At 36.5% G+C, this 57,671-nt stretch carries 68 protein-coding genes and 2 riboswitches (1 of these 70 running past the window's edge); of the genes, 55 read left to right on the top strand and 13 right to left on the bottom strand.

All coding sequences use genetic code 11. The features are described from left to right. The 4 genes in view from QNJ52_RS03430 to QNJ52_RS03415 are tightly spaced (at most 4 nt apart) and all read left to right on the top strand, a layout consistent with a single transcriptional unit that may run on beyond the window. Window positions 1-650 carry the 3' portion of a rhomboid family protein gene (locus tag QNJ52_RS03430; protein ID WP_219492131.1) on the top strand. 799 nt of this gene lie to the left of the window's left edge, so only the last 650 of its 1,449 coding nucleotides appear in the window; its start codon lies beyond the left edge, outside the window; its stop codon occupies window positions 648-650. 4 nt (window positions 651-654) lie between these two features. Next, a complete protein-coding gene (locus QNJ52_RS03425; protein ID WP_133445012.1) occupies window positions 655-846 on the top strand; it encodes a YqgQ family protein in 192 nt (63 codons plus the stop codon). Then, window positions 843-1,811 carry an ROK family glucokinase gene (locus QNJ52_RS03420; protein WP_219492128.1) on the top strand — a complete coding sequence of 323 codons (969 nt, stop codon included), beginning with the start codon at window positions 843-845 and terminating at the stop codon, window positions 1,809-1,811. The genes QNJ52_RS03425 and QNJ52_RS03420 overlap by 4 nt, the downstream gene beginning before the upstream one ends. Beyond that, the gene (locus QNJ52_RS03415; protein WP_086038848.1) at window positions 1,811-2,122 is read left to right on the top strand and encodes an MTH1187 family thiamine-binding protein; all 312 of its coding nucleotides are present in this window, start codon (window positions 1,811-1,813) and stop codon (window positions 2,120-2,122) included. Before QNJ52_RS03420 ends, QNJ52_RS03415 begins: the two co-directional genes overlap by 1 nt. Before the next feature lie 26 nt (window positions 2,123-2,148). Here QNJ52_RS03415 and QNJ52_RS03410 read toward each other — a convergent pair whose 3' ends face one another. Continuing rightward, on the bottom strand, window positions 2,149-2,388 hold the full coding sequence (locus tag QNJ52_RS03410; RefSeq protein WP_219492126.1) for a DUF2759 domain-containing protein: 240 nt from the start codon (window positions 2,386-2,388) through the stop codon (window positions 2,149-2,151). Between the two features lie 89 nt (window positions 2,389-2,477). Between QNJ52_RS03410 and QNJ52_RS03405 the strand changes: the two genes are divergently transcribed. Then, complete coding sequence (locus QNJ52_RS03405) at window positions 2,478-3,098, top strand: MBL fold metallo-hydrolase (protein ID WP_219492123.1); 621 nt, start codon at window positions 2,478-2,480, stop codon at window positions 3,096-3,098. Window positions 3,099-3,125: 27 nt separating this feature from the next. Here the strand turns inward: QNJ52_RS03405 and QNJ52_RS03400 are convergent, their stop codons facing one another. Continuing rightward, entirely contained in the window at window positions 3,126-3,374 is a 249-nt protein-coding gene (locus tag QNJ52_RS03400; protein ID WP_041636023.1) for a DUF2626 domain-containing protein, read from the bottom strand. Window positions 3,375-3,585: 211 nt separating this feature from the next. Here QNJ52_RS03400 and comGA point away from each other — a divergent pair, with 211 nt between their 5' ends. The 10 genes from comGA to gcvPB all read left to right on the top strand — a co-directional run bounded on the left by comGA (window position 3,586) and on the right by gcvPB (window position 11,678). Then, the gene (gene comGA, locus QNJ52_RS03395; protein ID WP_219492120.1) at window positions 3,586-4,557 is read left to right on the top strand and encodes a competence type IV pilus ATPase ComGA; all 972 of its coding nucleotides are present in this window, start codon (window positions 3,586-3,588) and stop codon (window positions 4,555-4,557) included. Continuing rightward, complete coding sequence (gene comGB, locus QNJ52_RS03390; RefSeq protein ID WP_283721886.1) at window positions 4,508-5,581, top strand: competence type IV pilus assembly protein ComGB; 1,074 nt, start codon at window positions 4,508-4,510, stop codon at window positions 5,579-5,581. The genes comGA and comGB overlap by 50 nt, the downstream gene beginning before the upstream one ends. Before the next feature lie 12 nt (window positions 5,582-5,593). Beyond that, the gene (gene comGC, locus QNJ52_RS03385; protein WP_413474514.1) at window positions 5,594-5,926 is read left to right on the top strand and encodes a competence type IV pilus major pilin ComGC; all 333 of its coding nucleotides are present in this window, start codon (window positions 5,594-5,596) and stop codon (window positions 5,924-5,926) included. Next, window positions 5,919-6,344 (top strand): competence type IV pilus minor pilin ComGD, encoded by a 426-nt coding sequence (gene comGD, locus QNJ52_RS03380; protein WP_219491944.1) that lies wholly within the window; start codon window positions 5,919-5,921, stop codon window positions 6,342-6,344. Before comGC ends, comGD begins: the two co-directional genes overlap by 8 nt. Then, window positions 6,331-6,573 carry a hypothetical protein gene (locus QNJ52_RS03375; RefSeq protein ID WP_219491941.1) on the top strand — a complete coding sequence of 81 codons (243 nt, stop codon included), beginning with the start codon at window positions 6,331-6,333 and terminating at the stop codon, window positions 6,571-6,573. The genes comGD and QNJ52_RS03375 overlap by 14 nt, the downstream gene beginning before the upstream one ends. Next, window positions 6,518-6,970 carry a competence type IV pilus minor pilin ComGF gene (gene comGF, locus QNJ52_RS03370; RefSeq protein ID WP_219491938.1) on the top strand — a complete coding sequence of 151 codons (453 nt, stop codon included), beginning with the start codon at window positions 6,518-6,520 and terminating at the stop codon, window positions 6,968-6,970. The genes QNJ52_RS03375 and comGF overlap by 56 nt, the downstream gene beginning before the upstream one ends. 160 nt (window positions 6,971-7,130) lie before the next feature. After that, window positions 7,131-7,637, top strand: coding sequence for a shikimate kinase (locus QNJ52_RS03365; protein ID WP_219491935.1), 507 nt, complete (start codon window positions 7,131-7,133; stop codon window positions 7,635-7,637). Beyond that, a riboswitch (glycine riboswitch) is annotated at window positions 7,624-7,709 on the top strand. It overlaps the preceding gene by 14 nt. Window positions 7,710-7,774: 65 nt before the next feature. Beyond that, entirely contained in the window at window positions 7,775-8,860 is a 1,086-nt protein-coding gene (gene gcvT, locus QNJ52_RS03360) for a glycine cleavage system aminomethyltransferase GcvT (RefSeq protein WP_219494831.1), read from the top strand. Between the two features lie 12 nt (window positions 8,861-8,872). After that, window positions 8,873-10,216, top strand: a complete 1,344-nt coding sequence (gene gcvPA / locus QNJ52_RS03355) for an aminomethyl-transferring glycine dehydrogenase subunit GcvPA (protein ID WP_219491932.1) — start codon at window positions 8,873-8,875, stop codon at window positions 10,214-10,216. Next, the gene (gcvPB, locus tag QNJ52_RS03350; RefSeq protein ID WP_283721885.1) at window positions 10,209-11,678 is read left to right on the top strand and encodes an aminomethyl-transferring glycine dehydrogenase subunit GcvPB; all 1,470 of its coding nucleotides are present in this window, start codon (window positions 10,209-10,211) and stop codon (window positions 11,676-11,678) included. The genes gcvPA and gcvPB overlap by 8 nt, the downstream gene beginning before the upstream one ends. Window positions 11,679-11,718: 40 nt before the next feature. On the opposite strand, the gene QNJ52_RS03345 is transcribed toward gcvPB, so the two are convergent. Continuing rightward, on the bottom strand, window positions 11,719-12,099 hold the full coding sequence (locus QNJ52_RS03345; protein ID WP_099483037.1) for a rhodanese-like domain-containing protein: 381 nt from the start codon (window positions 12,097-12,099) through the stop codon (window positions 11,719-11,721). Window positions 12,100-12,203: 104 nt separating this feature from the next. Here QNJ52_RS03345 and QNJ52_RS03340 point away from each other — a divergent pair, with 104 nt between their 5' ends. Continuing rightward, window positions 12,204-13,034 (top strand): lipoate--protein ligase family protein, encoded by an 831-nt coding sequence (locus tag QNJ52_RS03340; protein WP_219491928.1) that lies wholly within the window; start codon window positions 12,204-12,206, stop codon window positions 13,032-13,034. A 14-nt stretch (window positions 13,035-13,048) separates the two neighbouring features. Here QNJ52_RS03340 and QNJ52_RS03335 read toward each other — a convergent pair whose 3' ends face one another. Further along, the gene (locus QNJ52_RS03335) at window positions 13,049-13,645 is read right to left on the bottom strand and encodes a hypothetical protein (RefSeq protein WP_283721884.1); all 597 of its coding nucleotides are present in this window, start codon (window positions 13,643-13,645) and stop codon (window positions 13,049-13,051) included. A 95-nt stretch (window positions 13,646-13,740) separates the two neighbouring features. Here QNJ52_RS03335 and QNJ52_RS03330 point away from each other — a divergent pair, with 95 nt between their 5' ends. From QNJ52_RS03330 to QNJ52_RS03260, 15 genes are all read left to right on the top strand, one after another. Continuing rightward, window positions 13,741-14,793, top strand: coding sequence for a M24 family metallopeptidase (locus QNJ52_RS03330; protein ID WP_283721883.1), 1,053 nt, complete (start codon window positions 13,741-13,743; stop codon window positions 14,791-14,793). 24 nt (window positions 14,794-14,817) lie between these two features. Then, a complete protein-coding gene (gene efp / locus QNJ52_RS03325) occupies window positions 14,818-15,375 on the top strand; it encodes an elongation factor P (RefSeq protein WP_012657079.1) in 558 nt (185 codons plus the stop codon). Window positions 15,376-15,494: 119 nt separating this feature from the next. Next, window positions 15,495-15,923 (top strand): acetyl-CoA carboxylase biotin carboxyl carrier protein, encoded by a 429-nt coding sequence (gene accB, locus QNJ52_RS03320; protein ID WP_219491922.1) that lies wholly within the window; start codon window positions 15,495-15,497, stop codon window positions 15,921-15,923. A 1-nt stretch (window position 15,924) separates the two neighbouring features. After that, complete coding sequence (gene accC / locus QNJ52_RS03315; protein ID WP_219491919.1) at window positions 15,925-17,274, top strand: acetyl-CoA carboxylase biotin carboxylase subunit; 1,350 nt, start codon at window positions 15,925-15,927, stop codon at window positions 17,272-17,274. Between the two features lie 85 nt (window positions 17,275-17,359). Further along, window positions 17,360-17,707 carry an Asp23/Gls24 family envelope stress response protein gene (locus QNJ52_RS03310; RefSeq protein WP_012657076.1) on the top strand — a complete coding sequence of 116 codons (348 nt, stop codon included), beginning with the start codon at window positions 17,360-17,362 and terminating at the stop codon, window positions 17,705-17,707. Window positions 17,708-17,749: 42 nt separating this feature from the next. Next, a complete protein-coding gene (gene nusB, locus QNJ52_RS03305; protein WP_120785626.1) occupies window positions 17,750-18,142 on the top strand; it encodes a transcription antitermination factor NusB in 393 nt (130 codons plus the stop codon). Between the two features lie 8 nt (window positions 18,143-18,150). Continuing rightward, the gene (gene xseA, locus QNJ52_RS03300; RefSeq protein WP_283721882.1) at window positions 18,151-19,479 is read left to right on the top strand and encodes an exodeoxyribonuclease VII large subunit; all 1,329 of its coding nucleotides are present in this window, start codon (window positions 18,151-18,153) and stop codon (window positions 19,477-19,479) included. A gap of 12 nt (window positions 19,480-19,491) precedes the next feature. After that, window positions 19,492-19,692: an exodeoxyribonuclease VII small subunit gene (xseB, locus tag QNJ52_RS03295; protein ID WP_120785624.1), complete on the top strand. Its 201-nt coding sequence runs from the start codon at window positions 19,492-19,494 to the stop codon at window positions 19,690-19,692. After that, on the top strand, window positions 19,685-20,539 hold the full coding sequence (locus QNJ52_RS03290; RefSeq protein ID WP_283721881.1) for a polyprenyl synthetase family protein: 855 nt from the start codon (window positions 19,685-19,687) through the stop codon (window positions 20,537-20,539). Before xseB ends, QNJ52_RS03290 begins: the two co-directional genes overlap by 8 nt. A gap of 93 nt (window positions 20,540-20,632) precedes the next feature. Further along, the gene (gene dxs / locus QNJ52_RS03285) at window positions 20,633-22,516 is read left to right on the top strand and encodes a 1-deoxy-D-xylulose-5-phosphate synthase (RefSeq protein ID WP_283721880.1); all 1,884 of its coding nucleotides are present in this window, start codon (window positions 20,633-20,635) and stop codon (window positions 22,514-22,516) included. Then, window positions 22,503-23,339, top strand: a complete 837-nt coding sequence (locus tag QNJ52_RS03280) for a TlyA family RNA methyltransferase (protein ID WP_283721879.1) — start codon at window positions 22,503-22,505, stop codon at window positions 23,337-23,339. The genes dxs and QNJ52_RS03280 overlap by 14 nt, the downstream gene beginning before the upstream one ends. 77 nt (window positions 23,340-23,416) lie before the next feature. Further along, window positions 23,417-23,869 (top strand): transcriptional regulator AhrC/ArgR, encoded by a 453-nt coding sequence (gene ahrC, locus QNJ52_RS03275; RefSeq protein ID WP_219491903.1) that lies wholly within the window; start codon window positions 23,417-23,419, stop codon window positions 23,867-23,869. Window positions 23,870-23,881: 12 nt separating this feature from the next. Beyond that, window positions 23,882-25,549: a DNA repair protein RecN gene (gene recN, locus QNJ52_RS03270; protein ID WP_283721878.1), complete on the top strand. Its 1,668-nt coding sequence runs from the start codon at window positions 23,882-23,884 to the stop codon at window positions 25,547-25,549. A 12-nt stretch (window positions 25,550-25,561) separates the two neighbouring features. Beyond that, a complete protein-coding gene (locus tag QNJ52_RS03265; protein WP_099483049.1) occupies window positions 25,562-26,233 on the top strand; it encodes a response regulator in 672 nt (223 codons plus the stop codon). A 2-nt stretch (window positions 26,234-26,235) separates the two neighbouring features. Further along, window positions 26,236-26,961 carry a glycerophosphodiester phosphodiesterase gene (locus QNJ52_RS03260; protein ID WP_219491894.1) on the top strand — a complete coding sequence of 242 codons (726 nt, stop codon included), beginning with the start codon at window positions 26,236-26,238 and terminating at the stop codon, window positions 26,959-26,961. 30 nt (window positions 26,962-26,991) lie between these two features. On the opposite strand, the gene QNJ52_RS03255 is transcribed toward QNJ52_RS03260, so the two are convergent. Beyond that, entirely contained in the window at window positions 26,992-27,225 is a 234-nt protein-coding gene (locus tag QNJ52_RS03255) for a DUF2627 domain-containing protein (RefSeq protein WP_099483051.1), read from the bottom strand. Between the two features lie 172 nt (window positions 27,226-27,397). Between QNJ52_RS03255 and QNJ52_RS03250 the strand changes: the two genes are divergently transcribed. The 5 genes from QNJ52_RS03250 (at window position 27,398) to gndA (ending at window position 32,890) form a co-directional block, all read left to right on the top strand. Then, a complete protein-coding gene (locus QNJ52_RS03250; protein WP_120785616.1) occupies window positions 27,398-28,492 on the top strand; it encodes a Glu/Leu/Phe/Val dehydrogenase dimerization domain-containing protein in 1,095 nt (364 codons plus the stop codon). A 173-nt stretch (window positions 28,493-28,665) separates the two neighbouring features. Then, window positions 28,666-29,103 carry a BrxA/BrxB family bacilliredoxin gene (locus QNJ52_RS03245; RefSeq protein WP_219491888.1) on the top strand — a complete coding sequence of 146 codons (438 nt, stop codon included), beginning with the start codon at window positions 28,666-28,668 and terminating at the stop codon, window positions 29,101-29,103. Between the two features lie 3 nt (window positions 29,104-29,106). Next, a complete protein-coding gene (locus tag QNJ52_RS03240) occupies window positions 29,107-30,075 on the top strand; it encodes an aromatic acid exporter family protein (RefSeq protein ID WP_099483053.1) in 969 nt (322 codons plus the stop codon). Between the two features lie 245 nt (window positions 30,076-30,320). Then, on the top strand, window positions 30,321-31,427 hold the full coding sequence (locus tag QNJ52_RS03235; protein ID WP_219491886.1) for a M20/M25/M40 family metallo-hydrolase: 1,107 nt from the start codon (window positions 30,321-30,323) through the stop codon (window positions 31,425-31,427). 59 nt (window positions 31,428-31,486) lie between these two features. Continuing rightward, entirely contained in the window at window positions 31,487-32,890 is a 1,404-nt protein-coding gene (gene gndA / locus QNJ52_RS03230) for an NADP-dependent phosphogluconate dehydrogenase (protein WP_283721877.1), read from the top strand. A 110-nt stretch (window positions 32,891-33,000) separates the two neighbouring features. Here gndA and QNJ52_RS03225 read toward each other — a convergent pair whose 3' ends face one another. The 3 genes from QNJ52_RS03225 to zwf form a co-directional block, all read right to left on the bottom strand. Beyond that, on the bottom strand, window positions 33,001-33,849 hold the full coding sequence (locus tag QNJ52_RS03225; protein ID WP_283721876.1) for an AraC family transcriptional regulator: 849 nt from the start codon (window positions 33,847-33,849) through the stop codon (window positions 33,001-33,003). A gap of 10 nt (window positions 33,850-33,859) precedes the next feature. After that, entirely contained in the window at window positions 33,860-34,459 is a 600-nt protein-coding gene (locus tag QNJ52_RS03220) for an SAM-dependent methyltransferase (RefSeq protein ID WP_283721875.1), read from the bottom strand. A gap of 144 nt (window positions 34,460-34,603) precedes the next feature. After that, window positions 34,604-36,082, bottom strand: a complete 1,479-nt coding sequence (gene zwf, locus QNJ52_RS03215; RefSeq protein ID WP_219491873.1) for a glucose-6-phosphate dehydrogenase — start codon at window positions 36,080-36,082, stop codon at window positions 34,604-34,606. A 106-nt stretch (window positions 36,083-36,188) separates the two neighbouring features. Here zwf and rnz point away from each other — a divergent pair, with 106 nt between their 5' ends. Then, entirely contained in the window at window positions 36,189-37,109 is a 921-nt protein-coding gene (gene rnz, locus QNJ52_RS03210) for a ribonuclease Z (RefSeq protein ID WP_219491872.1), read from the top strand. 82 nt (window positions 37,110-37,191) lie between these two features. Here rnz and proC read toward each other — a convergent pair whose 3' ends face one another. Next, on the bottom strand, window positions 37,192-37,995 hold the full coding sequence (gene proC, locus QNJ52_RS03205) for a pyrroline-5-carboxylate reductase (protein ID WP_219491869.1): 804 nt from the start codon (window positions 37,993-37,995) through the stop codon (window positions 37,192-37,194). Window positions 37,996-38,073: 78 nt separating this feature from the next. Here proC and QNJ52_RS03200 point away from each other — a divergent pair, with 78 nt between their 5' ends. Continuing rightward, complete coding sequence (locus QNJ52_RS03200; protein WP_219491867.1) at window positions 38,074-38,820, top strand: SDR family NAD(P)-dependent oxidoreductase; 747 nt, start codon at window positions 38,074-38,076, stop codon at window positions 38,818-38,820. Here QNJ52_RS03200 and QNJ52_RS03195 read toward each other — a convergent pair whose 3' ends face one another. Together QNJ52_RS03195 and QNJ52_RS03190 are read right to left on the bottom strand one after the other, a co-directional pair. Further along, the gene (locus tag QNJ52_RS03195; RefSeq protein ID WP_219491865.1) at window positions 38,821-39,762 is read right to left on the bottom strand and encodes an alpha/beta hydrolase; all 942 of its coding nucleotides are present in this window, start codon (window positions 39,760-39,762) and stop codon (window positions 38,821-38,823) included. It lies immediately after the preceding gene. Next, window positions 39,759-40,670, bottom strand: coding sequence for an aldo/keto reductase (locus QNJ52_RS03190; RefSeq protein WP_283721874.1), 912 nt, complete (start codon window positions 40,668-40,670; stop codon window positions 39,759-39,761). Before QNJ52_RS03190 ends, QNJ52_RS03195 begins: the two co-directional genes overlap by 4 nt. 65 nt (window positions 40,671-40,735) lie before the next feature. Between QNJ52_RS03190 and QNJ52_RS03185 the strand changes: the two genes are divergently transcribed. The 3 genes from QNJ52_RS03185 to xerD all read left to right on the top strand — a co-directional run bounded on the left by QNJ52_RS03185 (window position 40,736) and on the right by xerD (window position 42,830). Next, entirely contained in the window at window positions 40,736-41,272 is a 537-nt protein-coding gene (locus tag QNJ52_RS03185; protein ID WP_283721873.1) for an NUDIX hydrolase, read from the top strand. Window positions 41,273-41,387: 115 nt separating this feature from the next. Then, window positions 41,388-41,867 (top strand): ferric iron uptake transcriptional regulator, encoded by a 480-nt coding sequence (gene fur / locus QNJ52_RS03180; protein ID WP_283721872.1) that lies wholly within the window; start codon window positions 41,388-41,390, stop codon window positions 41,865-41,867. Between the two features lie 75 nt (window positions 41,868-41,942). After that, window positions 41,943-42,830: a site-specific tyrosine recombinase XerD gene (xerD, locus tag QNJ52_RS03175; protein ID WP_120785604.1), complete on the top strand. Its 888-nt coding sequence runs from the start codon at window positions 41,943-41,945 to the stop codon at window positions 42,828-42,830. Between the two features lie 120 nt (window positions 42,831-42,950). Here xerD and QNJ52_RS03170 read toward each other — a convergent pair whose 3' ends face one another. After that, window positions 42,951-43,469 (bottom strand): DUF309 domain-containing protein, encoded by a 519-nt coding sequence (locus QNJ52_RS03170; protein WP_219491854.1) that lies wholly within the window; start codon window positions 43,467-43,469, stop codon window positions 42,951-42,953. A gap of 29 nt (window positions 43,470-43,498) precedes the next feature. Between QNJ52_RS03170 and QNJ52_RS03165 the strand changes: the two genes are divergently transcribed. From QNJ52_RS03165 to QNJ52_RS03125, 9 genes are all read left to right on the top strand, one after another. Continuing rightward, window positions 43,499-44,215: a segregation and condensation protein A gene (locus tag QNJ52_RS03165; protein WP_283721871.1), complete on the top strand. Its 717-nt coding sequence runs from the start codon at window positions 43,499-43,501 to the stop codon at window positions 44,213-44,215. Beyond that, window positions 44,208-44,753, top strand: a complete 546-nt coding sequence (scpB, locus tag QNJ52_RS03160; RefSeq protein ID WP_283721870.1) for an SMC-Scp complex subunit ScpB — start codon at window positions 44,208-44,210, stop codon at window positions 44,751-44,753. The genes QNJ52_RS03165 and scpB overlap by 8 nt, the downstream gene beginning before the upstream one ends. Continuing rightward, complete coding sequence (locus QNJ52_RS03155) at window positions 44,750-45,487, top strand: pseudouridine synthase (RefSeq protein ID WP_219491844.1); 738 nt, start codon at window positions 44,750-44,752, stop codon at window positions 45,485-45,487. The genes scpB and QNJ52_RS03155 overlap by 4 nt, the downstream gene beginning before the upstream one ends. Before the next feature lie 84 nt (window positions 45,488-45,571). Then, window positions 45,572-46,105, top strand: a complete 534-nt coding sequence (gene resA, locus QNJ52_RS03150; protein WP_219491840.1) for a thiol-disulfide oxidoreductase ResA — start codon at window positions 45,572-45,574, stop codon at window positions 46,103-46,105. Window positions 46,106-46,121: 16 nt separating this feature from the next. Further along, window positions 46,122-47,741: a cytochrome c biogenesis protein ResB gene (gene resB / locus QNJ52_RS03145; RefSeq protein WP_219491838.1), complete on the top strand. Its 1,620-nt coding sequence runs from the start codon at window positions 46,122-46,124 to the stop codon at window positions 47,739-47,741. Next, on the top strand, window positions 47,734-48,942 hold the full coding sequence (gene ccsB, locus QNJ52_RS03140) for a c-type cytochrome biogenesis protein CcsB (RefSeq protein WP_219491835.1): 1,209 nt from the start codon (window positions 47,734-47,736) through the stop codon (window positions 48,940-48,942). The genes resB and ccsB overlap by 8 nt, the downstream gene beginning before the upstream one ends. Window positions 48,943-48,960: 18 nt before the next feature. Beyond that, window positions 48,961-49,668 carry a response regulator transcription factor gene (locus tag QNJ52_RS03135; protein WP_219491832.1) on the top strand — a complete coding sequence of 236 codons (708 nt, stop codon included), beginning with the start codon at window positions 48,961-48,963 and terminating at the stop codon, window positions 49,666-49,668. Continuing rightward, window positions 49,668-51,425 carry an ATP-binding protein gene (locus QNJ52_RS03130; protein WP_219491831.1) on the top strand — a complete coding sequence of 586 codons (1,758 nt, stop codon included), beginning with the start codon at window positions 49,668-49,670 and terminating at the stop codon, window positions 51,423-51,425. Before QNJ52_RS03135 ends, QNJ52_RS03130 begins: the two co-directional genes overlap by 1 nt. Before the next feature lie 24 nt (window positions 51,426-51,449). Next, a riboswitch (FMN riboswitch) is annotated at window positions 51,450-51,567 on the top strand. A gap of 49 nt (window positions 51,568-51,616) precedes the next feature. Further along, window positions 51,617-52,147 (top strand): ECF transporter S component, encoded by a 531-nt coding sequence (locus QNJ52_RS03125; protein WP_241427513.1) that lies wholly within the window; start codon window positions 51,617-51,619, stop codon window positions 52,145-52,147. 62 nt (window positions 52,148-52,209) lie between these two features. Here QNJ52_RS03125 and QNJ52_RS03120 read toward each other — a convergent pair whose 3' ends face one another. Next, window positions 52,210-52,434 carry a ferredoxin gene (locus QNJ52_RS03120; protein ID WP_041636407.1) on the bottom strand — a complete coding sequence of 75 codons (225 nt, stop codon included), beginning with the start codon at window positions 52,432-52,434 and terminating at the stop codon, window positions 52,210-52,212. 132 nt (window positions 52,435-52,566) lie between these two features. On the opposite strand from QNJ52_RS03120, the gene QNJ52_RS03115 reads away from it, so the two are divergent. The 5 genes from QNJ52_RS03115 to QNJ52_RS03095 form a co-directional block, all read left to right on the top strand. Then, complete coding sequence (locus QNJ52_RS03115) at window positions 52,567-53,511, top strand: helix-turn-helix domain-containing protein (RefSeq protein ID WP_219491825.1); 945 nt, start codon at window positions 52,567-52,569, stop codon at window positions 53,509-53,511. Then, window positions 53,501-54,883, top strand: a complete 1,383-nt coding sequence (locus QNJ52_RS03110; protein ID WP_283721869.1) for a RecQ family ATP-dependent DNA helicase — start codon at window positions 53,501-53,503, stop codon at window positions 54,881-54,883. Before QNJ52_RS03115 ends, QNJ52_RS03110 begins: the two co-directional genes overlap by 11 nt. Before the next feature lie 76 nt (window positions 54,884-54,959). After that, complete coding sequence (locus QNJ52_RS03105; RefSeq protein ID WP_219491820.1) at window positions 54,960-55,994, top strand: LysM peptidoglycan-binding domain-containing protein; 1,035 nt, start codon at window positions 54,960-54,962, stop codon at window positions 55,992-55,994. Window positions 55,995-56,011: 17 nt separating this feature from the next. Further along, window positions 56,012-56,659 (top strand): CBS domain-containing protein, encoded by a 648-nt coding sequence (locus tag QNJ52_RS03100; RefSeq protein ID WP_219491817.1) that lies wholly within the window; start codon window positions 56,012-56,014, stop codon window positions 56,657-56,659. Window positions 56,660-56,704: 45 nt separating this feature from the next. Continuing rightward, window positions 56,705-57,671, top strand: a 967-nt coding sequence (locus QNJ52_RS03095; RefSeq protein ID WP_283721868.1) for a YpdA family putative bacillithiol disulfide reductase, incomplete at its 3' end; no start/stop codon positions are given.

Genomic DNA, 57,671 nt, shown 5'->3' with positions numbered 1-57,671 from the left:
TAGGAGCCAGTGGTGCCATCTGTGCGCTTATCGGAGCACTGATGAGCCATTTGATATTCAGTGGAAAATTCGAGAAAAAATTTCTCATACAGACTTTTATCGGCATTCTTATCTTCTTAATTGGCAGTGCAATCTTTGAGAACGTAAATCATTATGCACATTTTGGTGGATTATTTGGTGGATTGTTCATTGCTTCAATGTTTTTTATTTATCGATACAGTAAAAGATATTTCTATTATATGGCACTCGGCCTGGTTGTTATTTTAGGATTACTCATCATCAATATTTTTTCCGAGCGTGAACATCATATATACAATGAATATGCTAAGCAATATTTGATGGAAGGAAAAGATAGTGAGGGCATTGAGATTATTCGCAAGACCATTGATAGAGGCTATCAGAATGATGAAACTTATGTACTCTATGGCCTGTGGAAAACAAAGGATGAAGGTTTATCAAGTGGTTTGTTAGTCTGGTTAGATGCTCTGAAAAAGTATCCTAATAGTGAACGGCTGAACTTTCAGCTTGCATTAGCATACCGAGCAATGGATGACTACCCGAAAGCAGAGAAATATATTGATAAGACCATTACAATCAATAAAAAGGAAGAATACATAAAATTAAAGAAAGAGATTCAGGAATTCAGGTGAGAAAATGAAGCAATTCTATGATGTACAGAAACTATTGCAAAAATTTGGAATTATTATCTATTTTAAAGATGAAAAGAATACGTTAGCGATGATGGATGAAGAGTTAAAGTCATTGCATGATGCAATGTTAATTGATAATGAGACTTATATCCAGGCGCGTTTACTGATCAATCAGAGAAGGATGAATAAACTATGATTTTAGCAGCAGATATAGGTGGAACAACTTGTAAGCTAGGTATATTAGACTCAAACCTCAATATTATTAAAAAATGGGAAATCGTTACGAATAAAGAGGATAACGGAACACATATATTAAAGAACATTTATGATTCATTTATTAAACATTTAAGTGATGTAAATTTAAACATTAAAGACTGCATAGGTGTGGGTCTCGGTGTTCCGGGTCCGGTAGATTTTAACAATGGCATCATCAATGGAGCGATTAACTTAAACTGGCATGGTAAGATCGATATTAAAGCGCAGTTTGAAGCATTAAGCGGATTGCCAGTATATGTAGATAATGATGCAAATGTAGCAACGCTCGGTGAAAAATTTCGAGGAGCAGGCAGAAATGAGTCTGATGTCGTATGTGTAACGCTAGGTACAGGCGTAGGTGGGGGTATCGTCAGTAATCATGAGCTTATTCACGGATTCAATGGTGCAGCAGGGGAATTCGGGCATATTACTGTAGATACGAAGCAGAGATTTAAATGTAACTGTGGAAAACATGGCTGTCTTGAGACGGTTGCAAGTGCTACAGGGGTCGTAAATTTAGCTTATCATTATTATGAAGAGCTTCAATTCAAGACGGTGATCGAAGATGCAATCAGAAATAAAGAGCTTCAGGCAAAGATGATATTTGATGCCGCAAAAGCAGGGGATGAGTTTTCGATATATGTGATTAAGAAAGTAGCGAAGCACCTCGCTTATGCATTTAGCATTATCAGTGTCATGACAAATCCTAAGCACATTATTATTGGTGGGGGAGTCTCTAAAGCAGGACAGTTTCTTGTAGATCATATCGAACAGTATTATAAAGACTTAACATTCCTTCCAGCTTATGAAGGAACAAAGATTGTAACTGCTGAGCTAGGCAATGATGCAGGGATGATTGGTGCTGCAGGTTTAATCAAAATTTATATTCTAGGAGAGAAAATATAATGGCGATAATAGATGTTGTAATCATACCGATGGATGGAAAATCTATCAGTATCAGTAAATATGTTGCGGAAGTACAGAATATACTTGAAGCGATGAAACAAGAGGGAAAGATAGATTATCAACTGACACCGATGAGTACATTGATTGAAGGAGAGCTTCACGACTGTCTCGTAGCATTAGAACGCATTCACGAATCTCCGTTTCAGGCAGGGGTTGAACGGGTGTGTACGAATATTAGAATTGATGATCGAAGAGATAAGCAAAGAAAGATGAATGACAAGCTTGACGCTGTAAAGAAACATATGCATTAAAAAAAAGACATCGAATGATGTCTTTTTTAATGGTGTAAAATTGGATATCCATAAGTGAAGATTGTTGCTAACGAGAAGAATCCAAAAGACAAAGTTGCAAGTAGACCAAAAATGATGCCTAATACATTTTTAGACTTTAATGAACTTAATAGTGCTTTTATTGAAAATAAGAAAACTAAAAACATTAGAATCGCAAAAATATTCACACCGATGTGAATTTTTACGCCAAAAACTTCAAATAGTTCGCCCGTGTTAATAAATGGCATAGTATAACCCCCATGATTTTCTTTTGTTATCATTAATATTGTATAATTAAAGTATATATTTGTCGAGTAAATTTTAGGAGGAATTCAGTTTGAAGAAAAAGAAAATTGCTTTAGGTATGATTGAAACGAACTGCTATATATTAGAGAATGAACAAGAAATTTTAATCATTGATCCAGGAAATGAAGCGGATAGGCTCATCGCTACAATCGGTAATACAGATAAAAAAGTAATTGGTGTGCTGCTGACACATGCACATTTTGACCATATTGGAGCAGTTGATGCAATATGTAGCTATTATCAGTGTGAAGTTTATATGTCTCAAATTGAGAAATACTTTTTAACAGACCCGCTTAAAAATGGTTCAGATAAATTCAGTCAATACGGAATAGAATCCACAATAGTGAAGCAACAGCCGAAATTTATGGATAATGGTTTCCATCAAATCGGAACATTTAGTTTTGAAGTACGACATACGCCAGGACATTCGCCAGGGAGCTTAAGTTTTATATTTAAGAATTTTGCGATTGTTGGTGATACTTTGTTTAAGGAAGGTATCGGAAGAACAGATCTTTATCAAGGAGATACGTCGCAATTACTCAATAGCATCGAAAGGGAATTACTTTCATTAGATGAAGCATTCATCATTTGTCCGGGTCATGGTCCTGAAACGACTGTCGGATATGAAAAAACACACAATCCATACTTATAGAAAAAAACCTTCCGATTCCGGAAGGTTTTATTCGTGGTGGCCAAAGCTTGGCTCTAATAAAAATGTAGAATAATAAGTGAAGCCTACGAAACACACGATTAAGTATGCTGCAAATATATACATGTACATTCTTTCTGATAAGTTTAAGTATCCAAGTAATACAAAAAATCCTGTTTGAGCAATGAATACAAATGACATCATAGACATTCCGCCTACATAGAACATTACTGCAAAGATTGCTGTCCAGAACCCTAAAGTTTTAAAAACCTTATCCATTTGGCAATTCCCCCTAATTTCAGACTCTTCATATCACTTATTATTATAAAGTTAACGATAAGATAAGTAAACCTTAATTTTACGAAATTTGTAACATCCAATTCTTTCTTTTTTATTTGTAAATTTAGATAAATTTATTTATTTGTATGATATTAAATAGCTTAAGAAGAAAGATCAAGAATAAGCTTATATGATAGATGAGGAGGTAGAGATGGAGAGATTATTCAATGAAATAATAGAGCAGGCAATTTTACAAAGTGCATCAGATATACACTTCATTCCTGGTGATAAAAGCATATCTATTAAATTTAGGATACAAGGTGATATTGAAGACTATAGCGACATCGACGATATATTATTTAGAAAACTACTTTCATATATTAAATTTACAGCACATCTTGATGTATCAGAAAAGAATAAGGCCCAGAGTGGCATAATACATTTTAACCTGAATAACTTACGATACAATATTCGCGCATCTACTTTACCTCGGTCATTAGGTGATGAAGCATGTGTATTGAGGATTATCAGACAAAGTTTTATAGATGAATATCAGACAGATGATCAAATATTGTTCAATCAAATGAAAAAATCAAGCGGTATAATTATCATTAGTGGACCAACTGGAAGTGGTAAAAGTACATTAATGTATCAACTTGTACATTTTGCGAAGAATACATTGAAACGACAAGTAATTTCAATAGAAGATCCTGTAGAACAGCATATTGACGGTATCATACAAGTTAATGTTAACGAAAAAGCAGAGATAACGTATCAAACCGCGATAAAGGCAATCCTTAGATGTGATCCAGATATCATTATGCTAGGTGAAATAAGAGATTCAGTCGTAGCCCAGCAAGTTATCAATGCAGGGTTAAGCGGGCATTTAGTTTTAACGACATTACATGCGAATGATTGCATCGGCGCATTATTTCGACTTAAAGAAATGGGAATTAATGCTGTTGATCTATATCAAAGTATTAATTTAATTATCAATCAAAGACTTGTAAAAAGAATAGATGGAAAGGAGCGTGTTTTAGCCTATGAATTTTTGACAAAAAAGGATATTGAAAAATATTTAAAGGATAAACATATAAACTATAGAACGCTGGCTGACATATTTAAGGAGATGTATGAAACAAATCAGATTTCACAACATGAATTTGAAAAATTTGATCTATAAAAATCGTCTGAGAATATATCACAAAGATTTCTTAATCAGAATTTCTGAAATGACAAATAACGGATTCACTCTTTATGAAGCAGTCTCTTTCTTGAATACGCAATATATAGAAATTGAAAAAGAGATAAAGGAAGAGGCATTAAAATTACTTGAATCAGGAAAGCAGTTATCCGAGTTGCTCGACTACTTTAACTATAGTGATGATATTGTAATGCAGGTACAGTTTGCTGAGCGGTACGGTGATGTAAATATGACATTGGTACGATGTTACGATTATTTAGAAAGTAAAGCAAGGCTTGCCTCACAACTTATAAAGACAATTCAATACCCTCTTATTTTAATCCTCATATTTATTGCGCTTATATTTACAGTAAACTTAACGGTACTTCCTCAATTTCAATCTATGTATGACACTATGGATGTAGATGTAGGGACAGAAATAAAAGTTATGACTGCAATTTTATTTTCTCTACCTTATATCATCTATAGTTTTATACTATTATTCATAGCACTTATTTTAGCTTATGCTTTCTATTTTAGGAAACAGTCTGTTGCTAGTCAGCTTAAAATATTATATTCTGTACCGCTGATTAAAGATTTGTATCGCTTGTACATTACCTATCGCTTTAGTGAAATGCTTTCTTTCTTTCTGTCCAATGGTGTGATGATGAAAAGAATATTGCAAATATTATCGTCACAAAATAAGAATGAAACCTTTCGATACATTGCGCTCATGATCAATCATAAGCTTTTAGAAGGTAGACCGCTCCCTGATGCTGTCAAGGAGATGAATATATTCGAGTCTTCACTTGTTCAATTTATGGAGCATGGAGAGCGAAATTCAAAATTAGATAAGGAACTAAAATACTACAGTGAATTTATATTTGATCGATTTCAACATCGATTATTACGCTGTATAAAAGCAATTCAGCCAGTAATTTTTATGATATTAGCATTGTTAATTGTGACCATGTATCTCGTCATCATATTACCGATGCTACAAATGATGGAAGGTATAAAATAAGGAGGAGTTATAGTGAAACGCATAGCGAGCAGATTAAAAAAACAATTTAGTAAGAATGAAGGATTTACTTTAATTGAAATGTTATTAGTATTACTCGTAATTTCGATTTTAATCATCGTTATCATTCCGAATATTGCTAAACAATCTAAGACAGTACAGGCTAAAGGATGTGAAGCTCAAGTAAAGATGGTACAAGGTCAGATTGAGGCATATCGAATTGATACGGGTAAAACACCATCTACAATAAATGAGCTTGTTCCTGAATATTTAAAAGAAAATCAAGTGAAATGTAAAGATGGAGCAGACATAATAATCAATAATGGTGAGGCATCATTAGGTGCTTAGAGCATTTTCATATATAGAAATGCTCATTGTACTAATGATTGTCACCGTAATACTCACTGTTGTGCCTGTAAACAGGTTTAAACTAGATGAAATAAAACATGAAGAGATTAATGATGAAATAATTTCACTACTAAATTACTATCAGACAAAAGCCATTGTATCTAAGGTGAATATCTATGTGTCATTTCCTCCGGGAAGTGACACCATTTATATTAAATCAGCCGCGCTCGACATTAATGCTTCCTATCAAATAGATGATGGTTATATTGATCGGCACAATAGTTCGAATAATATGCAGTATTATTTTGATGGGAGAGGGATTAATAAAGGTGGCTCAGTTATTTATCATATAGGCGATAAAAAATATCGTCTAATCTTTCAGATTCATTGGGGGAGAATGAGAATTGAAACGTTATAGTGGTTTTTTATTGATAGATAGCATGCTAGCATTTTCTGTCATCATCCTAATCGTAATGCTGCTACTTCCAATGTACAACGAAATGTCCATGACATATCAGAGTAAGCAAGCTACGCTTGAAAAGATTCGGTTACTGTATATGCATATCGTAATTAGAGAAGGAGAATACACACGTGAAGCAGATACAATCTGTATTAAAGCATCTAAGATATGCCATACGTTCAAATAAAGCATTTACGCTGCTTGAGATGCTTATTAATATGGCTGTAGTTATGATTGTTATATCAATTATACCGATGATCTTAATTCAGATATATCAATTTAACGGACGTTCTACAGATCATCACGATATAAATACGGCTTTATTTTTAAGGGAGATTGCTACTGAACTTAAAAATGCGAAGGACGTTACAGTTAGGGATGGCAAACTTCGAATAGCACTTCGAGCAGATTTGATTACATATGAATGTGTGCATAATCGCATCGTACGAAAAGTAAATGGAGAGGGTTACATCATCATGCTGGAAGGCATTAAGGAAGGAGTCTTTTTTATAGAAGATGAACATCTATACATATCTCTGCAATCAAAAAATGAATCTCTCGCAAAGAAATATCAGGTTCTATAATGGGTTTATAACGCCATATTTACTGATTCTATTATTTTTAACAGTCTTTTTTTTAAGTTATTATAGCAACAGATTCATGTTAAAATTAAAGACAATGGATCATCTTGAACAGTATTATTATGAAGAGATTCTAAAGTCTGTAGAAAAAAGAGGTGTTTAGTTGGCTTATGTACTTGTAGGATTTATGGGTGTTGGAAAAACAACAATCGGTAATTTATTAGCACGAAAGCTCGGGATAAAGTTTGTTGATATCGATGAACAAATTGAATTAGAAATGAATATGAAGATCAAGGATATATTTGACCAGTACGGAGAAACTTACTTCAGAACGTTGGAACATATCGTTTTAAAAAAACACATAAACATGAATATTATATTAGCTACAGGTGGTGGAATTGTCGAAAATCCGAACAATATTTCACTTTTAAAAGAAAATAAAATGAATATATGGGTAGATACGAACATTAACACTGTGTATAATAGAATTATAAATGATGCTAATCGTCCGAATGCGATGAATAGATCATTTGATGCCATTAAAGACTTGTACTTTGGAAGACGTTCACGTTATAATGAAATCGCATACATTAGCGTTAACAATGATGATGAACTGTCAGACTGTGTGCAGGAAATTCACAATTTTATTATTGCGGAAGAAGGAAGTTAGAGAGAATGATAAATCATCGCCGAAGGGGCATCGCTATATTAAACTCTCAGGCAAAAGGATAATTTCCGGACAAACCCTGTAATGAAGCAGGATAGCACTATGCTATGCTGTTTTTATTTTTAACAATTAGGAGGAATATCATGTCAGAATTAAAGAAAACACCACTTTATGAAAAATATCTGGAAGATGGTGCAAAAGTAATTGATTTTTCTGGTTGGGCTTTACCTGTTCAATTTTCTAGCATTAAAGAAGAACATATCACTGTTAGAGAAGGCGTAGGGATGTTTGATGTCAGTCATATGGGTGAAATTATTGTCGAAGGTGAGCATGCACTTGAATATCTTCAGTATGTACTTACAAATGATGCATCTAAAATGACTGATAAAAAAGCTCAGTATACAATGATCTGTAATGAAGATGGTGGTGTCATTGACGACCTTGTTGTATATAAATTAGGAGAGAATAAATACTTACTCGTAGTAAATGCCGGAAATACTGATATTGACTTCGAATGGTTAAAATCACATGAAAAAGATGGTGTAACAATAACGAACGTATCTTCTGAATATGGACAAATTGCAGTACAAGGGCCTAAAACTTTAGAAAAGCTTGCACCTGAAGTTAAGGAAGATATTTCGGAAATGAAATTATTTGAATTTTTAAAAGATGTTGAAATTTTCGGTAAAAACGTAATCTTAAGTCAATCAGGTTACACTGGTGAATATGGCTTTGAAATTTATTGTAAAGCCGAAGATACGGTAGCAATCTGGGAAGCACTGCTTAATTTAGGTGTTACGCCTTGTGGTCTTGGTGCTCGAGACACGTTACGTTTAGAAGCGGCATTACCGCTACACGGACAAGATTTATCAACTGATATAACACCTTATGAAGCTAAGATGGGCTTCAGCGTTAAACTTGATAAAGGCAACTTTATCGGCAAGTCAGTACTTGAAACTCAAAAGTCAGAAGGTGTAAAGCGTAAATCTGCTGGTATTGAACTGTTAGAACGCGGGATTGCACGTACTGACTATGAAGTGTTTGATAATAAGGATAATAAAATCGGTTATGTTACTAGTGGAACGCAATCACCATTAACTGGCCGTTCAATTGCTTTAGCATTAATTGATACAGATTTTACAGCAATTGATACAGAAGTTTATGTACAAGTTCGTAAAAAACGTATTCCAGCAAAAGTTGTTAAAACTCCATTCCATAAAAATTAAGGGGCGAAGAAAATGAGTCATCGTTATATACCATTAACAGAAACTGATAAAAAAGAAATGATGGAGACAATCGGTATCAACTCAGTTGATGAGTTGTTCCAGGACATACCTGAGAAAGTACGTTTCCAGGGCGATTTAAATATCAAGCCACGTAAATCTGAAACTCCGTTACTAAGAGAATTACAGGCGCTTGCAAACAAGAACGTAACGAGTGATACACATGTGTCATTTTTAGGTGCAGGCGTATATGATCATTATATTCCGACAGTGGTAGATCATGTGATTTCACGTAGTGAATTCTATACTGCATATACTCCTTATCAACCTGAAATTTCACAAGGTGAATTACAAGCCATCTTTGAATTCCAGACGATGATTGCAGAACTTACTGGTATGGATTGTGCGAACTCTTCTATGTATGATGGAGGTACATCATTTGCGGAAGCAGCAATGCTTGCATGTGGTCATACGAGAAATAAGAAGATTATTGTTTCAAAAGCAGTGAACGATCAATCACGCGCAGTATTACACACTTACGCAAAAGGTCAACATCTAGAAGTAGTTGAAATTGATGTGAAAGATACCGTTACGGATTTAGATGCTTTAAAAGCAGCAATTGACGAAGATACTGCATGTGTAATGGTGCAATATCCAAACTTCTTCGGAAGTATAGAGGATTTAGAAACAATCAAATCTTTCACTGAAGGCACTAAGGCCTTATTCGTAGTTTCGAGTAATCCGATGAGTCTAGGTCTATTAACACCACCTGGAGAATTCGGGGCAGACTTAGTTGTTGGAGATGCACAAGTATTTGGTATTCCAGCACAACTGGGTGGGCCACACTGTGGTTACTTTGCAGCAACGAAGAAGTTAATGCGTAAAATGCCGGGACGCCTTGTTGGACAGACACAGGATGATGAAGGAAACCGCGGATTTGTATTAACATTACAAGCGCGTGAACAACATATTCGTCGTGATAAAGCAACATCAAATATCTGTTCTAATCAAGCTTTAAATGCTTTAGCTGCGTCAGTTGCAATGAGTGCATTAGGTAAGAATGGCGTCTATGAAATGGCGAACCAGAACTTACAAAAAGCAAATTATATGAAATCACGTATGATTGAAGAAGGATTCGAAGTGCTTGAAGGAACAACATTTAATGAATTCGTAGTGAAATTTAATCATCCGGTTAAAGAGATTAATGAAAAGCTTCTTGATGAAGGTTTTATTGGTGGATATGACTTAGGTCAAGTTGAAGAGACATATCATAACCATATGTTAATTGCAGTAACTGAATTACGTACGAAAGAAGAAATTGATACATTTATCGCGAAAGTAGGTGTGTTCAATGCTTAAAGGAAGCTCTCCGTTAATTTTTGAACGTTCAAAAGAAAATCGTTTCAGCTATTCATTACCAGAATTAGAAGTAGAAAATAAAAAAGTCGAAGATTTATTAGATAGTAAGTTCATCCGTAAAGAACGCCCGATGCTGCCTGAAGTAGCGGAACTAGATTTAATGCGTCATTATACCGAACTTTCAAATAAAAACCATGGTGTAGACTCTGGGTTCTATCCACTAGGTTCTTGTACGATGAAGTACAATCCAAAGATTAATGAAAAAGTCGCACGTATGTCAGGCTTTGCGAACGCTCACCCGCTTCAAGATGAAAAAACAATTCAAGGTTCTTTAGAAGTAATCTACGATTTACAAGAACACTTAAAAGAAATTACAGGTATGGATGAAGTAACGCTTCAACCAGCAGCGGGGGCTCATGGTGAATGGACTGCACTTATGATGATTCGTGCTTACCATGAAGCGAATGGAGACCATAACCGCACAAAAGTCATCGTACCTGACTCAGCACACGGTACTAACCCTGCATCTGCAACAGTTGCTGGCTTTGAAACAGTAACCGTTAAATCAAATGAATTCGGGCTAGTTGATATCGGGGACTTAAAGCGTGTTGTAGGTGATGATACGGCTGCAATCATGTTGACAAACCCAAATACTTTAGGTTTATTCGAAGAAGATATTTTAGAAATCCGTGAAATCGTACATGCTGCCGGCGGTAAATTATACTATGATGGCGCAAACTTAAATGCGATTATGAGTAAAGTACGCCCTGGAGACATGGGATTTGACGCAGTTCACTTGAACTTACATAAAACGTTTACTGGACCTCACGGTGGTGGTGGACCAGGTTCTGGACCAGTGGGTGTGAAAGCAGATCTAGTGCCATTCTTACCAAAACCACATATCATTAAAGGGGAAGATGGTTTTAAATTTGATAACGACCGACCACAATCAATTGGTCGCGTTAAACCTTTCTATGGTAACTTTGGTATCTACTTACGTGCCTATACGTATATTCGTACGATGGGTCCAGATGGTCTGAAAGAAGCTTCAGAAGTTGCAGTGCTAAATGCGAACTACATGATGCGTCGTCTGCAGGATTACTTCGTATTACCATATGACCGTCATTGTAAGCACGAATTCGTAATTAGTGGATCTAAACAGAAGAAACTTGGTGTTAGAACTTTAGATATGGCGAAACGCCTGTTAGACTTCAACTTCCATCCACCAACAATCTACTTCCCGCTTAACGTAGAAGAATGTATGATGATCGAACCGACAGAAACAGAATCAAAAGAAACGCTAGATTCATTCTGTGATACGATGATTCAAATCGCTAAAGAAGCTGAAGAGAATCCGGATATCGTACTAGAAGCACCACATCACACGGTGATCGGTAGATTAGATGAAACATTAGCAGCACGTAAACCGGTTTTAAAGTATGAAGGTTCAAACGAGAAGTAGTATAAAAAAACAAGGTTAAGACGCATGTCTTAACCTTGTTTTATTTTGACTTAATTTTGCCAGTCCAGCCTTTATAGCCATTTTTAAGCATATAGATATCATTATATCCATGCTTCTTCATCATTCGTGCAGCACGATAGCTTGAAATACCGTTCGCATCGACGAAGTAGATGGGCTGATCTTTACGTAGACCTAGCATACGTGTTCTAAATATTGACATCGGAATATTTCTTGCCCCGATGATATGACCATAATCATAGTCAGCCTTCTCGCGTAAATCGATTACTTGTGCTCTTCTTAACCCTTGTTGAAACTCATCTTGACTTAACTCAGTAACAGCTTTACGATTAATAAAGTAATTAACAAGTATATAGATGAATAGTAAGAGAAGAACAATACCTAACACATACCAGAAATTCATACAGGTATTCCTCCTTTTTATTTCATAGATATATTATAGATATAATATACTTTATTTTCAAAGTATTTTTTAAAACTATAGACATACAGTAAAGAGGGTTGCATATGCAGGAAGAATGGTTGTTTATCAATACACACAATAATGATCCATATTATAATATGGCGATGGATGAAGCATTGCTTAACTTAGTAGCACAAGGAAAGCTGCCGCCTGTCATCAGATTCTATGGATGGAATCCGAAAACATTATCGATCGGTTACTTTCAAAAACTAGAAAAAGAAATTGATCTTGATAAAGTGTCTACCGGAGGATACGGACTTGTCAGACGTGCGACAGGTGGACGAGGAGTTCTGCATGATAAAGAACTGACGTACAGTGTGATCGTACCTGAATCTCATCCTATGATGCCGGAGTCGATTACTGCTGCTTATAAAGTGATTTCAACAGGGCTGTTAGAAGGGTTTAAGAATTTAGGGTTCCAGGCGGAATTTTCGGTGCCAAGGACGAAAGAAGATAGAGAACGCCTAAAAGACCCGCGAAGTTCAGTATGTTTCGATGCTTCGAGCTGGTATGAACTAGTTGTTGAAGGCAAAAAGATTGCGGGTAGCGCACAGACCCGTCAAAAAGGAGTGATTCTGCAGCACGGTTCAATATTACAGTCGATTGATGTAGATGAACTGTTTGATTTGTTCATCTTTAGTAGCGAACGACTGAAAGAACGTATGAAACGTAGCTTCTATTCCAAAGCAGTCAGTATAGCTGATCTGACCGATGAAGAGATTACCATTGCAATGATGGAAGAAGCATTTTATGAAGGGTTTGAGAAAGGTCTCGACATTAAGCTCAAGCCTTTTGAAGTAACTGCTGAGATTGAACAGGAAGTTTCTGTACTAATAGAAAAATATAGAAGTGAAGAATGGTTAAAAAGAAGGTAAGCGCATGCGCTTACCTACTCAATTGTTAATTTGTCAAATGCATCTATCGCATCGTGAAGCATCGCTTTACCTTGCGTTATTTTTTTTGTATCAGAAGTTTCGTAGCCATTATGGATTAAACTGAACGCCTTATCAAATTTATGGTTCGCATCATTAACCTGGCGATGCACATCTGTAAATGTTGAGGGGGGTTCGCTATTTTTAAATACATGATTATATTGCTGGATTGTGCCTTTGACGTCGGATTTAATTGTGCTTAGTGTTTCTTTTATCTGGATATCATTCTGTTCTGAAAGCTTACTTTCAATCGTTGAAAAATCTTTAATCGCTAAGGCAAGTGAAGCTGCATAAGAATTAAAGTGCATTGTATATTCATGATTAGCCATCTGCATGCTCCCTTGCAGCTGTTTTAATTCATTGTCAGTAGCATTTAAAGTGTTTTGCTTGGTGATTAAATCTGTTTTTTGATCTTCGATTTTTGATTTTAGTACTTTAATTTCCTTATTTAAGTCCTTGGATTTTTCGGTTAGGTCAGTTTCAGCACCTCCGCCACAGGCAGTAAGTGTTATAGTAGAAGTCATTATTAATGATAATATTTTGAATTTTTTCATTTTTTACTCCTCGAATGATTCGTTTTTCTAAATACTATGGTAACATGTATATATTCAGAAAATATAGTCAAAATACATATACTAAGGAGAAAAAGATGAAAATAGAAAAAGTCAGACATTTATTAGAAGAAAAGCAGCTGGACGCAGTCGTAGTCCTTTCACCACATAACAGAAGATATTTATCTGGATTCACAGGCAGTAGTGCAGGCTTGATCATCAGTAAGGAAAGAAACATACTCGTTACAGATTTCAGATACATAGAACAAGCAACGAAACAGGCACAATCTTTTGAAATCGTAAAACAAAAAACATCTTTACTAAATATGATAACTGAAGTAATTAAAGAGTTAGAATTAAAGACAGTAGGATTTGAAGGGAATCTTGTCACTTACCAAGAGTACATGCAGCTTGCAACAGGTGCAGAGCTTATTGATGTTACTGGTGAAATTGAAAAGATTAGAATGATAAAAGAACCATTTGAAATCGAGCAGATACAAAAAGCTGCGGATATCGCAGACGCTACGTTTGATTATATTTTAAAGATTACAAAACCTGGTGTAACTGAAATGTATCTAAATAATGAGATGGAGATGAAGATGAGAGCATTAGGTGCTACAAGTTCTTCTTTTGAAACAATTGTCGCATCAGGCATCAGAGGTGCATTACCACACGGTGTTGCAAGTAATAAAGTGATTGAATCTGGTGAAATGATTACATTTGATTATGGTGCACTTTATGAAGGTTATATTTCGGATATTACACGAACAATTGCAGTCGGAGAGCCACAAGACGAGATGGTTAAAATCTATAACATTGTTTTAGAATCGCAGCTTAAAGCACTTGACGAAATTAAACCTGGAATGACTGGCGTTGAAGCGGATAAAATTGCGAGAGACGTGATTGCAGGATATGGTTATGGAGACGCATTTGGCCATAGTCTTGGACACGGCATTGGACTTGAAGTGCATGAAAACCCTATGCTTTCACAACGTTCTTCTCATACTTTGGAAGAAAATATGTGTGTAACGCTTGAACCCGGAATCTATGTGCCAGGTTTAGGTGGCGTTCGTATAGAAGATGATGTTTTAGTCACTAAAAATGGTCTAAAGCGCTTTACACATTCCACAAAAGACCTTATTATTTTATAGTAGGTATATTGAGGAGGAAAATTCATGATTTCAGTAAATGATTTTAAGACAGGTTTAACAATCGAAGTAGATAATGGTATATGGCGTGTTATTGAATTCCAGCACGTTAAACCGGGAAAAGGTGCTGCATTTGTACGTTCAAAGCTAAGAAATTTAAGAACAGGTGCAATCCAGGAAAAGACATTCCGTGCAGGAGAAAAAGTCGGAAAAGCTCAAATTGACAACAAACGCATGCAGTATTTATATGCTTCAGGCGATCAGCATGTATTTATGGATACTGAATCATATGAACAGATTGAATTATCTGAGGATACAATTGAATATGAATTAAAGTTCCTGAAAGAAAATATGGAAGTTCATATCCAGATGTATGAAGGGGAAACTTTAGGTGTTGAATTACCGAATACAGTGACGCTTCAAGTTACTGAGACTGAACCTGGTATTAAAGGTGATACAGCTCAAGGTGCGACGAAAGCTGCTACTGTTGAAACTGGATACACATTAAACGTACCTTTATTTGTTAATGAAGGGGATACATTAATTATCAACACAACAGATGGTTCTTACGTATCTCGAGGATAATTTTTATGAAAGACATGTTTTTATACATGTCTTTTTTATTTTTATTGTTGAATTGGTCAGACCACTAGTTTACAATTGATTAGTAGCTAGTCTTAAAACTATGTATAAAGGAGTATCTTATGAATCTTGAACATATAAAATTACTGATTGATATGGTCGATAGATCAGAAATCACTGAATTTAATTATGAAGATAAAGAATTGAAGGTTGTATTGAAGAAAGAAAAAGAAAAGGTGGCAGCACCTGTAAAGCAACTGACACAGGAGCAAATTCAAGTTAAAGAGATAACTACGACTGAAGAACATAATGAAGATACTATTACGATTAATGCGCCTATGGTTGGAACATTTTATAAATCTCCATCCCCTGAAGCGGATCCTTATGTTAAGGTAGGGGATAAGGTGACGAATGATAGTATTGTGTGCATTTTAGAAGCGATGAAACTGTTCAATGAAATTCAAGCTGAAGTAAGTGGAGAAATCATTGAAATTTTAGTTGAAGATGGTCAGCTGGTAGAATATGGTCAGCCCCTCTTCAAGGTGAAGTGATATGAAGAAGGTATTAGTGGCAAATCGAGGAGAGATAGCGGTACGTATCATTCGAGCACTTAAAGATTTAGGAATCCAGTCCGTTGCTATCTATTCAGAAGCTGATAGAGATGCACTACATACACAGCTTGCTGATGAAGCATATTGTGTAGGTCCGAAACAGTCTAAAGACTCTTATTTGAATATCCCGAACATACTGATGATTGCGAGTAGTACAGGATGTGATGGGATTCATCCAGGTTATGGCTTTCTAGCAGAGAATGCACGGTTTGCCGAAATGTGTGAGGCATGCCAAATTAAGTTTATCGGCCCAAGTCATCAATCAATCAGTAAGATGGGAATTAAAGACGTTGCTAAAAAAGAGATGATAAAAGCTGGTGTTCCAGTGGTGCCTGGGAGCGATGGGTTACTGGAAGATGTTGAAAGTGCGCTAAAACTTGCTGAAACCATGAGTTATCCGGTCATAATTAAAGCGACTGCTGGCGGTGGTGGCAAAGGCATACGTGTTGCCAGGAATGAGCAGGAGTTAAGAGATGGCTATCGTATGACAGAACAGGAGGCAGAAACTGCATTCGGAAATAAAGGCTTATACTTAGAAAAGTTTATAGAAAATTTCCGTCATGTAGAAATTCAAGTCCTTGCGGATCAATATGGTAATACACTGCATTTCGGGGAACGTGACTGTACGATACAGCGTCGTATGCAGAAACTCGTCGAAGAAAGTCCTTCGCCATATATTGATGAAGCTACGCGATATGCGATGGGTCAGGCAGCAATTAATGCAGCTAAAGCTGTTAACTATGAAGGTGCCGGAACTGTTGAATTTATATATGATATAGATACGAAGCAATTTTATTTCATGGAGATGAACACGCGTATTCAAGTTGAGCATCCAGTTACAGAAATGGTGACAGCGACAGATCTTGTTAGATGGCAGATAAAAATTGCGAGTGGTGAAAAACTTACGATGACACAAGAAGAGATAAAGGTTAACGGTCATGCGATTGAATTTAGAATCAACGCAGAAAATCCATATCATAATTTTATGCCTTCTCCAGGGTTAATTACCCAGTATATTGCTCCTGGGGGTTATGGTGTCAGAGTAGATTCGGCATGTTACACAAACTACAGCATTCCACCTTTTTATGATTCGATGGTTGCCAAGCTTATCGTTCATGATAAAGACCGAGAAACTGCACTAAACTCAGCGTATCGAGCGCTCTCAGAATTTATTATATTAGGTATAGATACAACGATTCCATTCCATATGGCATTAATTCAGAATGAAACATTTCGTTCAAATGACTACAACACTAAATTTCTTGAAGACAACAATATATTGTCAGATTAAAAACGCGTTTAGCGTTTTTTAATTTCTGTTTTTATTTTATAATAAATTCATGGTATAGTTATTGTTATAGACAGGAGGTTATGTCATGATCGAAACAAATAAAAAAGGTAATCTTGGGACAGTTGAAATTGCGCCAAGTGTTATTGAACTCATTGCCTCAATTGCAGTTTCAGAAGTGAAAGGTGTGTCACTTGTACAAAAAAGTAAATCTTTAGAAAAGCTTGGTGTTAAAAATCAACGTGGTGTACAAGTTGATACGAAAGATGACACGATAGTTCTAGATGCGTACTGCGCATTTGACTATGGTACAAAGATTGCAAAGACTGCTACACTTGTACAAAAAGCAATCAAGAATGCACTAGGAAATATGACTGCGATTGAGCCGTCACAAATAAATATCCATATTGTAAATGTTAAATTTAAAGAGAATTAATCAGGGATGCTTGCATCCCTTTTTGATTGAAGGAGAAACTTTATGTCGAGAACAGAATCTAGAGAACATGCGATACAAATATTATTTCAGATAGAAAATGAAGCGCACGAAATATCAGTGGAAGATGCAACACGTTTTATCGTGGAACCTCCAAACAGAGATGTATTTGCTGATGAATTAGTTCGTGGTGTCAGTTCAAAACAAAATGAACTGGATGACAAGATTACGCCACACCTGAAGTCATGGGCATTAGAGCGCCTCAATAAAATTGACCGTATTATACTGAGACTAAGCGCATTTGAATTACTGTATACAGATGCACCAGAAAAAGTAATTGTCAACGAAGCAGTGAACTTAGCGAAGAAATTTAGCGACGATGAAAGCTATAAGTTTATCAACGGAGTTTTGAGTGAAATTATTAAAAATAAGGCGTAGTGATAATTATGGAGAAGTATCTAAGTGTAAGTGCATTAACGAGATATATTAAAACGAAGTTTGATAAAGATCCTTATTTAACAAATGTCTATATTAAGGGTGAACTGTCAAATTTTAAGCGTCATTCAAGTGGCCATCTTTATTTTGCATTAAAAGATAATGACGGTGTTATTAGCTGTATGATGTTTAAGCGTGATGCAGCACAGCTTACTTTCTCTCCAAAAGAAGGAGACAGTGTTCTTATTACGGGACGTATCAGTGTATACGAAAGTAGAGGGAGCTATCAACTTTATGCCAAAGATATTCGATTAGATGGTATTGGTATATTATATGAACGACTAGAAGCTTTGAAGAAAAAGTATTTCGAAAAAGGTTATTTTAATGTAGAAAATAAGAAACAGCTACCAAAATATCCTGAACATATCGCGGTGCTTACAGCGAGTACTGGAGCTGCTGTACAAGATATTAGAACGACGTTATCCAGACGCTATCCTTTAGCGGAAGTTACGTATATTTCAACAATCGTTCAAGGTGAAGCAGCAAAAGATGATATCGTCAATAATTTAAATGCAGCTGATCAGTTAGGTGCCGATGTTATTATCGTGGGACGTGGTGGGGGTTCTATTGAGGATTTGTGGGCGTTCAACGAAGAAATTGTCGTCGAAGCGATATATGCATGTAATACACCGGTCATTTCTGCAGTGGGACATGAAACGGACACTACACTCAGTGACTTAGTGGCAGATCACAGAGCCCCTACTCCGACTGCAGCAGCCGTAATGGCAACACCAGATAGCAAAGAGCTGCTCGTCGGGTTAAAGCAAGTAGATATCACGATGCTGCGCGCAATGAACCAAAGACTAAAGCATAATAATGAACGATTAAATTATCTTTCTTCATATTATATCTTTAAAAATCCATATATGCTGATCGAACAGAAGATGCAGAAAATAGATGAGTTTGAGCAGAGAATGAAGCATGCATCATTTAATTTGATCAATCAGAATAAGATGGATTTTCATTTCATTTCGAATAAAATTGATGCGCAGAAGTTGAATACGAAATTAAAGTATCAATATGAGCAGATTCATTCGATGCAGAATGTTATGAATCGAATGCTATCATATAAGCTGTCAAACTATCATCAGCAGCTCAAACACCATATCGCTTTACTGTCATCTTTAAGTCCAGCAGAGACTTTATTACGAGGCTATGCGATTGTGCGAAGTGAGGATAAGATTATTAAATCTGTAGATGATGTGAATGAACATGATTATGTACATATACAGCTTAATGATGGGGAAATTAAGGCAGAAGTGATGCATATTAATAAATAAGAGGTGATTATCATGGCTAAGACATTTGAAGAAATGATGCAGCAGCTGGAATCAATCGTTAAAGCGCTTGACGATGAACAGGTGAGTCTAGAAAAATCTATAGAACTGTATGAACAAGGTGTAAAATTATCTCAAGCCTGCCAAATGAAGCTTACTGAAGCAGAAGCGAAGCTTACCAAGCTGAATAGTGCTGAGGAAAATCCAGATGAATAAACAGTTTCTCCAAAATATTGAAGATGTGATTGCAGGGTTATATAACTCAAAGGACAACCGGTTATTTGACTCCATGCACTATTCATTAAGTGCTGGTGGCAAGAGGATACGCCCATTATTTGTCTTGACGACTATAGATAGTTTGGGTGGTAATGCTGTTGACGGTCTATCTTTTGGTGTGGCTTTAGAGATGATCCACACGTATTCGCTTATCCATGATGATTTACCTGCCATGGATAATGATGATTATAGACGAGGTAAATTAACAAATCATAAGCATTTTGATGAAGCAACAGCAATATTAGCCGGGGACGCATTATTGACAGACAGCTTTCGTATGATTACAGAAAGTAAGTTTGATGCAGATATCAAGCTGCCGCTTATAAGTCTGTTAAGTGAAGCTGCTGGCTCTAAAGGAATGGTTTACGGACAAATGCTTGATATGGAAGGCGAACATCAGGCACTCGGACTCAATCAGCTGGAACGAGTACATAGTTATAAGACAGGTGAGCTGATTAGAGCGGCATTCGTTGCAGCAGGGATAATCATGAAGCTTTCGGACGAAAAGATGCAGCTTCTAGACCAAATTGGAAGAAATGTGGGGCTCATGTTTCAAATACAGGATGATATATTAGATGTTGAAGGCTCATTTGAAGAGATTGGTAAACCTGTAGGCAGTGATGTCGAAAATGATAAAAGTACTTATGTTTCATTGCTCGGCCTTGAACAATCTAAAGCACTGCTGAAAGAAAAATTTGAACATACAGAAAAACTAGTACAAGCGTTATGTCCAGTTAATGATGGCTTGCTACAGCTTATAAGATTTATTATCGAAAGAAACAAATAATTAAAGCCTGTGAAGGCTTTTTTTATTTTTCATGACTTACAAAAGAGTGTTATAATAGGGATTACTAAAGTATAGACTGTAGGTGGGGAAGTAATGGACGTTACAAAGATTAAAGATCCTTCCTTTTTAAAGGATTTATCATATGAAGAATTAGATGGATTAAGTCAGGACATAAGAACCTTTCTAATAGAAAAGTGTGCAGTTACAGGTGGACATATTGGTGCAAATCTAGGGGTCGTTGAACTGACGATCGCACTCCATAAAGTATTTAATAGTCCAGAAGATAAATTGATATTTGATGTCGGCCATCAGGCATATATCCATAAGATTTTGACAGGTCGAGCAGAGCAGTTCGATACATTACGTCAATATAAAGGATTAAGCGGGTTTCCAAAGCTGAATGAAAGTAAACATGATGTATGGGAAGCAGGGCATAGTTCTACTTCTTTATCAGCAGCGATGGGAATGGCGAAAGCGCGTGATATTCAGCAGCAGCATTATGAAGTAGTGCCCATCATTGGAGATGGAGCGTTAACAGGTGGAATGGCCTTAGAAGCATTAAATCATATTGGTCATGATAAAACGAATATGACAATCATTTTAAATGATAACGAAATGAGTATCGCACCGAATGTCGGGGCAATGCATAATATGTTCGGAAGATTAAGAACGAACTCGAACTATAATCGTGCTAAAAGTGATATTGATCTCTTCTTGAGCAAACTTCCAGGAGGACATAAACTTAGAGATTCGGCAGATCGTGTGAAAGACAGTTTAAAATATCTTGTCGTCAACGGTATCTTTTTTGAAGAGTTAGGTATTAAATATATTGGACCGGTAGATGGTCATAACTATAAGGAGCTTGAGGAAGCATTACTGACTTCAAAACGCATTGATGGCCCAGTAATAGTTCACGTCATTACGAAAAAAGGGAAAGGCTATCATCCGGCAGAAAATGATAAGATCGGCACATGGCATGGTCTAGGTCCATATAAACTTGAGACAGGTGAGGTCTTGAAGGGAAGTGTACAAGGCCCTTCTTGGAGTCAGTTTTTTAGTGATACTGTGCAGTCATTTGCAGAAAGAGACAAGACGATCGCAGCCATTACGCCTGCGATGCCTGTCGGAAGTAAGCTCACGAAGTTTCAAAAAGAACTTCCGCAACAGTTTTTTGATGTAGGGATAGCAGAACAACATGCGGTTACAATGGCGGCAGGAATGGCTGCTAACGGTATGAAACCTTACGTTGCGATTTATTCGACATTTTTACAACGGGCATATGATCAAATGCTGCATGACGTGGATAGACAGAACTTACATGTAGTTTTTGGTATCGACCGCTCTGGACTTGTAGGTGCGGACGGGGAGACACATCAAGGTGTCTTCGATATCTCTTTCTTGACGCATATGCCGAATATGACTGTTATGATGCCGAAGGATGAAAATGAAGCGTATCATCTCTTACATAATGCATTTTATGAATATGAGGGCCCTATAGCGATTCGTTATCCCCGTGGTAATGGATATGGTGTGAAAGTAGATGCAACACCAAAAAGTATCGTGCGAGGCAACTGGGAAGTGCTTCATGAAGGCACTGATGTAATCGTATTAAGTTTCGGTCCGACATTAAAGCTCATTGAAGCAGTCAGAGAAGAGCTTCTAAAAGAAGGAGTCAGCATCGAAGTTGTAAATGCACGTTTCATTAAGCCTTTAGATTACCAGTATCTAGATGCCGCTGCTAAACGTAATATCCCTGTATTGACGGTAGAAGAAGCAATGTTAAGTGGTGGTTTTGGAGCAGCTGTTAGCAATTATTATTCTGATTTACACTTGAATGTCCACGTAACACGTATTGGAATCGACGATGAGTATATAGAGCATGGGGATGTTTCTATGCTGCTTGACGATATTGGTATTAATAAAGCAAATCTTATCCATGAAATAAAGCAGTTGGCGATATTACATGAAGAAAGTTAGGATAGATGAATATCTTGTAGCTCAAGATTATTATCAGACGAAGGATGCTGCAATGCGTGCAATAATGGCAGGACTCGTTTTTGATGATAATATACGTATTGATACTGCTGGTGAAAAGATTGATCCGCTAAAGATAAGAATACGAGTTAAGGATCAACGAAAAAAATATGTAAGTAGAGGCGGACTGAAATTAGAGAAAGCACTACAGCAATTTGATCTCGATATAAATGATCGCGTTCATCTCGATATAGGATCCTCTACAGGAGGTTTCACGGACTGTGCACTTCAAAATGGTGCAAAACATGTATATGCGCTCGATGTCGGAACAAACCAGCTGGATTACCGTCTTCGTATTCATCCGAAAGTCACAGTAATGGAACAGACAAACTTTAGATATGTTTCGCGTGATTTATTTGATCCTATTCCTGACTTTGTAAGCATTGATGTCAGCTTTATCTCTCTATCGCTTATATTTAAGACACTTGTCGAAGTTATTAAAGATGGCAGTGATATAATTGCGCTGATCAAACCACAGTTTGAAGCCCATAAAGAACAGGTTGATAAAGGTATCGTCAAGTCGAAGGATACACATATAAATGTAATCCAAAAAGTATTGAATTATGCAACTGATTATAATCTGCTCCCTCAAAACCTTACGTATTCTCCAATCTCGGGGACTAAGGGGAATATTGAATATTTATTGCATCTTAAATTTGAGAGGGGTACGATGGATAATCATTCACATAATAGACAGCAAATTTTTAAGGATACTGATATTATATCCATCATAAATGAAGCTTTTAATACTTTAAACCACTGTTAGGTCAGTGGTTTTTTCATATACAATGATACATGTCTATGATAGAATATAATGTATAAATATGCACATGGAGGTGCGCAATGGCCAACAAGACGATGCGACAAATTAAAATTAGAGAGATCATTTCTAATCAGCATATTGAAACACAGGAAGAACTGGTAGAAAAATTAAATGAAATCAACCTAAATGTAACTCAGGCAACCATTTCGAGAGATATAAAAGAGCTACAGCTTATTAAAGTACCGACTAAGGACGGACAATATGTATATTCTCTACCAAGAGATCGCAAGTATCACCCGATTGATAAACTCGGACGATATTTGATGGATTCTTTTGTAAAACTAGATGGTACGGAGAACTTACTCGTCTTAAAGACATTACCAGGTAATGCACAATCCATTGGAGCCATCATTGATCAGCTTGAATGGGATGAAGTAATCGGTACAATTTGTGGAGATGACACATGCTTATTGATATGTAGAGATAAATCTGCTGCAGCGCAGGTTACGGAACGTATTTTTAACATGTTATAATGGGGGTATTAGATGCTTGTTTCATTATCTATTCAGCAGTTTGCAATTATTGAATCATTAGAGATTGAACTTAAAAATGGCTTAACAGTATTAAGTGGAGAAACTGGGGCAGGAAAGTCAATTATTATTGATGCGATTGGGCAGTTGATTGGAATGCGTGCGAGTCAGACTATGGTTCGTCATGGAGAAAAAAAAGCAGTTGTAGAAGGTGTATTTGATATTGAGAACAATGATAAGGTGATATACCTGCTTGAACAAAAAGAGATACCACTCGATGATTTTATGCTTGTCAAGCGCGAAATTTTTAAAAGCGGTAAAAGTCTTTGTAGAATAAATAACCACCTGATAACGTTAACTGAACTTCGTGAAGTTATGCAAGAGCTTCTTGATATTCATGGACAACACGAAACACAGCATCTACTAAAACCGAAATATCATATTATGCTGCTCGATGAATATTCAGAGCAGGACTATCAGAAGTTATATGAAGAATACAGAGCGTATTACTTTGACTACAAAGAGAAACAGAAGGAGCTAGAACAGCTCCAGCAAAAAGATGAAGCACTGCTTCAAAGACTTGATCTGATAAAATATCAGTATAAAGAGTTATCGGATAAAAATCTTGTGGTGAATGAAAAAGAACGTTTAGAAGAAGAGATTAACCGACTTGAAAACTTTGAAAAATTAAACGATGTCTTATCGAAATCGATAACGCTGCTTAATGATGAGGGAAAATTACTGGAATTATTGTTTGATTTTAAAGAGCAGCTGACAGAAGTAAGTGCAATTATTCCTGAAAAGTTTGATAAAACAAAAGAAGAAGTAGAAGGGCTATATTATATTTTAGATGACACAAAGCATACATTACATGATGCACTTTCGAATAACGATTATGATGAACAGGAGCTTAATGATTTACAAGCTCGTTTGAATGATATCCAATTTTTAGAACGAAAGTATGGTAAATCCTTAAATGATCTAATTCCATTTATTGAGGAACTGCAAGCGGAAATCAATAAAATAGAAAATATCGAAGAATCGACAACGCAACTTCACCAGGCTATCGCACACCTATACGACAAAGTTATGACTTCAGGGTCACAACTGAGCAAAGCAAGACGACGCGTTGCGCAGAGTCTCAGAGATAACATTTTAGATGAGATCCACCATCTTGAGATGAAAGGTGCAAACTTTGAAATGGCTTTCCATAAAACTGAACCGACAAGTGAAGGAATCGAGTCATTGGAATTTATGATTAGTCCAAATAAAGGTGAACCTTTGAAACCATTATATAAAATTGCTTCAGGTGGGGAACTTTCTCGTATTATGTTAGCCCTAAAGAGTATATTTGCAGAATCAAAAGGAAAGACTGCTATATTGTTTGATGAAGTAGACACTGGCGTTTCAGGTAAAGTAGCACAGAAAATGGCTGAAAAGATGCATGATATATCTGAGTATATTCAAGTGATATGCATATCACATTTGCCTCAGGTTGCTGCAATCAGTGATCATCATCTCTATATAGAGAAGATCGAACATGATGATCGCACGATTACTCAGATTACAGAACTTGATGGAGAGATGAGAATTCATGAAGTTGCAAGAATGATATCGGGGGTAGAGGTCACACCGTTAACGCTTGATCATGCAGCAGAATTAATTGCTCAAAACACTAAGTAGAAGAGGGATAATATGGTACTTAAAGTTGCAATAGTTGATGATTCAAGGGAATTAGCACTCTCGATCAAGTCCTATCTAGAACAATATGACATGAAGGTCGTAGCGATGTGTCATAATGGAAAAGATGCAGTGCACATGATTGAAACATGCGATTTTGATCTACTTCTACTTGATCTGATTCTCCCGTACATTGATGGTATTGGCTTACTTGAAAAATATATTCCTAGATCTCATGAGTATAAGATAATCTGTTTAAGCGCCTTTGGCAAAGACTCGATTTTAAGAGAGGCGATGTCGTTAGGTGTCGATTATTTCATACTTAAGCCGATTAATTTTGATAATTTTATCAGCAGAATCTATCAAATTTGCAATATGGATTTTGTTGATCATACAGATCAGCTGTTGAATAACTTAGGCTTTAACGACAAACATAAAGGAACAAGATATTTAAAGGATGCACTTGATATTGTGAGCAAACATCCAAATGAGAAAATTCAACTGACGATCATGTTATATCCTGAAATCGCTGAATTACATCAAGTGAAATCGGCGAATGTTGAAAGGTCTATTCGCCATGCGATAGAAAAAGCATGGAGCAATGGGTTAGAACAAATTTTTAAGGAGCAGGGCAGATACATAAAGCCGACAATTGGTGAACTTATTAAATTTCTGAAGGATGGATAGTTATGGTAATGATATTTGCACACCGAGGATATTCCGCTAAATACCCAGAAAACTCATTACTTGCCTTTAATAAGGCAGTCGAATATGGTGCAGACGGCTTCGAATTAGATATACATCTGACCAAAGATGAACAGATCGTTGTGATTCATGATCATACAATCAACCGAACAACAACTGGAAGAGGAAAAGTTGTAGAAATGTCATTTGATGAAATTCAGCAGTTTAACATTAAGAACGGCCTCTTTAATGTGACTGATGAAAAGGTGCCGCTACTCAGTGAAGTTTTAGATATCGTGAAAAAGCATAATAAGCTATTAAATATCGAAATTAAAGCTGAAGCAGGTAAGATAGAGATAAAATTACATGAACTATTAACGCGTTATGATATTATTGATCAGATTATCATATCAAGCTTTAATATTGAAAGTTTAGTTAAGATGGAAGCGTTAGATTCATCATACGAAACTGCTTTGTTATTTGATAGATATCATACGTCACCTTGGGACTATAAGACAAGTCATAATATAAAGAGTATCCATCCGAATGCAAAGCATATCACGATTGATCACCTTGTTGAACTAGAACATAATGAACTTCCAGCAAGAGTATATACAGTAAACAAAGAAAAAGATCTGAAGACATGGATGAGTAGCAGTGTTACCGGGATTATTACAGATGAAGTTGAACGTGCAGTCCAATTAAAACGAACGAAAAAAATCGAGAGCTGAGTTTACAGCATCTCGATTTTTTGAATATAATTATTTACGGAACTTTTGCTGTGCTCGTTTACTTTTCTTTTCGATGTGCAGTATATATCCACCGACAAAACTAACACCAAGCACCATCAAAACAAACCCAATAATAAATTGTAGCCAAATATAATGGAGCTCTGGAACAAGAATACCAAAAAGTGCATCTCTCATCCATTTAATACCTAATCCAGCCAAATAGATTGGAACAACAAGCACCATCAATGCAATAACCTTTTTCAAAACATCACCAATTTCATTTTTATATATCGTTATTATAACATGATTGTATTAATTTGATAGTCGAAAAATATGCTGCAATCTAATAAAACTTCGTAAATTGAAATATTTAATTGTTAGTACTATAATAAAAATGTAAGCAGTTACATATCTTGATCTGAAAAGGGGAATAGCAATGATATTTGAAACATTAGAACGATACGATTATGAGCAGGTTGTATTCTGTCAGGATAAGGCGAGCGGTCTTAAAGCAATCATAGCAATACATGATTCAACGCTAGGTCCTGCACTTGGGGGATGCAGAATGTGGCCATATAATAGTGAAGAAGAAGCAATTGAAGACGCGCTTCGATTAGCTCGTGGAATGACGTATAAGAACGCAGCAGCGGGACTTAATCTAGGTGGTGCGAAGACGGTTGTCATCGGCGATCCTAAGAAAGATAAGTCTGAAGCGATGTTCAGAGCGTTAGGACGTTATATCCAAAGTCTAAATGGTCGTTATATTACTGCAGAAGATGTCGGTACATCCGTTACAGATATGGACACGATATATGCAGAAACTGACTATGTTGTAGGATTATCAGAAAGTTATGGATCAAGCGGTAATCCAAGCCCGATGACAGCGTTAGGCGTATATCGTGCGATGAAACGTACGGCCAAAGAAGCATTTGGCGATGACAGCTTAGCAGGTAAGACGATTTCTGTACAAGGTGTAGGAAATGTGTCTTATACTTTATGTAAATATTTACACGAAGAAGGTGCGAAACTAATCGTTACAGATATCTTCCAGGAATCAATTGATCGCGCGGTGAATGACTTCGGCGCAACTGCAGTGAAGCCTGAGGAAATCTATTCTGTTGAAGCGGATATCTTTGCACCATGTGCATTAGGCGCTGTTCTAAACGATGATACAATTCCACAACTGAAAGTTAAGGCAGTGTGTGGATCTTCGAATAACCAGCTGAAGGATATGGAAATCCATGCAGCGATGCTTAAAGAAAGAAATATTATCTATGCACCAGACTTTGTTGTAAACTCTGGGGGAGTTATTAATGTAGCTGATGAGTTAAGCGGCTATAACCAGGACCGTGCAACAAAAAAAGTCAATGAAATCTATGATCAGATGGATAAAGTATTTGAAATCGCGAAACGTGATAACATTTCAACAGCTTTAGCAGCAGAACGCTTAGCTGAAGAACGTATTGATCAGATGATGCGTGTACGTAGTACATTTAGTTTGAATGAACATTCTTTGATTTCGAGACGTTAAGAGCTATTCTAAGCACCTACAAAAGATTTTTGCAGGTGCTTTTCTTTTAATGTCGGTAGCAGAATGAATTAAAAGCTTATCTATATGTGTTAAAATTTCACGAATTAATCACTAGATTTAACAGGCTTTATTCGTTATGATAGTTGTATCAATTTAGAAGAGGTGTTATATCAATGGATATGAATTTCAATATGTATATGGAAGATTTTGTTAACACAGCGCGTCAAGAGATTGAGAATGCAGGGTATAAACAATTAACGACGTCTGAAGCGGTAAATGAAACATTCGATAAGCCTGGTACAACTTTTGTTATGATTAATTCGGTTTGTGGGTGTGCGGGTGGAATAGCTCGTCCAGCTGCAGCTCATGCTGTTCACTATGATAAATTACCGGATCAGCTTGTAACAGTATTTGCAGGTCAGGATAAAGAAGCAACTGCTACAGCGCGTGAATATTTCGAAGGTTATCCACCAAGCAGTCCATCATTTGCATTACTTAAAGATGGTAAGATTATCTCTATGATTGAAAGACATGAAATTGAAGGTCATGATCCTATGAGTGTTATTACAAATATTCAAGCATTATTCGAAGAGCATTGCGAAGAGCGTTAATAGATGAAGATTAGACCTTATCGTATTGGATTCAGAACGATAAAGACAGCATTCGGGATGGCTCTGGGTGTAATTATCTGTAAGTTATTAGGACTTGATAATTACGCATCAGCAGCCATCCTGGTTGTTTTATGTGTAAAAAATACACGTGTAAAGTCATTGCAGGCAGCCAGCGCGCGTTTCTTTTCGTGTATGCTAGGATTACTGTTTTCTTATCTATTCTTTACGCATCTTGGGTTTAATCCAGTCGTGCTCGGTTTACTTGTACTAGTCTTTATTCCAGTGACTGTTATGTTCGGTATTGAAGAAGGTGTAGTCACCAGTTGTGTCATCATTCTACATTGTTTTAATTTTGGTTATATAAACCGACACGTAATAATCAATGAAATAACTTTGATTGTCGTCGGACTTGGCATTGCATTATTGCTTAATCTATATATGCCGGACTTATCAATGCGATTGAATGAGTATAAGAAAGAAATCGAAGCAGAGTTTCAGGTCATCGTCTCAAAGTTGAGTGATGCGCTTATCTATCCAGAAATAGCACTAGATAAACAACAGATTGTTAAGCTGCATCAGACGATAGAACGTGCTAAATCTGTAGCATATACAGAAGTGGAGAATCATTTTACAAGAAATGAAAATTCATACTATCATTACTTTAATATGCGTGAAGCACAGCTTGAACTTCTGTTACGGATGGTGGACCTAATTAACCAGATGGACCATAGTGATAAGCTTCATGTTAATTGTAGTAATCTATTACAAGACTTATCAAGCAATATATCCAGCAACAATTTCACTGCTATCCGATTACATGACCTATATGCTATTATGCTGGATGTTGAAAAGTATCCTTTACCGATGAATAATAAACAGTTGAAATCAAGAGCAGCTTTAATCCAGCTTCTGAATGAGATTGAGCAGTATCTTGAGATTAAATCAAATTTTGGATCACTAAAACTCTACTAAAAAATCAGGACGCAGTCCTGATTTTTTAGTTCGTTAAATATGGTAGTACACTGCTTAAAATAAGAGCAGATACTATAAGTACAAGTAAAATGATGATTGTAAAACGTAAAAGATTTTTGTTCAAGGAAACCATCCTTTCATAAGTATTAAAATAATTATAACAAATGTCTCATGCCAATGCTTAGACTTTTCTGTTTACCTAACCTTTGGTACATTAGTAGTAACGAAAAAAAAGGAGAGATGATATGGATACTGAACGATTAGTAGAAACATTTAAAAGTCTTGTCAAGATTGATAGTGAAACAGGACATGAAAGAGCAATCGCTGATCACCTTAAAAATGTATTTTCAGAGCTCGGACTGCAAGTAGAAGAAGATGACACTCAGCAAAAGACAGGTTTTGGTGCGGGCAATCTTTTTATTACATTAAAAGGAAACACAGATCAAAAACCGATATTATTATCTTGTCACATGGATACGGTGACACCTGGTCAAGGTATAGAACCGATTGTAACCGATGGTATCATCCATACTGATGGTAGTACCATTCTTGGTGCGGATGATAAAGCAGGTATTGCAGCAATTATCGAAACGATTCAGACATTGCAAGAAGAGCATCGTGACCATGGTGAAATTCAAATCGTGATTACTGTAGGAGAGGAGTCATCACTAGTCGGGGCTAGAGCTTTAGATGGTAGTAAATTAGTTGACGGCTATGGATTTGCATTGGATGCAGGTAACAAAGTCGGTACAATCGTCAATAGAGCCCCTAATAATGCATCATTAAATGTCACTATTAAAGGTGTTACAGCACACGCTGGTGTTGAGCCTGAAAAAGGTGTAAGTGCAATTAATATAGCTTCACGTGCAATCAGTAATATGAAGCTCGGAAGAATAGATGGTGAAACTACTGCAAATATTGGCCGTATAGAAGGTGGAGAAAAAACGAATATTGTAGCTGACAGCTGCTTTATACTCGCTGAAGCAAGAAGCCTGGATGAGGAAAAGATGCATCAACAAGTACAGCACATGAAAGAGGCATTTTTAACAGCCGCTGCAGAACTTGGTGGGTCAGCAGACGTAGAAGTTACTGTGAATTATCCATCATTCCATGTACCTGAAGAAAGCGAAGTAATAAAGATAGCACAGCAATCAGCACTTAATATCGGTCGAACGCCTGAGGTGGTATCCAATGGTGGCGGTAGTGATGCCAACTTTATTAATAGTTATGGTGTTCCAACAGTTGTTCTTGCGGTTGGTTATGAGAAGATTCATACAGTAAATGAAAGAATTGCAGTTACGGAGATGGAGAAATTAACAGAACAGGTCCTTGAAATCATCAAGCTTGTTTAATCAAAGTGACATTACAATATGTTATAATGAAATGGAATAATTATTGAAAGAGGTAGAGTATGAGTAAACAACAAATAGGTGTTATTGGTCTTGCAGTTATGGGTAAAAATCTTGCATGGAATATTGAATCGAGAGGTAATTCTGTTTCAGTCTATAATCGTTCAAGTGACAAAACAGACTTAATGATGAAAGAATCAACTGGTAAGAATATTCATCCGACATATACTTTGGAAGAATTCGTAAATAGTCTTGAAACTCCCCGAAAGATTATGATGATGGTTAAAGCAGGAGAAGCAACAGATGCGACAATTGAAAGTCTATTGCCATTATTAGATAAAGGTGACATTCTAATTGACGGCGGCAATACCAATTATAATGATACGATTCGACGTAATGTCTATCTTTCTGAAAAAGGAATCAACTTTATCGGAACGGGTGTTTCTGGTGGTGAAGAAGGCGCACTTCACGGTCCATCTATCATGCCAGGTGGTCAGAAGGAAGCTTATGAACTCGTTAAACCGATTCTAGAATCTATTGCAGCAAAAGCTAAGGATGGCAAGCCGTGTGTCGCTTATATTGGTCCAGATGGAGCTGGACATTATGTGAAGATGGTACATAACGGTATAGAATATGCGGATATGCAGCTTATAGCAGAAAGCTATGATCTGATGAAGAATGTACTCAATATGTCACATCAAGAAATTGCAGAAACATTTAAGACATGGAATGAAGGAGAGCTAGATAGCTATCTTATCGAAATTACGGCTGATATCTTTAATAAGCTAGATGAAGATGGCACACCGCTTGTAGAGAAAGTACTGGACAAAGCAGGACAAAAAGGTACAGGTAAGTGGACATCAATTAATGCGCTTGACTTAGGGGTTCCATTAACGATTATTACCGAATCTGTATTTGCCAGAACGATATCAAGTCAAAAAGATGAACGTGTAATTGCGCATGAAGCTATTCAAAATGAAAAGAATAATTTTGAAGGAAATAAGGATGAATTCCTTGAAGCCATTCGTGAAGCATTATATATGAGTAAGATTTGTTGTTATGCTCAAGGATTTGCACAGATGAAAGAAGCTTCAGACAGCTATAACTGGGACTTACAGCTTGGTGATCTCGCAATGATCTGGCGTGAAGGGTGTATTATACGTGCACAGTTCTTACAAAAGATCAAAGACGCATATGATCTTGATAATGATCTTCAGAATTTATTGCTTGATCCTTATTTTAAAGGGATTGTTGAAAAATATCAGCAAAGTTTAAGAACGGTTGCATCAACTGCAATTTTGACAGGTACACCGGTACCGACTTTTGCTTCTGCAATCAACTATTTTGATTCATATACTGCGAAAGATCTTCCTGCTAACCTTATCCAGGCACAGCGTGATTATTTTGGAGCACACACATATGAAAGAAAAGATAAAGCAGGTACATTCCATACGGACTGGAAATAATAATTTTTTCATTCTGAAAATATAATAAGTAAATTCAAATAAACCAGAACAATACTGTCACTGTACAGCATCGTTCTGGTTTATTTGATATATTGATTTATAATCTGACATTAGAATTGTTTCTCTATAGGAATCCATAGCTCTACTTTATTAAAATGGTTGTCGAATGCATAATCTGAAGGAAGCACATAGACAAACTGCTCATTCCTTAAATAATTAAGTTGAAGATCGACCTGTTTTTCGATAGAATACCAAATCTCACTGAAAATATAATCCAGATGTCCTCTGGATTGAAATACTGCATATTGAGCACGATTGATGGCGGAAGTTTCATAATGATAAGATCGTTCTGACTGAACGCCGATAAATATATGAACACCTGTTATATCCGGATGAAGTGTTACATATAATTTACCATTCGTACTCAAATGCAACAATTCATCGATAAATCCATCCTGGTTTTCATTATAGATTAGATCAGGAATTAAAAATTGATTCGATAGATGCTGGTTATCTATTCTGACGGATTTTCCGACTAACTCAGTATGATCAGCATGTTTTATACTATAATGCGCGGGGGGCTTCGTTGTTGTTGAGAGCTGCATATAAAGGCGATGAACCATCTGGAGTTTCTCTGGATTTGCACGGGCTTGTATCGGAGAAGTTCCATGAAATTCACTAAAAGCTGTACTGAATTCATGAGCACTCGTATAGCCGTACTTTTTTGCAACGTCGACAAGTCTATAGTTTCCGTTCAATAAATAGTTTGCAGCTTCTGTCATCTTCCTGCTGTGGAGGTATTCTTCCACAGTCATTCCTGTGATCATGGTAAAGGACTGTGTAATATGGAATGCACTCTCTTCAAGGTAATTACTAAGGTCATCAAGTGTAAATGACTGTAATAAATGATCTTCAAGATATACGATTGTTTTTTGGACAGTTTCAATTGATTTCATCATTTCACACTTTCTAAATCTCGTAGTTAATAGCGTAGATATGTATCATTTCCTGCTTGTCGTTATCATAGTCTTCTAGCTTGATCGTGTGAAGCAGGGTGATTTCATTGAAATATTGCAAGTAGTTGATATAACTAGCATCAGGATAATACAAGATGAGTAATTTTCTTTGTAAGTCCTTAATTGACAGTAGCGAATCGATAAACTTTTTGAAGATATGTACAGAAAAAGGATTGAATAGAAAGAAAATGCTATCCTGTGCTTTAATATTATAATCCAATATATCACAGTTGATCGCTTCGATATGGCATCGGTGATGCTTTGAATATGCCTGGATATTCTTTAATGCATGCATATAAAGCTGTTTGTTAATTTCGATACCTTTAGTTTGAACTTGTAGCTGATGGGCCGCATAGATTGGTACTCGATGCATCCCTGAGCCGATATCGACAAATACGTCATCAACAGTTATCAATGGCTTAATCATTTGGAATAGTTTTTCGAGATGTATATAGTCTGTCGGTTCATAGCGATGAATTGCACCACGAGAGTATGACTCATAATAAATTTCTGTCTGAATATTAAGCTGGTGATCAAAGTATGCATCGTTCATAAAGTTAAATCCTTTTTATGATTAAGATAACATAAATAAATAGAAAATAAAATTATTACTTTGAATTATAGAGTTGAATCATATTAAATAACACCCGAACAAAAACTGTTCAGGTGTTATTTAATGATAAAGCTGTATATATGTTTAGAAGTCCCACCAATGGAAATTGTCACGACTAAGCAGTAATTCGCTCTTGATTGGTCCGTTGCTCCCTGCTGGGTAGTTTGGAAATGGTGCTGGATTGTTATCCCAGTATTCCGCTACTGTATCAACATATGACCAAGTTGCTTTCAATTCTTCCCAATGCGTAAAGTTTGTCGCATCGCCACGTAAACAGTCATAGATTAATCCTTCGTATGCATCTACGGTATTCATCTTATCTTGTGTAGTCATCGCATAAGAGAGCTTTACAGGCTCTGTGTCGATACCTTCTATATATTTACGAGCATTTAAATGAAGTTCAATGCCTTCGTTTGGCTGAATGTTGATGATCAGCAGATTTGAATCGAGTTCGTTGTCTTTTTGATAATATAGATTCATCGGCATTTCTTTGAATTCTACAACCACTCTGATTTCTTTTTCTTTCATGCGCTTTCCAGTTCTAATATAAAATGGCACACCGGCCCATCTGAAGTTATCAAGCATGACTTTCGCTGCAACGAAAGTAGGGGTATTACTATCTGGTGCGACATTATCTTCATCACGATATTTTTTTACCTTCTCACCGTTGATTTCACCAGCATCATACTGCCCGCGAACAAAATAGCTTTTGACATGTTCTGGTTTGATCTTACGAATGGAACGTAAAGCTTTTACTTTTTCATTTCTGATATCTTCTGATGAGAGTGAGATAGGAGGCTCCATTGCCAGAAGAGAAACGATTTGCAGCATATGATTCTGAACCATGTCTTTAAGGGCGCCACTCTTGTCATAGTAGCCTCCTCGATCTTCAACACCAAGTATTTCAGATGAAGTGACCTGGATATTTGAGATGTATTTATTGTTCCATAATGGTTCGAACATAGCATTGCTAAAGCGGATGACCTCAATGTTTTGCACCATATCTTTTCCGAGATAGTGGTCGATACGATATATTTCTTCTTCTTTGAATGATTTACGAATCTGCTGATTCAACTGTTCAGCAGATTTCAGATCCTTACCGAATGGTTTTTCAATTATTAAACGTTTGAAACCATCCGTCTTTGTAAGGCCACTTAATTTTAAATGATCGGTAACAGTACCAAAGAATTCTGGAGCCATTGCTAAATAAAATAGGCGGTTACCTTGCAGATTAAATTCACTATCCAAAGTTTCTGAAAGAGATTTGAGCGATGCATAGCTTGCTGCATCATTTACATCATGCGGCTGGTAAAATACGTGTTCCATAAAGGCGTCAATCTTATGTGTATCAGCTACGAAGTTCTCGATAGATGCTCTGATTTCAGCTCTGAATTTATCGTTTGACCAGTCACGTCGGCCGATTCCTATGATTGCAATTTGGTCATTGAGATTTCCTTGTTGAAAAAGATGGAACAGGGATGGAAATAATTTACGATGACTTAAGTCGCCTGTTGCACCAAAAATGGTAATTAAGCAGGGAATATTTTGCTTTTTTATATCCAAGATAACTAACCTCGATTCTATTGTTATTCTTTATATTTTTTCATAGAACACATAAAAATACAATTAAAACATGCTATAATTACGTGATGAAAAGGTGGTTTTTAATTTGAAGATTATTTGTTTAGGAACGAGCGCCGGATTACCTACAAAAGAAAGAAATACGCAGACGACGATCCTTTCTTTAAATCCACTCTATAATGAATACTGGATGTTTGATTGTGGGGAAGCAGCACAACATCAAATATTACATACTAACATTAAACTTGGTAAGCTCACGCATATATTTATTTCTCATCTGCATGGAGATCATATCTTTGGACTACCAGGTGTATTAACTTCAAGAAGTTTTCAAGGGGGCCAGGACAAAAAACTGACATTATATGGTCCAGCTGGGTTAAAACAGTTTGTTGATACAGTACTGACGATTTCCTGTTCACATCTTAATTATCCTCTTGAGATTATCGAGATTGATCATGGTGACGAATTTATTATCAATGATATCGAAATAACAGTCGGAGCATTAAAACATGGGATCCCTTCATTCGGATACAGAGTAGTAATGCCTGATACGGCTGGTAACTTAATAAAAGAAAAGTTGATAGCTGAAGGCATCGCTCCAGGTCCGGTCTATAAAGAGTTTAAGTTGCGTGAACAAGTCACAGTAAATGGGAAAATATATAACACTGAGGATTTTAAGACTGCCGGAAAAAAAGGGAAGAGGCTCGTATTTTTTGGAGATACAATGCCTTGTGAAAACGAAGCTTCTTTGGCAGAGAATGCAGATGTTGTTGTACATGAGTGTACATATCTCGATGGGGATGTAGAATTAAGTCATAAATACTATCATAGTCATATTGATGATGTCCTATCTTTTGTCAGTACGGGAAATGTGAAAAAGCTTATTATCAATCATGTCAGCAATCGCTATACTACTAAAGATATAAATCGATTACTAGCTGAAATAGAAACTAAAACAGAATGTGAAGTTTTTATTGCAGATGATTTTTCTGAGTACGATGTGGAATAAAATCAAAAAGACGGCTGGAAACAAAAATCATTTCCTTCCGTCTTTTTTGATTTTATTCATGTATATCGGTGTCACGACCGTTTTATTCACTTAGTTCTTTGCTTCTGTTCAACGCGTGTTCTAAACAATCAATAAATATTTCTTCTATTGGATGCTTGCGCAGAGCATCTAATCCGGCTTTAGTTGTTCCCCCTTTAGAGGTAATATTTTCGCGTAGCTGATCAATTGAAAGTTCTGAGTTTTCCAGCATTCTTCCAGTACCTATAATCAAGTTTCTCACGGCAATATCCGTATCATCAGGAGACAGTCCAAGATGCTTTGCAGCTTTTATATATTCTTCATATACATAGTAAAGAAACGCAGGTCCACTTCCTGTTATTGCAGTGACATCATGAAGAGATTCTTCTTTCACTTCGATAGATGTACCGAATGCTTCCAGTAGGGCATTAAGATTTGATTTAGCATCTTCACCAAAATTATCAGAATAAGATATGCCGGTAACCGATTGCTGAACATGTGCATTCGTATTCGGCATAATGCGTGCGACTGGATTATGTGCATTTAATTTATTCTTAATTTGATTGATTGGAACACCAGCCATCATTGATACAAAGTGGTTTTCTTCAAAGAGATAAGGTTTGATTCGTTGTGCTACTGAATCAAAGTCGTACGGTTTTACCGCCAGGAAGACGAAATCAGCATCTTTTAACAGAGCCTCGTCGTCATAGCTATAATTTATTTGATAAAGTTGATTAAAGCGTTTTAATTCTTCTTCATTAGAGCGGTTCGTGATAAATATATCCTTGCCTTGAATCGTTTTACTCTCAACAAGTCCGATAAAAATGGCACTTGCCATATTACCAGAACCAAAGAACACGATTTTCATACTATCCCTCCATAAATTGTTCATAGCATTTATTATAGTGTAAACTATATATAATTTACAATTGCGATGGTGAGGATTATGAGTAAAAGAATATTGATAACGGGTGCCTCGGGAGGCATTGGAATTAAACTTGCTGAACAGCTTCTAATAGAAGGAAACACGGTGTATGCATGTGCAAGAACATTAAGTAAGCTCTTTCATCTAAGAGAATCGTTCGTTGATCGATGTGTATTGCTATATGCTGACTTTAAGTCAGAGGAGTCAACTTTGGCCTTTATTGAGGAGGTAGCTCGTATTGACTTTGATGTTGTAATATTTTGTGCAGGATTCGCAAATTATCGATCGCTCGTGTCGATGACACCCGAAATAATGAATGAGATGATGTTCGTCAACTATCAAAGTGTCGTCTATATTATCAAGTCGATGTTAAATGAACAACACAAACCGCATTTCATTATACTAGGTTCATTGGCGGCTCATGCAGCGACCCCAGGAGGGGCAATCTATTCTGCTTCTAAAGCTGCACTCAATCAAACGATAAATGCTTTGCGGCTCGAGATGCCTGAAGCTTCATTTACTGTTGTCAACACAGGTCCAGTAGATACAGAATTTATCTTTAAGGCGAGCGGCAATGTATCTCTCTTAAATCGTCTGATTATGATACGTAGTGATATACTGACACAAGAAATAATAAAGGCAATACACAATCCACGAAGAGAAATTAATCGTCCAAAGTGGATGTATATTGCTTTAAAGGTGTATAACCTCGCTCCACGCTCCATCGAAAAGATGTTCAAACCATTTTTTATGACAAAAGTAAAATGATTATGGCTGAGCTGGAGGCAATAGGTTGTATGTTTCAAGAAAGTTTTGTACGACTTTCTTATATGTCAGAGGGTTGACGTTATAGCTCGCAGCATGACCACCATGTTCCGGATACCAGCGCATCTTAGGTCCAATCTTCTTGTTATAAAGGTCAACGGAATGTGTATATGGGATAAATGTATCTGGTTTTGAATGGATGAACAGGATAGGTTGTTCGACATTGTGTATGACATTGATAGGTGAGACCTGATTTAAGGTGAAATGTGTTCTTAGTCTTAATATTCGATTCATAGAATAGAGAAGGAAGCCGCTTCCTAATCTCGACTTTTGTTCGATGATCTGAGTCAGCAGCTGACTAAAGTTACTAAAAGCGCAATCAGAAATATAGAACTCAGCTTCATTTGCGAGCTCTCCAGCATAGAGCAATGTTGTTGCTGCACCCATAGACTCACCATGAATGCCAAACTTAATATCATAGCCATACTGCTCCTTCAAGAAGGTGATCACACTTTCCAGATCGGTTTTTTCATAGTATCCATATGTTGAGTGATTACCCTCACTTTGGCCATGTCTTCTATGATCAAAGATGATACCATTAAAGCCTAATGATATGAATAGATTTAAATATTTTATGCTTGTTATCTTATTCTCGGTGACACCATGACAAAAAATCATCCAGTAATTATGTTGATAAGGCTTAACCACTGTTCCGCTAAGATTATAGCCGTTGCGTGAGTGAATTGTTACATCGATTGGATTCAATGCTTTAAAGGCTTGTTCATCCAGCCGTTTTGCTTTGATCTCTCTTCTCCTGATTACTTCAACGTCTCTTAGCTTAAAGTTCAGAAGATAATTTGAAGCAATAATACCAGTGATGCTGGAAGTAATACCACTCGCAACAGATAGACCTAACAATGTGTTTATCAGTGTTCTTGATTTCATTTAATATGATCCTTATAATCAATATCTTTAAAAAATCTCCTTACTTGTTCGATGTTTGATCCTTGTTGCTTCAACGCATTTTCGAAATGCTTAATATTTTCCAGTAACTGTTCCTTGCTTGATGCACCATTTACAATCGATGCTACAGGATACTGCAGTAAATATTGATACGCAAGTTCAGTTAGATTTCCAGAACGCTTAGCTTGATCAATACTCTGTTTTAATGCTTCATAACTCGAGTCTAAAATGCCGTCTTTAAATTTAGTATCTAGTATGCGGGATGCATGATCTGTCAGTAGACCTTTCATTAAAGGACCTCTTGCCAATATTCGAACATCGTGCTTCTCGATACTTTCAATAAGCTGCTCTGGTCTATTATCGATTAAACTGAACTGCATCATTATTGTGTCAATATTGCTATGTTCAAGGTAATAATCAATAACGTTCGGTCTGATAGAGCTTATGCCATAAGCACGAATTAATCCTTCTTTCTTTAAGCTTTCAAACGTGTCTATGACTTCATCCTTATTATCTTCAATTGTCCCGCCATGCAGCATATATAAATCCAGATAATCTGTCTTTAAACGGGCTAAGCTGTCAGTAATACTACGTTTTATGTGAGATTTAGAAGGATTCCATTTAACTTCATCGTTAATCATATTAAACTCATTCCCAACTTTAGAAGCAAGGGTTACTTCATGTCTGAGCTTGTTAGAACTCAGAAATTCCCCAATAGTTTCCTCGTTATGTCCTTTTTGATACAAGTCGGCAGTATCAATATAAGTAATATTATTTTCTAACGCCGTCTTTAAAATTTTATCTGCCTCGGCTTGTGTTTGAGGAAGATTCATTGCTCCTAAGCCGAGCTGTGAAAATATAAGACCACTTTTCGTATGATTTGTCTTCAAGATTATTCCTCCATTCGTTATAATAAGTATAGTTTAACATGATAAATGAAAGAGAGTGAATTGATATGGATCTGACAGAGCGTACGATTGAAAAAACACAAATATTTGACGGTAAAGTGATTAAGGTTGAAGAACATATCGTTACATTACCCAATGGCAAAGAAACAGTGAGAGAAGTTGTAAAACATCCAGGAGCTGTTGCGATTCTTGCTGTTAAAGACAATAAGATTCTATTTGTAGAACAATTTCGCAAGGCAATGGAGAAATGTCTGATTGAAGTCCCGGCAGGAAAGGTTGAACCAGGAGAAGAAAGAATAGAAACTGCTAGGCGTGAACTTGAAGAGGAAACTGGGTATACGCCTCTGCAATTATCACTTTTAAAAGAATTCTATGTATCTCCAGGTTTTTGTGATGAATTTATTTCGCTTTATTATACAGATACTTTAGTTGCATCTAACGAACTATCTCCTGATGAGGATGAGTTTGTCAGTCATCATTGGCTGACATTAGATGAAGCTCTGCGCTGGATAGATGAAGGGAAGATAGAAGATGCGAAGACGATTCTTGCGATATTAAATTATCAGCTCAAATTAAGAAAATAAGGTATAAATTAATTATCATTTAATAATTATTCTAATCTGAGAATAAATTTATTTGCATTAATTCTCAATTACTGATATTTTATATATATTAATCGTTACCTTTAGGAGTGAGGATATGCAGGAAAGAATTAATAGAATAAAGGAGCAGTTACATGAAGCTTCTTATAAACTAACCCCTCAAAGGGAAGCGACAGTTACTGTATTATTGGAGAATGAAGCAGATCATCTAAGTGCGGAAGATGTTTTTCTGAAGGTAAAGGAAAAATCTCCTGAAATTGGACTTGCAACGGTTTATCGGACACTGGAGCTTTTAGCTGAACTGAAAGTTGTAGATAAAATAAATTTTGGTGATGGGGTCGCACGTTTTGACCTGAGAAAAGAAGGTGCAAAACACTTCCATCATCACCTTGTGTGCATGAATTGCGGTGCGGTGGAAGAGATTGAAGAAGATTTACTTGAGGATGTTGAGAAAAAGGTTGAACGTGACTATCACTTTCAGATTATGGACCACCGTCTGACCTTTCATGGAATATGTAGAATGTGCACTGAAAAAGGTTTCAGAGCAGATGAACTTAATAAACGTATCAATGAATAAAGAGACTGCAGTCTCTTTTTTTTATATATTCATATAAAATATTATGGTAAACTTAATCTACAAAGAGGTGAGGATATGCAGGAAATCATAGATGAATTTTTACACTTTATTATGATTGAAAAAGGACTGAGTGAAAATACGATCGCAGCGTACAGAAGAGATTTGAATCATTATAAGAAGTTTTTAGAAGAATCACATATTGGTTCTATAGATAATATCGATAGATTTACGATTTCATTATTTCTCGGCAAGTTAAAGGACGATGGTAAATCGTCAAAGACGCTTGCTAGAATCACTGCATCCGTTCGAGGATTCCATCAGTTTGCACTTAGAGAAAAATATGCAGTGAAAGATCCGACAATCATCCTGGAACCGCCAAAATTTGAAAGAAAACTTCCGGATATACTCACGGTTGAGGAAGTTGACATTTTCTTATCTTCACCTGATACTTCTAAAGTAACAGGTAGAAGGGACCAGGCAATGCTCGAACTACTATACGCAACAGGTATGCGCGTGTCAGAACTTATCAATCTGGATGTCGCGGATGTAAATACTATTATGGGCTTTGTTAAAGTGACAGGTAAAGGTAATAAGGAGCGCATTGTCCCTATAGGAACGCATATGATTAAGCTGATGGATGCTTATATTGCGAACACACGTCATAAAATGCTTAAAAAGGAGATGACGGATAGTTTGTTTCTGAATTTCCATGGAAAGCGTATGACTAGACAGGGCTTCTGGAAGATAATGAAACAGGTCCAGGCAGAGTCAGGAATACAAAAAAGGCTGACACCTCATACGTTAAGGCATTCGTTCGCAACACACCTGCTTGAGAACGGTGCAGACTTACGTGCTGTACAGGAGATGCTTGGGCATGCTGATATTTCATCTACGCAGCTATATACACATATCGATACGAAACAAATTCGTGAAGTTTATAAAAATACACACCCGAGAGCATAGGAGAAATGTATGAATAAAAAAAATGCAAGTGAAAATAAGGCATTCAAACCACAGGAACAACGACAGATACTGAAAACATCTGAACATAAGGATGAAAAGCCTCGAAATAATATGATGCTGCTAACCTTTATTACCATGATGGCCGTTGTGTGGGGACTCGTCTATTGGCTTTTTATTGTATAATGCACTGTGTCTAGCCAAAAGGACTTCGGTTCTATCACGCTTCAAATGTTTGTGAATGATATTTTCGTGGATGTCTGATGAAATGTGATGCGCTTTATCACGCAATAACGAACGAACTTCTGGACGCACTGGAAGAGTGATCTGCTGGTATACTGGTGAGTTTATAAGCATATCAATCTCGGATGCTAATCTCGCAATATCAATAAATCGTTCATAATGGGAATCGATATAAAGTTTGAGGATTCGCTTTGCTTTCGACAGTGAGCGATGTCCGCCTGTAATATTGCCACGGCGCATATGATACTGACCAGTTGCAAGTAGTATTAGGCCAACTTCAAAGTCTTGCTTGGTAAATTCAGGTTTATTTTTCCAGAAGTCTTCCAACAGTTCATGACATTCGAAATAATCTCTCAGATATTCAAAATAATAGACGTACTCAGCAATAATAGTTTTCAATTTAACCACTCCAGAATATAGGTGAAATAATGTATGAAGTAAAACTCGCGTCCTTTCAGGGACCACTCGATCTACTGCTCCATCTTATAAAGCAGTATGAAATCGATATCTATGATATATCGATGAAAATTCTGACTGAACAATATATCAATTATATCAAAGAAGTCACTGATTTAGATATCAATGTGCATGGCGATTATCTTGTAATGGCGAGTGAGTTGTTGCGCATCAAAAGTAGTATGCTTCTGCCAGAAAGTACAGAAACGGTTGAAGAAACTGAGGACCCGAGAGAGGGTCTGATGAACCAGCTTATTGAGTATCAGAACTATAGAATGTTAGCAGAAATACTCAATGAAAAAAAGAAGGAAGAAGAGCGATATTTTGTTAAACGTGGGAATGACCTTTCTCGATTCGAGAAGATTGATACCTCGTTAGAACTTGATTTGATGGATCTTATAACGGCATATCATAAGGCAAAGCAAAGACAGCATGTAGTAAAACCTACAATATCAATGACAAGGGATACATACTCAATTGAAGATGCAACTAAGAATATTGTTGAAAAGTTGCAGCACAAACAAAAGATTACGTTTGCTGATTTTGTAACATTTTCGGAAACTAAGACGCAGATTGTCACCCTTTTTATGGCTTTATTAGAACTAATGAAGATGGAGGCGGTAAAAATACGTCAAGAGCATACATTTGGTGATATTTATATAGAAAGGGGCAGATGTTATAATGGTTGATAAACTAGAAATTATAACTGGGTTATTATATGCAGCCGGAGATGAGGGCGTTGATGAATCGACTTTATGCGAAGTTGTACAGCTAACACCAGTACAGATAAGTGATATGACCAGGAGATTTCACCATAGTGTATTAGAGATAAGAAAGTTAGGAGACAGTTACTTTCTTATGGCTAATGACAGTTTAACACCGTATCTACAACACCTTGTTACACATACGAAAGAGAAGAAACTGACGCAAGCTTCAATGGAAACTTTAGCGATTATCGCATATAATCAGCCTCTGACGAGACAAGATATAGAAATTGCACGTGGTGTAAATTCTGATGGACCGATAAAGACACTCATTGAAAAAGGGCTTATTAAAGCAAATGAACAAAAAGAGGCTCGAGCTAAATTACTGGTGACAACACAGGAGTTTTTAAGAGCATTCGGCTTAAAAAGCCTGGATGAGCTCCCGATGGATGAAGAGGGTAATACAGAATCAGATGAAATTGAACAATTCTTTAAAAATTTAGAGACGGAGGATGAATTATGAATGAACAGTTAGAAAGATTGCAAAAAGTAATCGCAAAGAGTGGTGTTACATCAAGAAGGAAAGCTGAAGTGTTAATTACTGAAGGCAAAGTAACAGTAAACGGACAAACTGTGACTGAGCTCGGCACAAAAGTAAAGCCAAGTGATATTATCGAAGTAGAAGGTATCCCGCTAGAGAACCCAGAGAAAATTTATATTCTTTTCCATAAACCTACAGGTGTCATTACAAGTGTTTCTGATGAAAAAGGAAGAAAGGTCGTTACAGACTATTTTCCAGGTCTCAATTTAAGGATCTTTCCGGTTGGACGTCTGGATTATGATACGTCGGGCTTGCTCTTATTAACGAACGATGGAGACTTTGCAAACCAAATGACGCACCCTAAATATAAGATGAAGAAAAAATACGTTGCTAAACTAAAGGGATTCTTGTTACGTGAACAAGTAAAGCAACTTGAAAAAGGTATTATGCTTGAAGATGGTAAAACTGCTCCTGCACTTGTGAAAGTTAAGTCTCAAGATAAAGAGAAAAACACGACATTAGTTGAAATTACTATTTATGAAGGTAGAAATCGTCAAGTCCGTAGAATGTTTGCTCATTTTGGTCATGAAGTCGTTAAACTATCACGTATTGAGTATGGACCGCTAACTCTAAAAGGGTTAAATGCAGGAGATGCAAGAGAATTAAGTCCCCATGAAGTTAAGACCTTAAGAAATATGGCATTAAATAAATCATAGTCCAAAATTCACATAGTTGCCACAGACTATGTGTTTTTGCATGTTATAATAAAAATTATATTGCAAAAAGGAGAATGGGTTTATATGCAAAAGTCACAGAAAAAGTGGATTCAGTATATAATAATGCTGCTGATATTAATTGCTATTGGTTTTATATTATATGTGAGTGTTGTTAAAGATGGTGAGAAGGTTGTGAAAGTCGGAGATAAAGCACCGTTATTTGAACTTGAAAATTTAGAAGGTGAAAAAGTAGCATTAAGTGATTATAAAGGTAAAGGTGTTATTCTAAACTTCTGGGGAACATGGTGTAACCCATGTAAAGAAGAGATGCCTGACTTAAACCGCATGAACAAAATCTATCACTCTAAAGGTGTTGAAGTGCTTACAGTACATGTGAAAGATTCACCACAGCAAATAAAGCAGTTCTTCAGCGAACTGCCTGAAGAAGTAGAGTTAATGGTTGCGCTTGACGGTTCAGGAGATGTGATGAAAGCCTATAATGCAAATGATTTACCGAATACATATGTTATAGATAAAAATGGTATTATAAAGGCACACCATAAAGGGCAGATGTCACGTGCAGACATAAAAAAATATATGGATATGGTACAACCATAAAGGGGTGCAGTATTAAATGAAAGACCAATCAATTCAATGTACATGTGGACATATTAATCCGCCAGGTACACAGCTTTGTCAAAATTGTGGTCGCTTAATCAACGATAATTATGATAAGAAGAAAATCGCTGATATAATGCGCTATGATGGACAGGCCATCCGTAGTAAGACGAAACATAAATCATTGGCAGATAAAGTGTGGAACTTTTTCGCTTCTGTAAAGACGGGAGTTATACTACTTGTATTGACGGTAATTGCTTCTGCAATTGGGACGATGTTTCCACAGCAGTATTTTATTCCGGTCGGAGAAGATCCATCAACATTCTATCAGGACAAATATGGAACACTTGGACTGATTTATTATAGATTAGGCTTTGATAATCTTTATACCTCCTGGTGGTTCTTAATTTTACTTGCGCTTGTTGCATTCTCAATTATCGCAGCAAGTATCGATCGAGGTATACCGCTTCATAAATCGCTGACGAGACAGACAGTAAAAAAACATCCGTCATTTTTTAAACGTCAAAGACTCACTTTGCACGATGATAGATTAGATATGTCACTCATTGAGACATTGAAGGACAATAAATATAAAGTGCGTGAGGAAGCAGGTTTCATTCTTGCAGAAAAAGGAAGAATCAGTAGATATGGGCCATATATCAATCATACTGGACTAATAATTCTGCTTGCTGGAGCAATGCTGCGTTTTGTACCGATGTTTTATGTAGATGAATTCGTAGGTATTGGAGAAGGAGAGACGAAAGTCATTCCGGGTACTGAAAATCAGTATTACATAAAAAATAATCAATTTATCTTTGAACAGTATGATAAAGAATCAATGTCGAATACAAACAGTAAATCAGCTGATGCGACAATGAATAAAATTGCTAAAAACTATGAATCAAAAATTACGCTATTTGAGAATAAATCTGATTCATCAGTTATTGGTAGTAAACCAGAACTTGTAAAACTAAAAGATGATAGTATTCGCGTGAACCATCCAGTAAAGTTTGACCAGTTTGCACTCTATCAGAATAGTTTTGATCAGTCGCAGTTAGAAACGATGCTCTTTAAAGTACAAGATAAACAAGGTAAGCAAATCGGAAAAAACTTTGAGGTCAAGCTCGATAATCCGAAAGATGATTATAAAATCAGTGATACGTTGAATGTGCACCTACGTAACTATGCACCTGATTTTGATAAAATTACGGAGAATGGAGCACTAGCAACAAAATCTCCTTTACCGAACAATCCAGCATTTGTCTTTGAAGTGAATGATGGGAAAAAATCAGAATACAGCCTGCTAAAAATCCGATCATCACAAGATATATCGAAAGATAATCAGTATGATGTTAAATTTGTCAGCGCGACGAATAAAACAATAACGTATTTAACGGTCAAGAAGGATCTGACACTTCCTATATTATTTGTAGGATTTACAATTTTCCTATTTGGACTTGCAATAGGGTCTTATATTAATCATCGTAGAATCTGGATTAATACGAATGAAGGGACGCTCGCAGCTCATACGAATAGAAACTATTATGGATTTAAACGCGAGATAGATACGATGTTACATAAACATCATTTACAAGAAGTAAATGATAAGTATGAGGTGGAGGATAAGAATGAATAATGAAACTTTATTAAATTTTAGTAGTACTTCTTTATACGCAGCATTTATTCTATATTTAATAGCGATTTTACCTTTTTCAGCAAGTATTAAAGCAAAATCGAAACGCTACGAAAATATGGGTGTCTTATTAACAACGATTGGTTTTGCATTGCAGCTTGTTTATTTTATCACAAGATGGATTGCTTCAGGCCACGCACCAGTAAGTAATATGTATGAATTCTTAACGATGTTCGGGATTATGATGGTAGGCGGATTTCTAGTTATCAATTATATCTATCATACACCGATACTTGCACTCTTCTCTTTACCGATTGCGATGCTTGTTATCGTCTATGCAAGTATGTTTTCAAGAGAAGTATCACCGTTAATTCCAGCGTTACAGAGTAACTGGCTTGCGATACACGTTATAACTGTAACTATCAGCTATGGCATTCTTTCTGTAAGCTCAGTGGCGGGATTGATCTATCTTCTGAGATATGTTGATGCGAAAGAGAAATCTAAAGACGCATTCTGGCTTGAGGTAGTCATGTATTTTATCGTATTAGTTTTAGCATTTATATTAACAACGATTGTAATGAAAGGTATTGTTGATTATAAGGAAGAATATTTCTATCAAGATAAAAATGGCATGAATGCAGTTGCTGAATACCATTTACCAGGATTAGTTACATTCAAGGATAGTACACCAGTTGTTAAAGTTGATGGGACGAAAGAAAGCTATAAAGAAGTTAAACGCTTTGACACAGGAATCGAATTACCACCTGTAATCAATGCACAGAAATTAAATACGGTCGTGTGGTCAATCATCATCGGTTCTATCCTTTATGGGATAATCAGACTCATCGCACGCAGAACTATTTTTTCGGTCATCAAACCTTTGACTAATAAAGTTTCGTTGAGATTAATGGACGAAATTTGTTATCGTTCTGTCATCATCGGGTTTCCGTTATTTGCTCTTGGAGGATTATTATTTGCGAGTATTTGGGCGCAGATTGCATGGAGTAGATTCTGGGGCTGGGATCCTAAAGAAGTCTGGGCGTTAATTACATTCTTGTTCTATGCGATTTTCCTACATTTAAGATTAGGAAAGGGCTGGGAAGGTAAAAAATCAGCATGGCTTGCCGTTATTGGTCTCGGTATCATCTTATTTAATGTGATTGCGGTGAATCTAATCATTGCAGGTCTCCATTCCTATGCATAATGAAAGGGTGAGCATAATATGAAAGAAAAGATTTTAATAGTTGATGATGAAGATAGAATTAGAAAGCTTGCTAAGATGTATCTAGAAAGAGAAGGCTATGAAACTGTAGAAGCGGAAGATGGAGAGCGCGCGCTCGAGCTTGCGCTGAGTGAAGATTTTCATTGTATTTTACTAGATATCATGTTGCCTGGTATGGATGGTATCCAAGTATGCAAACGATTACGTGAAGAGAAATCTACGCCTGTTATTATGCTGACTGCAAAAGGAGAAGAACATAATCGCGTAGAAGGCTTTGAAATTGGGGCAGACGATTATATCGTCAAACCGTTCTCTCCACGAGAGGTTGTACTACGCGTAAAGGCAATTTTAAGACGTTCGCAATCAACAATGTTCATACAACAGGAAGCGCATGCGAAAGATCTGATCGTTTTTGATTCACTAGTGATAGATAATGATGCACATAGAGTGCTTGCAGATAATAAGGAGGTTAATTTAACTCCAAAGGAATATGAACTATTACTTTTTCTGGCTAAGAGTCCAGATAAAGTATTTGATCGTGAGCAACTGCTTAAAGATGTATGGCATTATGAGTTTTATGGTGATTTACGAACAGTTGATACACATGTGAAGCGATTAAGAGAAAAATTGAACAAAGTATCGCCACATGCTGCAGATATGATTCATACAGTATGGGGTGTAGGATATAAATTTGAGGTCAGAGACTGATGAAATATATCAATAGTGTCGTTATTAAACTGTGGTTAACTATATTGTTTATAGTAACCACAGTTTTAATTATATTATCGGTTGCACTGATGAGCTTTTTTAATGCTTATTTGATGAGTGAATCTGCACATGCATTAAAGCAACAGGCAGAAAAAGTTGAACTCGTCCTTATGAGTCGGCATGACAAAAGTGATGCAATGAACTATGTGAAAGAACTGATCGAAAACCCTGCTGGACTGATATTGATTACGAATAAACAGGATCAACATAAGAACATTGAGGATCCGTTAAAAGCATTGATGTTAAAAGAAATTCAGACGAACAAAGCATTTGATGCTGTGTATAAAAAAGATGAAACTGTTGTTCAGTCAATCGAAGTCAATTATCAGGGCAGCAAACATGAATATCTGCTCGTAGGATACCCTTCTCAGGCATTTGAATATAATGGAAGCGCAATATTTATTTATCAAGATACCAATACGATATCCGATGCTTTCAACTACATCGCAATCATCATATTTTTAGTTGCACTCGTGCTGCTAATTTTGACGACAATATTTGCATTTTTCTTGTCTACACGTATAACTAAACCATTAATTCATCTGAAGCAAGCGGCGTTTAAACTTGCACGGGGTGAGCGAAATGAGAAAATCAAGGTTCAATCACGTGACGAAATTGGAGAACTTGCTCTTGCATTTAATAAGATGGAAGAAGATATTACTTTGAACATGAACAGGATATCTTCTGAAAGAAATTTGAGGGACAGATTAATCAATGCAATGGAGGATGGCGTGCTGAGTTTCAATATGCATCTAGAGAAGCAGCTTCAAAATCCAATGGCAGAGAAATTTCTGGATGACATCAACCAACAGCAGATTGAAGCCTTGAGTGATACTGTGAATAAAGTGATGCAGTCGGAAGATACGGTATATAATGAAATTACAACCAAAGATAAGCACTATGTGCTCATTGTTTCTCCAGTCGACAACCCAGAAATAAAACAAGGTAATGGGGCTGTAGCTATCATTAGGGATATGACTGAAGAGAAGAAGATTGATCAAATGAAACAGATGTTTATTGCAAATGTATCTCATGAACTGAGAACACCGATTCAAATGCTTCAAGGATATACGGAGGCCATTCTAGATGGTATTGTCAGCGAAAAGTCTGATGTGGATGAATTTCTAAATATTATTCTTGACGAATCAAAGCGTCTGAATCGTCTTGTGAATGAACTGCTGAATGTAGCTAGAATTGATGCTGGTGAACAAGTTCTGAATTTAGAAGCTACTGACATAGAGGAGCTGATAGAAAGAACGATAATGAACTTCAAACATGTGGCCGAGAAACATGAGACAGACATTCAAACTCATTATAGGCATCATTCTAAAGCTTGGTTAGACTATGATAAGATGATTCAGGTGATTACCAATATCATTGATAACGCACTACGCTATACTGTTGCAGGAGATGTAATTAGTATTCATACTGATGAAGACGATGAGAACCTCATCATCAGTATTTCTGATACAGGTGTGGGTATTGCGCCGAAACATATCGATAATATATTTGAACGTTTCTACAAGGTGGATCAGGCTAGGACGAGAGGTAAACATGGTACCGGATTAGGATTATTTATCGTCAAATCAATTATAGAAGGTCATCATGGCAGTATAAATGTGGATAGCAAGGTCGGCAAAGGCACAACATTTGTTATCTCAATCCCAAAAGTTGACGATACAAAGAATAACAAGTAAGATATATACTATAAAAAATATATCATTCATCTTCGGGGTCGGTGTAATTCCGAACCGGCGGTTACAGTCCGCGACCTGATTACTCAGCTGAACTGGTGAAATTCCAGTACCGACAGTACAGTCTGGATGGGAGAAGATGGAGGTTTTCCTCCTCTTTGTAAGATGGATAGAAGGAGAAGGAAATGACACAGATTAATAAGACAAGACGACTCATTACGGTGAGTCTATTAAGTGCGGTTGCTTTTTTACTTATGTTTTTAAAGTTTCCGTTACCATTTTTACCACCCTATCTCACAATTGATTTAAGTGATATTCCTGCAATTATCGCACTTTTCACTGTTGGACCACTTGGAGCGATTGGAGTCGAAGTCATTAAAAACTTGCTAAATTTCTTGATGAATATGACAGATCCAATTGGGCCTGTTGCGAATTTTCTTGCAGGGACATCATTGATATTGACATTGTATGCAGTAACTAAAGGGAGAAAGCAACGACTAATCGTTGGATTTTTATGTGCAACAATCGTATTGACGATGGTAATGAGTATTATGAATTATTTCGTATTATTACCGCTTTACGGTATGATAATGAATTTCACTGATATCTCTAATAACTTAAAGGTAATTATTACAGCCGGCATCATCCCTTTTAATATTATCAAAGGCATACTACTCGCGATATTATCGATTATATTGCTCAATGTACTGCCTAAAACCAGATAAAAACAACCCGGACTACTGCAGAAAATAATCTCTATTTTCTACAGTAGTCCGGGTTTGTTATATTATTCGAACTTCAGTGCGTCACCATCAAATGATTCATCTGCCACTTTGATTGAGTCTGTAGGACAACCTTCAAATGCGTCGATCATATCTTCTTCAAGTTCTTCAGGTATTTCTTGAGTCCCTTGGTTGTCATCTAATATTACGTAAGCAATACCTTCGTCGTCGTAATCATATATATCTGGAGCTGCAGCACCACAAGCACCACATGCAATACATGTATCCATATCAACAATTGTATATTTACCTGCCAAAATTTTCGCCTCCCACCAATTTCATGATAAAATATATAAACAATGTACATAACTATTTTAGTGATTGTTTAATGGTTTTTCAACAAAAAGATTCAGGAGATGCCTATGAATTCTATATCAACTTACATACGTACACATTATCGTGAAGATAAATCTATAAAAAGTCTATGGAATATTGTAACCGGAGCAAGAACGCAGCAGACATATTTTGACGCCTCTATGCAGCATCTTTTACCTGTTTACGAGATTGCACCAGGCTATCCTTTTGAAGCATTCACAAGTATGTTAAGTCACAATGATAAGCAACGAGAGCACATGCTTTTCCCTTATTTTTACCTTGCATCTGAGATGAGTTTTGAGACGTTATGTCTACTTATTCAGGCATCTTCAGAAATGAGTTATGGCACAAATAGGTTTGTGCCAGTCTCTAACAACCTGATTGTACAGTCGCAGGTTAAAGAAGTTATAAGGCGGGCGAAAACTAAAGACTTCAACCTTCTGCAGCTAGATTTCTTTAAACTTGTAACTTTAGTGCAAGATAAATTTAAACATAGCTATTTCGTATATAAAATAACGGGCCATGATATACATCCAAGAAACGATGAACAATTGGCACGACTATTAAATGTTGAAACATCTCATTTGAAATTTATGTTATTGGCAGAGAAAAACTATATACTGCATTTGCTTCGGAATGAATCATTCCATCTATTAAATCATCTTTATTACAAGGTGCCCTTACATAAGAATACGGCAAGAACGTACCAGCTGATAAATAGCTATACTATCGATGAAACTGCTCGTTTGCTTCGTTTAAGAGAGCATACTATCCAGGACCATATTATTGAAATGATGATTAAAGATTATCCTGTGGAGATTTCACGTTTTATTAACACGGATGAACTGCAGGCAATTGTTCATCTTTATAGTCAGTTAACATATGGAAAGCTAAAATCATTTTATGAGCATTCAGAGGTTAAAGATTATTTCAAGCTGAAGATTGGTATTGTATACGCCAGTCTGATGGAAAGGAACGATCATGTCGATTGAACATTTGCTAAATAAGCGTTTTGGGATTAAAAAGTTAAATGAGGAACAAAGAATAATAATTGGTAGTATATTGAATAATGAAGATGTATTAGCACTGATGCCTACTGGAAGTGGTAAATCAATCACGTTTCAGCTGCCAGTTGTATTTACCGACGGAAAAGCGCTCGTTATCACCCCGTTAATTGCTTTGATGGAGGACCAGGTGATGCAGTTGAAGATGAGTAAAATTGATGCTGTAGCTATTCATGGAGGTCTATCACGTGCGGAACTTTCGATAATTACGCATCGCATTGATAGCTATCAATTTATTTATTGTTCTCCCGAATGGTTACAAAGTGAACTTGCAGAAGCATTATTCTCTCGCATAAGGTTCACGCATATTGTACTGGACGAAGCACACTGCATTTCTCAATGGGGATTTCAATTCCGTCCTCATTACTTACTTGTGAATGAAGTGATTGATAGACATAATGCACAGGTAATCGCTCTAACAGCTACAGCAACAAAAAAGATTGTTCATGATATTGAGGAGATTATCGGAAGGCCATTGAAAGTACATGATTTTCTCAAAAATAAGGACAATATGTACTTGTATAAATATGAAGTGCGTGAAGATGATAAGCTCATATTTCTACAAAAAGTACTTAAAGAAAGTGGACCTACTATTATCTATTTCTCATCGAAGAAGGTATGTGATGCTTTATACGAGGCGCTTTCTGAGGATTTTATTGTGGACAGATATCATGCAGATATGACCTATAGTGAACGTACTGAAGTACAGAGTCGGTTTATGGAAGATGAAGTACATGTAATATGTGCAACCAGTGCTTTTGGAATGGGAATCAATAAGAAAAACATCCGTACGGTGATTCACTATCACATCCCAGCATCAATCCTTCAGTTTATTCAGGAGATTGGTCGCGCAGGAAGAGATCATCACTCTTGTCAATCGATACTCCTATATAATAATAATGATATCGCACAAGCGTCACGACTGCTCGAATTAGACGCTATTGACACAAGCGATCTACATAATTATACTCTGCAAAATATTTATGATGTGGAAAAGAAAGAGAAGCTTGATATTTTTCATCGCAAGTTTGCTAACAACATTATCGCTGATAAATTAAAGGCGCATCAATATGAGCAACAGCAGTTATTATCAAAGATGCTTGCGTATGCGCATAGCGATCATTGCCTCCACCATGAACTTTCCGGCATGTTGAGGACATCTTCGATAAATTCAGATGAATTTTATGAACGTAATCAGTGTCATAAGTGCAAAGTGACAGATTTGCAAAGATATGAAAATATTACTAAAAGTATGCAACTTGAGCCTGTGGCATTAATTTTAGAAAGGTTATTTTTATAGCTGTAATACTTTACTAAAGCAATAGTGTTTGTCTATAATAAGAATAGACTATAAATTGATGAGTGGGTGGATAAACGTGTCAAAAAATGATTTTAAAGATGAATTTGAAAAGAATAAACAAAAGATCGAAAGACAACAAGAAGAGACGGTTGAAACTGAAGAAGTAAGTTCAGAAACATATGAAGGAAAAAAAGAAACTGAAGAAGATATTTTTCCGCCTCGTGGAGTCTCACGTCGTAGCCGTTCACAAGAAAGAAAGAAACGTGAAGACAATACTAACGATAACAAAGAAGCAGGAACTATTGGCGCTGGCGCTAAGAAAAAGAACAAAAGAGATAACAGTCAAAAGACTAATAAACAAGTCTCTAACAGTAAAAAAGCAGCTGGTGCAGCAGGGGTAGCAGGAGCGGCTGCAAAAGTAAATAAAGCAAATGCAAAGACTGTCGAAGAAAAGCCAGAAAAGGGAAAACAGCAAGAAGATAAGGATAATAGTGGACTTAAGAAATTTATTCCACTGATTGCTGCGATTTTAATACTACTGCCAATTATGTTGCTGCTTGCAAATTATATCAATTCTCAAAGTGATAATAAACATAATAATACAGAACAAGTAGCAACGAACGACAAGAAGAAAACTGCTGAAGAAAAAACAGACAAAGCTAAGGATAAGACTGTTGAAGAGGCAGAGTCAGAAAAAGCAGCTAAGGAAGAAGCGGCTAAGGAAGAAGCGGCTAAGGAAGAAGCGGCACAGGAAAAAGTGGCACAGGAAAAAGCAGCACAGGAAAAAGCGGCACAAGAACGTCTGGCAGCACAAAAAGCTGCTGATGAAACAGAAGCAGCAAGATTAGCCGAAGAAAAAACAGCAGAAGTTCAGGATAATGCATCACAAACAGACAATGCATCACAATCATCAGCTGCTTCAAATAATAACCAGTCTGACAATCAGCAGGCGCAGGCGACACACGTCGTTAATGCTAAAGAGAATCTTTACCGAATAGCGATTAAATACTATGGTAATGGCTCTCCAGAAAATGTTGAAAAGATAAGACAGGCAAATGGTATTTCAGACAATAATCTTTCACAAGGACAAACGTTAGTTATACCTAAATAAACAAAGGGGGCGGTACTATGTATTTAAAGTCAATAATGATACCTAAAGAAAAATGTTATGTTGCCAGTCCAGATGACACGGTTAAGAGTGTGCTTGACAAGCTTGAACACCATGGTATTGACGGGATGCCTGTTGTTGAAACAGGAAAATATATTGGCACAGCGACACGTTATAGCATCTTTAGACATTTCTTCTTTATGAAGACACCCAAACTAAGAGATGAATTCATTGAAAACACAAAGATTAAGGATATCCTTCCTCTTGATGAATATAGTGTTAAAGATGATGCGCTATTCGAAGAGTCTTTCTTAACATTACAAGATTTTCCGATTTTAAGTGTTATCAATGAACGCAACGATTTTTTAGGCGTGGTTTCACGATTTGATGTTATGGAGCAGTTTAAATCTGCATTTGGAATGAATCAAAAAGGTGTGCGCATTGCCATTACATCAATAGATGCAGAAGGGCGTATCATGCGTCTTGCTTCAGCATTGAAGAAGTATAAGTTAAATGCTATTTCTTTTGTAACGTTTGACGAAACAGATAAGATGCATCGAAGAATGATTGTTAAAGTTGAAGATAGTAAAAATATTAAGAAGTTTACAAAGTATCTTAAAAACAATGGCTTTAAGATTCTCGATATACAAGAACATGACGAAATCTAGAGGGGGCTCTTTTGAGCCCTTTTTTATTTAAGAAAGGTGAAAAAAATGAAACACGTACAAAGTATTATAATTGGAGCTGGTCCATGTGGATTATCAGCAAGTATAGAGCAAAAAAAGAAAGGCATAGATAATATTATCATCGAAAAAGGGAATGTCGTTGAAGCAATCTACAATTATCCGACACATCAGACTTTTTTCTCGACGAGTGAAAAATTGAGTATCGGTGATATTCCGTTTATTGTTGAAGAACATAAGCCGCATCGAAACCAAGCACTTGTCTATTACAGAAGTGTAGTGAAATATCATGATTTAAAGATTCATTCTGGCGAAGAAGTTCTAAAAGTGGAGAAGCATGAAGACGAATTTATCATCACGACAACTAAAGCACACTATAAATGTAATTACGTTACAGTTGCGACAGGTTATTATGGGCAGCCGAATACATTAGATGTACCGGGTGCTGATTTAGATAAGGTGCAGCATTACTTCAAGGAAGCCCATCCTTATTTTGATCAGGATGTGTTGATCATTGGTGGTAAAAACTCTGCAATTGACGCTGCGATCGAACTCGAAAAAGCTGGTGCACGAGTGACAGCTGTGTATCGCGGTGATACATATTCTAAGAGTGTGAAACCCTGGATATTACCTCTTTACGAATCCCTTGTTAATCATGAAAAAATTAAACTCTATTTCAATAGTCATGTAACCTCTATCAATGATTCTGAAGTGATCATTCAAACCCCTAGTGGAGAAATGGCAATCAAAAATGATACTGTTTTTGCAATGATTGGCTATCACCCGGACTACACGTTTTTAAGTGATATGGGGATAGAACTCATAACAAATGAATTCGGGACAGCACCTTTCTATGACAAAGAGACGATGGAGACGAATATAGACAATTTATATATCGCAGGGGTGATCGCAGCAGGAAATGACGCGAATACGATATTCATTGAAAACGGAAAATTTCACGGCGGACTGATAGCTGATGATATTATAAAAAAAGAAA

The organism is Macrococcus sp. S115, from assembly GCF_030067655.1.
Classification (GTDB): Bacteria; Bacillota; Bacilli; order Staphylococcales; family Staphylococcaceae; genus Macrococcoides; species Macrococcoides psychrotolerans.
The sequence above is the reverse complement of the archived record's forward strand: the minus strand, read 5'-3'. Positions and strand labels throughout refer to the sequence as shown.

Coding starts and splice junctions, on each gene's coding strand:
- QNJ52_RS03425 (WP_133445012.1), top strand. CDS start 655: ATGAAGCAATTCTATGATGTACAGAAACTATTGCAAAAATTTGGAATT.
- QNJ52_RS03420 (WP_219492128.1), top strand. CDS start 843: ATGATTTTAGCAGCAGATATAGGTGGAACAACTTGTAAGCTAGGTATA.
- QNJ52_RS03415 (WP_086038848.1), top strand. CDS start 1,811: ATGGCGATAATAGATGTTGTAATCATACCGATGGATGGAAAATCTATC.
- QNJ52_RS03410 (WP_219492126.1), bottom strand. CDS start 2,388: ATGCCATTTATTAACACGGGCGAACTATTTGAAGTTTTTGGCGTAAAA.
- QNJ52_RS03400 (WP_041636023.1), bottom strand. CDS start 3,374: ATGGATAAGGTTTTTAAAACTTTAGGGTTCTGGACAGCAATCTTTGCA.
- comGA (WP_219492120.1), top strand. CDS start 3,586: ATGGAGAGATTATTCAATGAAATAATAGAGCAGGCAATTTTACAAAGT.
- comGB (WP_283721886.1), top strand. CDS start 4,508: ATGAAACAAATCAGATTTCACAACATGAATTTGAAAAATTTGATCTAT.
- gcvPA (WP_219491932.1), top strand. CDS start 8,873: ATGAGTCATCGTTATATACCATTAACAGAAACTGATAAAAAAGAAATG.
- gcvPB (WP_283721885.1), top strand. CDS start 10,209: ATGCTTAAAGGAAGCTCTCCGTTAATTTTTGAACGTTCAAAAGAAAAT.
- QNJ52_RS03345 (WP_099483037.1), bottom strand. CDS start 12,099: ATGAATTTCTGGTATGTGTTAGGTATTGTTCTTCTCTTACTATTCATC.
- QNJ52_RS03340 (WP_219491928.1), top strand. CDS start 12,204: ATGCAGGAAGAATGGTTGTTTATCAATACACACAATAATGATCCATAT.
- QNJ52_RS03335 (WP_283721884.1), bottom strand. CDS start 13,645: ATGAAAAAATTCAAAATATTATCATTAATAATGACTTCTACTATAACA.
- QNJ52_RS03330 (WP_283721883.1), top strand. CDS start 13,741: ATGAAAATAGAAAAAGTCAGACATTTATTAGAAGAAAAGCAGCTGGAC.
- efp (WP_012657079.1), top strand. CDS start 14,818: ATGATTTCAGTAAATGATTTTAAGACAGGTTTAACAATCGAAGTAGAT.
- accB (WP_219491922.1), top strand. CDS start 15,495: ATGAATCTTGAACATATAAAATTACTGATTGATATGGTCGATAGATCA.
- accC (WP_219491919.1), top strand. CDS start 15,925: ATGAAGAAGGTATTAGTGGCAAATCGAGGAGAGATAGCGGTACGTATC.
- QNJ52_RS03310 (WP_012657076.1), top strand. CDS start 17,360: ATGATCGAAACAAATAAAAAAGGTAATCTTGGGACAGTTGAAATTGCG.
- nusB (WP_120785626.1), top strand. CDS start 17,750: ATGTCGAGAACAGAATCTAGAGAACATGCGATACAAATATTATTTCAG.
- xseA (WP_283721882.1), top strand. CDS start 18,151: ATGGAGAAGTATCTAAGTGTAAGTGCATTAACGAGATATATTAAAACG.
- xseB (WP_120785624.1), top strand. CDS start 19,492: ATGGCTAAGACATTTGAAGAAATGATGCAGCAGCTGGAATCAATCGTT.
- QNJ52_RS03290 (WP_283721881.1), top strand. CDS start 19,685: ATGAATAAACAGTTTCTCCAAAATATTGAAGATGTGATTGCAGGGTTA.
- dxs (WP_283721880.1), top strand. CDS start 20,633: ATGGACGTTACAAAGATTAAAGATCCTTCCTTTTTAAAGGATTTATCA.
- QNJ52_RS03280 (WP_283721879.1), top strand. CDS start 22,503: ATGAAGAAAGTTAGGATAGATGAATATCTTGTAGCTCAAGATTATTAT.
- ahrC (WP_219491903.1), top strand. CDS start 23,417: ATGGCCAACAAGACGATGCGACAAATTAAAATTAGAGAGATCATTTCT.
- recN (WP_283721878.1), top strand. CDS start 23,882: ATGCTTGTTTCATTATCTATTCAGCAGTTTGCAATTATTGAATCATTA.
- QNJ52_RS03265 (WP_099483049.1), top strand. CDS start 25,562: ATGGTACTTAAAGTTGCAATAGTTGATGATTCAAGGGAATTAGCACTC.
- QNJ52_RS03260 (WP_219491894.1), top strand. CDS start 26,236: ATGGTAATGATATTTGCACACCGAGGATATTCCGCTAAATACCCAGAA.
- QNJ52_RS03250 (WP_120785616.1), top strand. CDS start 27,398: ATGATATTTGAAACATTAGAACGATACGATTATGAGCAGGTTGTATTC.
- QNJ52_RS03245 (WP_219491888.1), top strand. CDS start 28,666: ATGGATATGAATTTCAATATGTATATGGAAGATTTTGTTAACACAGCG.
- QNJ52_RS03240 (WP_099483053.1), top strand. CDS start 29,107: ATGAAGATTAGACCTTATCGTATTGGATTCAGAACGATAAAGACAGCA.
- QNJ52_RS03235 (WP_219491886.1), top strand. CDS start 30,321: ATGGATACTGAACGATTAGTAGAAACATTTAAAAGTCTTGTCAAGATT.
- gndA (WP_283721877.1), top strand. CDS start 31,487: ATGAGTAAACAACAAATAGGTGTTATTGGTCTTGCAGTTATGGGTAAA.
- QNJ52_RS03225 (WP_283721876.1), bottom strand. CDS start 33,849: ATGATGAAATCAATTGAAACTGTCCAAAAAACAATCGTATATCTTGAA.
- QNJ52_RS03220 (WP_283721875.1), bottom strand. CDS start 34,459: ATGAACGATGCATACTTTGATCACCAGCTTAATATTCAGACAGAAATT.
- proC (WP_219491869.1), bottom strand. CDS start 37,995: ATGAAAATCGTGTTCTTTGGTTCTGGTAATATGGCAAGTGCCATTTTT.
- QNJ52_RS03200 (WP_219491867.1), top strand. CDS start 38,074: ATGAGTAAAAGAATATTGATAACGGGTGCCTCGGGAGGCATTGGAATT.
- QNJ52_RS03195 (WP_219491865.1), bottom strand. CDS start 39,762: ATGAAATCAAGAACACTGATAAACACATTGTTAGGTCTATCTGTTGCG.
- QNJ52_RS03185 (WP_283721873.1), top strand. CDS start 40,736: ATGGATCTGACAGAGCGTACGATTGAAAAAACACAAATATTTGACGGT.
- fur (WP_283721872.1), top strand. CDS start 41,388: ATGCAGGAAAGAATTAATAGAATAAAGGAGCAGTTACATGAAGCTTCT.
- xerD (WP_120785604.1), top strand. CDS start 41,943: ATGCAGGAAATCATAGATGAATTTTTACACTTTATTATGATTGAAAAA.
- QNJ52_RS03165 (WP_283721871.1), top strand. CDS start 43,499: ATGTATGAAGTAAAACTCGCGTCCTTTCAGGGACCACTCGATCTACTG.
- scpB (WP_283721870.1), top strand. CDS start 44,208: ATGGTTGATAAACTAGAAATTATAACTGGGTTATTATATGCAGCCGGA.
- QNJ52_RS03155 (WP_219491844.1), top strand. CDS start 44,750: ATGAATGAACAGTTAGAAAGATTGCAAAAAGTAATCGCAAAGAGTGGT.
- resA (WP_219491840.1), top strand. CDS start 45,572: ATGCAAAAGTCACAGAAAAAGTGGATTCAGTATATAATAATGCTGCTG.
- resB (WP_219491838.1), top strand. CDS start 46,122: ATGAAAGACCAATCAATTCAATGTACATGTGGACATATTAATCCGCCA.
- ccsB (WP_219491835.1), top strand. CDS start 47,734: ATGAATAATGAAACTTTATTAAATTTTAGTAGTACTTCTTTATACGCA.
- QNJ52_RS03135 (WP_219491832.1), top strand. CDS start 48,961: ATGAAAGAAAAGATTTTAATAGTTGATGATGAAGATAGAATTAGAAAG.
- QNJ52_RS03130 (WP_219491831.1), top strand. CDS start 49,668: ATGAAATATATCAATAGTGTCGTTATTAAACTGTGGTTAACTATATTG.
- QNJ52_RS03120 (WP_041636407.1), bottom strand. CDS start 52,434: ATGGATACATGTATTGCATGTGGTGCTTGTGGTGCTGCAGCTCCAGAT.
- QNJ52_RS03115 (WP_219491825.1), top strand. CDS start 52,567: ATGAATTCTATATCAACTTACATACGTACACATTATCGTGAAGATAAA.
- QNJ52_RS03110 (WP_283721869.1), top strand. CDS start 53,501: ATGTCGATTGAACATTTGCTAAATAAGCGTTTTGGGATTAAAAAGTTA.
- QNJ52_RS03100 (WP_219491817.1), top strand. CDS start 56,012: ATGTATTTAAAGTCAATAATGATACCTAAAGAAAAATGTTATGTTGCC.